Origin of the sequence: Streptomyces sp. NPDC014861 (genome assembly GCF_043081625.1) — a bacterium.
Taxonomy (GTDB): Bacteria; Actinomycetota; Actinomycetes; order Streptomycetales; family Streptomycetaceae; genus Streptomyces.
Genome location: NZ_JBIBWV010000007.1, coordinates 323,516 through 379,918, shown reverse-complemented (window position 1 = coordinate 379,918; position 56,403 = coordinate 323,516). Strand labels below are relative to the sequence as shown.

At 72.1% G+C, this 56,403-nt stretch carries 51 protein-coding genes and 1 tRNA gene (1 of these 52 running past the window's edge); 36 read left to right on the top strand and 16 right to left on the bottom strand.

Going from position 1 to position 56,403, the window contains the following annotated elements; genetic code table 11:
* Positions 1 to 772: the 5' portion of a DNA ligase gene (locus ACF1BN_RS18035; RefSeq protein WP_392332565.1), read on the bottom strand. Its footprint begins 149 nt before the window's first position; only the first 772 of its 921 coding nucleotides appear in the window; the start codon lies at positions 770 to 772; the stop codon falls past the left edge of the window.
* A complete protein-coding gene (ligD, locus tag ACF1BN_RS18030; protein ID WP_392332564.1) occupies positions 769 to 1,653 on the bottom strand; it encodes a non-homologous end-joining DNA ligase in 885 nt (294 codons plus the stop codon). The genes ACF1BN_RS18035 and ligD overlap by 4 nt, the downstream gene beginning before the upstream one ends.
* 50 nt (positions 1,654 to 1,703) lie before the next feature.
* On the opposite strand from ligD, the gene ACF1BN_RS18025 reads away from it, so the two are divergent.
* From ACF1BN_RS18025 to ACF1BN_RS18015, 3 genes are all read left to right on the top strand, one after another.
* Positions 1,704 to 2,780, top strand: coding sequence for a Ku protein (locus ACF1BN_RS18025; RefSeq protein ID WP_392332563.1), 1,077 nt, complete (start codon positions 1,704 to 1,706; stop codon positions 2,778 to 2,780).
* Between the two features lie 105 nt (positions 2,781 to 2,885).
* Positions 2,886 to 3,731 carry a PP2C family protein-serine/threonine phosphatase gene (locus ACF1BN_RS18020; RefSeq protein ID WP_392332562.1) on the top strand — a complete coding sequence of 282 codons (846 nt, stop codon included), beginning with the start codon at positions 2,886 to 2,888 and terminating at the stop codon, positions 3,729 to 3,731.
* Positions 3,732 to 3,836: 105 nt separating this feature from the next.
* Positions 3,837 to 4,814, top strand: coding sequence for an MASE1 domain-containing protein (locus tag ACF1BN_RS18015; protein ID WP_392332561.1), 978 nt, complete (start codon positions 3,837 to 3,839; stop codon positions 4,812 to 4,814).
* A gap of 91 nt (positions 4,815 to 4,905) precedes the next feature.
* On the opposite strand, the gene ACF1BN_RS18010 is transcribed toward ACF1BN_RS18015, so the two are convergent.
* Positions 4,906 to 4,977 (bottom strand) — tRNA-Arg (locus ACF1BN_RS18010).
* Between the two features lie 167 nt (positions 4,978 to 5,144).
* On the opposite strand from ACF1BN_RS18010, the gene ACF1BN_RS18005 reads away from it, so the two are divergent.
* The 25 genes from ACF1BN_RS18005 (at position 5,145) to ACF1BN_RS17885 (ending at position 30,920) form a co-directional block, all read left to right on the top strand.
* On the top strand, positions 5,145 to 5,606 hold the full coding sequence (locus ACF1BN_RS18005; protein WP_392332605.1) for a response regulator: 462 nt from the start codon (positions 5,145 to 5,147) through the stop codon (positions 5,604 to 5,606).
* A gap of 159 nt (positions 5,607 to 5,765) precedes the next feature.
* Positions 5,766 to 6,728, top strand: a complete 963-nt coding sequence (gene nrtL / locus ACF1BN_RS18000) for an ArgS-related anticodon-binding protein NrtL (protein WP_392332560.1) — start codon at positions 5,766 to 5,768, stop codon at positions 6,726 to 6,728.
* A gap of 16 nt (positions 6,729 to 6,744) precedes the next feature.
* The gene (gene lysA / locus ACF1BN_RS17995; protein WP_392332559.1) at positions 6,745 to 8,136 is read left to right on the top strand and encodes a diaminopimelate decarboxylase; all 1,392 of its coding nucleotides are present in this window, start codon (positions 6,745 to 6,747) and stop codon (positions 8,134 to 8,136) included.
* Between the two features lie 140 nt (positions 8,137 to 8,276).
* Complete coding sequence (locus ACF1BN_RS17990; RefSeq protein ID WP_392332604.1) at positions 8,277 to 9,566, top strand: homoserine dehydrogenase; 1,290 nt, start codon at positions 8,277 to 8,279, stop codon at positions 9,564 to 9,566.
* Positions 9,567 to 9,572: 6 nt separating this feature from the next.
* A complete protein-coding gene (gene thrC, locus ACF1BN_RS17985) occupies positions 9,573 to 10,643 on the top strand; it encodes a threonine synthase (RefSeq protein ID WP_376596040.1) in 1,071 nt (356 codons plus the stop codon).
* A gap of 320 nt (positions 10,644 to 10,963) precedes the next feature.
* Positions 10,964 to 11,881, top strand: a complete 918-nt coding sequence (thrB, locus tag ACF1BN_RS17980) for a homoserine kinase (protein WP_360318431.1) — start codon at positions 10,964 to 10,966, stop codon at positions 11,879 to 11,881.
* Between the two features lie 428 nt (positions 11,882 to 12,309).
* Positions 12,310 to 14,337 carry a transcription termination factor Rho gene (rho, locus tag ACF1BN_RS17975; RefSeq protein ID WP_392332558.1) on the top strand — a complete coding sequence of 676 codons (2,028 nt, stop codon included), beginning with the start codon at positions 12,310 to 12,312 and terminating at the stop codon, positions 14,335 to 14,337.
* A gap of 214 nt (positions 14,338 to 14,551) precedes the next feature.
* Entirely contained in the window at positions 14,552 to 15,649 is a 1,098-nt protein-coding gene (locus ACF1BN_RS17970) for an LCP family protein (protein WP_392332557.1), read from the top strand.
* Positions 15,650 to 15,807: 158 nt separating this feature from the next.
* On the top strand, positions 15,808 to 16,032 hold the full coding sequence (gene rpmE / locus ACF1BN_RS17965; RefSeq protein ID WP_392332556.1) for a 50S ribosomal protein L31: 225 nt from the start codon (positions 15,808 to 15,810) through the stop codon (positions 16,030 to 16,032).
* A 96-nt stretch (positions 16,033 to 16,128) separates the two neighbouring features.
* Entirely contained in the window at positions 16,129 to 17,205 is a 1,077-nt protein-coding gene (gene prfA / locus ACF1BN_RS17960) for a peptide chain release factor 1 (RefSeq protein WP_376597096.1), read from the top strand.
* 96 nt (positions 17,206 to 17,301) lie between these two features.
* The gene (gene prmC / locus ACF1BN_RS17955; RefSeq protein WP_043219682.1) at positions 17,302 to 18,147 is read left to right on the top strand and encodes a peptide chain release factor N(5)-glutamine methyltransferase; all 846 of its coding nucleotides are present in this window, start codon (positions 17,302 to 17,304) and stop codon (positions 18,145 to 18,147) included.
* 37 nt (positions 18,148 to 18,184) lie between these two features.
* Positions 18,185 to 18,832, top strand: a complete 648-nt coding sequence (locus ACF1BN_RS17950; protein ID WP_392332555.1) for an L-threonylcarbamoyladenylate synthase — start codon at positions 18,185 to 18,187, stop codon at positions 18,830 to 18,832.
* Positions 18,829 to 19,473, top strand: a complete 645-nt coding sequence (locus ACF1BN_RS17945) for a protein-tyrosine-phosphatase (RefSeq protein WP_392332554.1) — start codon at positions 18,829 to 18,831, stop codon at positions 19,471 to 19,473. Before ACF1BN_RS17950 ends, ACF1BN_RS17945 begins: the two co-directional genes overlap by 4 nt.
* Before the next feature lie 113 nt (positions 19,474 to 19,586).
* Positions 19,587 to 20,834: a serine hydroxymethyltransferase gene (glyA, locus tag ACF1BN_RS17940; protein WP_392332553.1), complete on the top strand. Its 1,248-nt coding sequence runs from the start codon at positions 19,587 to 19,589 to the stop codon at positions 20,832 to 20,834.
* A gap of 119 nt (positions 20,835 to 20,953) precedes the next feature.
* A complete protein-coding gene (locus tag ACF1BN_RS17935) occupies positions 20,954 to 22,264 on the top strand; it encodes an MraY family glycosyltransferase (RefSeq protein ID WP_392332552.1) in 1,311 nt (436 codons plus the stop codon).
* A 285-nt stretch (positions 22,265 to 22,549) separates the two neighbouring features.
* Complete coding sequence (locus ACF1BN_RS17930; protein ID WP_392332551.1) at positions 22,550 to 22,963, top strand: hypothetical protein; 414 nt, start codon at positions 22,550 to 22,552, stop codon at positions 22,961 to 22,963.
* Between the two features lie 225 nt (positions 22,964 to 23,188).
* Positions 23,189 to 23,998 (top strand): F0F1 ATP synthase subunit A, encoded by an 810-nt coding sequence (gene atpB / locus ACF1BN_RS17925; protein ID WP_376597082.1) that lies wholly within the window; start codon positions 23,189 to 23,191, stop codon positions 23,996 to 23,998.
* Positions 23,999 to 24,088: 90 nt separating this feature from the next.
* Positions 24,089 to 24,319, top strand: coding sequence for an ATP synthase F0 subunit C (gene atpE, locus ACF1BN_RS17920; protein ID WP_006346597.1), 231 nt, complete (start codon positions 24,089 to 24,091; stop codon positions 24,317 to 24,319).
* 45 nt (positions 24,320 to 24,364) lie between these two features.
* On the top strand, positions 24,365 to 24,910 hold the full coding sequence (locus ACF1BN_RS17915; protein ID WP_376597081.1) for a F0F1 ATP synthase subunit B: 546 nt from the start codon (positions 24,365 to 24,367) through the stop codon (positions 24,908 to 24,910).
* On the top strand, positions 24,907 to 25,722 hold the full coding sequence (locus ACF1BN_RS17910; RefSeq protein WP_392332550.1) for a F0F1 ATP synthase subunit delta: 816 nt from the start codon (positions 24,907 to 24,909) through the stop codon (positions 25,720 to 25,722). Before ACF1BN_RS17915 ends, ACF1BN_RS17910 begins: the two co-directional genes overlap by 4 nt.
* 137 nt (positions 25,723 to 25,859) lie before the next feature.
* Positions 25,860 to 27,458, top strand: coding sequence for a F0F1 ATP synthase subunit alpha (gene atpA, locus ACF1BN_RS17905; protein WP_388871533.1), 1,599 nt, complete (start codon positions 25,860 to 25,862; stop codon positions 27,456 to 27,458).
* A 20-nt stretch (positions 27,459 to 27,478) separates the two neighbouring features.
* Positions 27,479 to 28,396 (top strand): F0F1 ATP synthase subunit gamma, encoded by a 918-nt coding sequence (locus tag ACF1BN_RS17900; RefSeq protein WP_392332549.1) that lies wholly within the window; start codon positions 27,479 to 27,481, stop codon positions 28,394 to 28,396.
* Positions 28,396 to 29,838 carry a F0F1 ATP synthase subunit beta gene (gene atpD / locus ACF1BN_RS17895; RefSeq protein WP_392332548.1) on the top strand — a complete coding sequence of 481 codons (1,443 nt, stop codon included), beginning with the start codon at positions 28,396 to 28,398 and terminating at the stop codon, positions 29,836 to 29,838. Before ACF1BN_RS17900 ends, atpD begins: the two co-directional genes overlap by 1 nt.
* Before the next feature lie 113 nt (positions 29,839 to 29,951).
* The gene (locus ACF1BN_RS17890) at positions 29,952 to 30,326 is read left to right on the top strand and encodes a F0F1 ATP synthase subunit epsilon (RefSeq protein WP_031006240.1); all 375 of its coding nucleotides are present in this window, start codon (positions 29,952 to 29,954) and stop codon (positions 30,324 to 30,326) included.
* A 147-nt stretch (positions 30,327 to 30,473) separates the two neighbouring features.
* On the top strand, positions 30,474 to 30,920 hold the full coding sequence (locus ACF1BN_RS17885) for a DUF2550 domain-containing protein (protein WP_150233122.1): 447 nt from the start codon (positions 30,474 to 30,476) through the stop codon (positions 30,918 to 30,920).
* Between the two features lie 69 nt (positions 30,921 to 30,989).
* Here the strand turns inward: ACF1BN_RS17885 and ACF1BN_RS17880 are convergent, their stop codons facing one another.
* The 3 genes from ACF1BN_RS17880 to ACF1BN_RS17870 form a co-directional block, all read right to left on the bottom strand.
* Positions 30,990 to 32,744: a glycosyl hydrolase family 18 protein gene (locus ACF1BN_RS17880; protein ID WP_392332603.1), complete on the bottom strand. Its 1,755-nt coding sequence runs from the start codon at positions 32,742 to 32,744 to the stop codon at positions 30,990 to 30,992.
* A gap of 206 nt (positions 32,745 to 32,950) precedes the next feature.
* Positions 32,951 to 33,610: a response regulator gene (locus ACF1BN_RS17875; RefSeq protein ID WP_392332547.1), complete on the bottom strand. Its 660-nt coding sequence runs from the start codon at positions 33,608 to 33,610 to the stop codon at positions 32,951 to 32,953.
* Positions 33,607 to 34,803: a sensor histidine kinase gene (locus ACF1BN_RS17870; protein ID WP_392332546.1), complete on the bottom strand. Its 1,197-nt coding sequence runs from the start codon at positions 34,801 to 34,803 to the stop codon at positions 33,607 to 33,609. Before ACF1BN_RS17870 ends, ACF1BN_RS17875 begins: the two co-directional genes overlap by 4 nt.
* 172 nt (positions 34,804 to 34,975) lie before the next feature.
* Between ACF1BN_RS17870 and ACF1BN_RS17865 the strand changes: the two genes are divergently transcribed.
* Positions 34,976 to 35,668 (top strand): hypothetical protein, encoded by a 693-nt coding sequence (locus tag ACF1BN_RS17865; RefSeq protein WP_392332545.1) that lies wholly within the window; start codon positions 34,976 to 34,978, stop codon positions 35,666 to 35,668.
* Here ACF1BN_RS17865 and ACF1BN_RS17860 read toward each other — a convergent pair.
* Positions 35,665 to 36,237, bottom strand: coding sequence for a cob(I)yrinic acid a,c-diamide adenosyltransferase (locus tag ACF1BN_RS17860; RefSeq protein ID WP_392332544.1), 573 nt, complete (start codon positions 36,235 to 36,237; stop codon positions 35,665 to 35,667). The genes ACF1BN_RS17865 and ACF1BN_RS17860 overlap by 4 nt on opposite strands.
* 254 nt (positions 36,238 to 36,491) lie before the next feature.
* Between ACF1BN_RS17860 and ACF1BN_RS17855 the strand changes: the two genes are divergently transcribed.
* From ACF1BN_RS17855 to ACF1BN_RS17845, 3 genes are all read left to right on the top strand, one after another.
* Positions 36,492 to 37,340 (top strand): 3-hydroxyacyl-CoA dehydrogenase family protein, encoded by an 849-nt coding sequence (locus tag ACF1BN_RS17855; RefSeq protein WP_392332543.1) that lies wholly within the window; start codon positions 36,492 to 36,494, stop codon positions 37,338 to 37,340.
* Positions 37,341 to 37,467: 127 nt separating this feature from the next.
* Complete coding sequence (locus ACF1BN_RS17850) at positions 37,468 to 37,791, top strand: STAS domain-containing protein (protein ID WP_360318477.1); 324 nt, start codon at positions 37,468 to 37,470, stop codon at positions 37,789 to 37,791.
* Positions 37,792 to 38,015: 224 nt separating this feature from the next.
* Entirely contained in the window at positions 38,016 to 40,790 is a 2,775-nt protein-coding gene (locus tag ACF1BN_RS17845) for an ATP-binding protein (protein WP_392332542.1), read from the top strand.
* Between the two features lie 164 nt (positions 40,791 to 40,954).
* Here ACF1BN_RS17845 and nucS read toward each other — a convergent pair whose 3' ends face one another.
* Positions 40,955 to 41,626: an endonuclease NucS gene (gene nucS / locus ACF1BN_RS17840; protein ID WP_392332541.1), complete on the bottom strand. Its 672-nt coding sequence runs from the start codon at positions 41,624 to 41,626 to the stop codon at positions 40,955 to 40,957.
* Positions 41,627 to 41,853: 227 nt separating this feature from the next.
* On the opposite strand from nucS, the gene ACF1BN_RS17835 reads away from it, so the two are divergent.
* Complete coding sequence (locus ACF1BN_RS17835) at positions 41,854 to 42,246, top strand: SCO5389 family protein (protein ID WP_031006219.1); 393 nt, start codon at positions 41,854 to 41,856, stop codon at positions 42,244 to 42,246.
* A 132-nt stretch (positions 42,247 to 42,378) separates the two neighbouring features.
* Here the strand turns inward: ACF1BN_RS17835 and ACF1BN_RS17830 are convergent, their stop codons facing one another.
* Positions 42,379 to 43,413: an LLM class flavin-dependent oxidoreductase gene (locus ACF1BN_RS17830; protein WP_392332540.1), complete on the bottom strand. Its 1,035-nt coding sequence runs from the start codon at positions 43,411 to 43,413 to the stop codon at positions 42,379 to 42,381.
* Between the two features lie 201 nt (positions 43,414 to 43,614).
* Between ACF1BN_RS17830 and ACF1BN_RS17825 the strand changes: the two genes are divergently transcribed.
* Positions 43,615 to 43,941 (top strand): ATP/GTP-binding protein, encoded by a 327-nt coding sequence (locus ACF1BN_RS17825; RefSeq protein ID WP_392332539.1) that lies wholly within the window; start codon positions 43,615 to 43,617, stop codon positions 43,939 to 43,941.
* Positions 43,942 to 43,949: 8 nt separating this feature from the next.
* On the opposite strand, the gene ACF1BN_RS17820 is transcribed toward ACF1BN_RS17825, so the two are convergent.
* From ACF1BN_RS17820 to mce, 7 genes are all read right to left on the bottom strand, one after another.
* The gene (locus tag ACF1BN_RS17820; RefSeq protein WP_392332538.1) at positions 43,950 to 44,786 is read right to left on the bottom strand and encodes an ABC transporter permease; all 837 of its coding nucleotides are present in this window, start codon (positions 44,784 to 44,786) and stop codon (positions 43,950 to 43,952) included.
* Positions 44,783 to 45,943 carry an ATP-binding cassette domain-containing protein gene (locus ACF1BN_RS17815; RefSeq protein ID WP_392332537.1) on the bottom strand — a complete coding sequence of 387 codons (1,161 nt, stop codon included), beginning with the start codon at positions 45,941 to 45,943 and terminating at the stop codon, positions 44,783 to 44,785. The genes ACF1BN_RS17820 and ACF1BN_RS17815 overlap by 4 nt, the downstream gene beginning before the upstream one ends.
* 208 nt (positions 45,944 to 46,151) lie before the next feature.
* Positions 46,152 to 46,931, bottom strand: coding sequence for an ABC transporter permease (locus ACF1BN_RS17810; RefSeq protein WP_392332536.1), 780 nt, complete (start codon positions 46,929 to 46,931; stop codon positions 46,152 to 46,154).
* Between the two features lie 3 nt (positions 46,932 to 46,934).
* Positions 46,935 to 47,948, bottom strand: a complete 1,014-nt coding sequence (locus ACF1BN_RS17805; protein WP_392332535.1) for an ABC transporter ATP-binding protein — start codon at positions 47,946 to 47,948, stop codon at positions 46,935 to 46,937.
* Positions 47,949 to 48,035: 87 nt separating this feature from the next.
* The gene (locus ACF1BN_RS17800; RefSeq protein WP_392332534.1) at positions 48,036 to 48,971 is read right to left on the bottom strand and encodes a cellulose-binding protein; all 936 of its coding nucleotides are present in this window, start codon (positions 48,969 to 48,971) and stop codon (positions 48,036 to 48,038) included.
* Positions 48,972 to 49,085: 114 nt separating this feature from the next.
* Entirely contained in the window at positions 49,086 to 53,303 is a 4,218-nt protein-coding gene (scy, locus tag ACF1BN_RS17795) for a polarized growth protein Scy (protein WP_392332533.1), read from the bottom strand.
* A 201-nt stretch (positions 53,304 to 53,504) separates the two neighbouring features.
* On the bottom strand, positions 53,505 to 53,957 hold the full coding sequence (gene mce, locus ACF1BN_RS17790; protein WP_392332532.1) for a methylmalonyl-CoA epimerase: 453 nt from the start codon (positions 53,955 to 53,957) through the stop codon (positions 53,505 to 53,507).
* Positions 53,958 to 54,094: 137 nt separating this feature from the next.
* Here mce and ACF1BN_RS17785 point away from each other — a divergent pair, with 137 nt between their 5' ends.
* On the top strand, positions 54,095 to 55,297 hold the full coding sequence (locus ACF1BN_RS17785) for an acetyl-CoA C-acetyltransferase (protein WP_392332531.1): 1,203 nt from the start codon (positions 54,095 to 54,097) through the stop codon (positions 55,295 to 55,297).
* Positions 55,298 to 55,321: 24 nt separating this feature from the next.
* Positions 55,322 to 56,278 (top strand): methylmalonyl Co-A mutase-associated GTPase MeaB, encoded by a 957-nt coding sequence (meaB, locus tag ACF1BN_RS17780; protein WP_392332530.1) that lies wholly within the window; start codon positions 55,322 to 55,324, stop codon positions 56,276 to 56,278.
* The last annotated feature ends 125 nt before the right edge of the window (positions 56,279 to 56,403 follow it).

Below are 56,403 nucleotides of genomic sequence, written 5' to 3'. Positions count from 1 at the left end.
CGACCCGGGCACCGACCTGCCGGGCCTGTACGGGGGTGAGCCGCGGCGTCGTCGTCAGGGTCCGCCCGTCCGGCAGCCGGACCAGCAGCGCCCGCGGCCGGCCGGCCGGCCCGACGAGCCCCACCAGCTCCGCGTCCACGGTCTCGGCGTGCCGCACCTTCCGCCAGGACCAGGTGGAGCCGGAGCGGTACGCCGAACCCATCGCCTTGGCCACCACCCCCTCCACCCCCGCCTCCCGCAGGTCCCGGAACCAGGCGCGCGCGGTCTCCTCGTCGTCCGTGGCCAGCACCCGCTGGAGCGGCGGACCCACCTCGCGCAGCGCCGTGCCGAGCAGCTCCCACCGGTCCCGCAGCGGCAGCGCCCGCACGTCCCGGCCGGGCACCGCGAGCAGGTCGAAGGCGATGTACGAGACCGGCACCCCGGTCCGCTTCCGGTCGGCGTGCGAGCGGAGCAGGTCGGTGAAGCTGAGCCGTCCCTCCCGGTACGCGCACAGCTCGCCGTCCAGCACGATCCCCGGCGGCAGCCGCTCCGCGAGCGCCGCCGCGATGTCCGGGAACTCGGGGGAGAGGTCGCGCCGGGACCGCGACTGGAGCACCACCCGCCCGCCCTCCAGGACGAACGCGAGGGCCCGGAACCCGTCGAGCTTCAGGGAGTACTGCAGGTCGCGGGGCGGCGGCGCCTGGCCGGGAATCTCCTCCGCCGTCCGCGGCCGCATGACGTCGACCGGCGGCAGGAGCACGACCCGGCCACCGCCGCCCCGGCTCCCGTTCACGGCACGGCCCCCGCCCGCCCCGCGTCGAACAGGGGCCCCAGCAGCTCCCCGTACCGCTCCAGACGTGGCGCGATGTCGCCCATCACGAAGGCGAGGCCGGCGGGGTCGGCACACGCCTCGACCTCCTCCCAGGTGACCGGCGCGGAGACGGTCGGCCGCTCGCGGGCCCGGAGGGTGTACGGGGTCGCGGTGGTCTTCGCGGCGGCGTTCTGGCTGTGGTCGACGAAGACCTTCCCGCCGCGCAGGGCCTTCGCCATCCGGTGGGTGACCAGCCGGGGCAGCTCCGCCTCCGCCTCGACGGCGAGCCGCTTCGCGTAGGCGGACACCTGCTCGGAGGGGGTCGGCACGAGGGGGACCAGCAGATGCAGCCCCTTGGCGCCGGAGGTCTTGGCGAGGGCTTCGAGCCCGTCCCCGGCGAGCCGCTCCCGCAGGTGGAGGGCGACCCGGCAGCAGTCGACGACCGTGGCGGGCGGCCCCGGGTCGAGGTCGAGGACGAGCCGGTCGGCGACGGCGAGGGCGGCGGCCGTCCACTGCGGGGTGTGGAACTCGACGACGAGGTTGGACGCCCACACCAGCGAGGGCAGGTCCTGGACCATCACCTGCCGGGCCCGCGGGTCCTCGGTGCGCGGCACCGGCGTGGTCGCCACCCAGGCGGGCGTACCCGGAGGCGGGTTCTTCGTGAAGAAGAGCTGCCCGCCGGGCCCGTCCGGATAGCGGAGGAAGGAGACCGGCCGGTCGCGCAGATGCGGCAGGATCGCCGCCTCGACAGTGGCGTAGTAGTGCAGCAGCTCGCCCTTGGTGGTGCCCGTGGCGGGGTGGATGACCTTGCCGAGGTTACTGAGCGTGATGCGCCGCCCCGCCACCTCTGTGATGGGCGTCATACGATGAGACTCCCATATTTCCCGCCAGACCGGCACGAAGGGTAGGAACCGTGCGATCTATCTGGAACGGCGCCATATCCTTCGGGTTGGTCAGCATCCCGATCAAGCTGGTGAACGCCACCGAGAGCCGGTCCGTCTCCTTCCGCCAGATCCACGTCGAGGACGGCGGCCGGATCCGCTACCGCAAGGTCTGCGAGCTGGACGGCGAGGAGGTCGGACAGGCCGAGATCGGGAAGGCGTACGAGGACGCCGACGGGACCATGATCCCGATCACCGACGAGGACCTGGCCGCGCTGCCGCTGCCCACCGCCAAGACGATCGAGATCGTCGCCTTCGTCCCGGCGGGCGACATCGATCCGCTCCAGATGGACGCCGCCTACTACCTCTCCGCCAACGGAGTCCCCGCCGCGAAGCCGTACACCCTCCTGCGCGAGGCCCTGAAGCGCAGCGACAAGGTGGCCGTCGCCAAGTACGCCCTGCGGGGGCGCGAACGCCTCGGCATGCTCCGGGTCGTCGATGACGTCATCGCCATGCACGGCCTGCTCTGGCCCGACGAGATCCGCGCCCCTGAGGGGGTGGCCCCCGAGACCCCGGTGACGGTCCGCGAGGCCGAGCTGGACCTGGCGGACGCCCTGATGGCCACCCTCGGCGAGGTCGACATCACCAGCCTGCACGACGACTACCGCGAGGCCGTCGAGGAGATGATCGCGGCGAAGGCGGCCGGCGGTGAGGGCGTGGCACCCCCCGAGCCGGGCGAGGAGGGCGAGGGCGGCCAGGTGATCGACCTGATGGCGGCCCTGGAGAAGAGCGTCCGCGACGCGAAGGAGGCCCGGGGCGAACCGGCGGAGGTCACCGACATCAAGAGCCGCCCGGCGAAGCGGACCGCGGCGAAGAAGGCGGCGGCGAAGAAGACGACGGCCGGGAAGGCCGCCACGGCGGAGAGGGCGGCCGCGAAGAAGGTCCCCGCGAAGAAGACGACGGCGAAGAAGGCCTCGGCGAAGGAGACGACGGCGAAGAGGACGACGGCCGGGAAGCCGCCCGCCAAGAGGCAGGCCGCGAAGAAGCAGCCCGCCGAGAAGCAGGCGGCGACCACCCGGAAGAGCGCCTCCGGCAAGCGCTCCGCCTGACCGTGATGCCGCTCCCCGACCATCGCGGAAACGTTTCATGCATTACGGTGTAGAAGCGATAAATGCCCCTATTCAGGTGACCTGTCCACCTTGAGGTCGCGAGCGATGAGCCACAAGCACCACTCGGGCGACGGCGACGAGCTGCTCGCCCGCCTGGGCTCGCTGACCGCCCAGGCGCGCCGGCACGCGGAGCTCCAGCGTTCCCAGGTCGAGCTGGCGCTCGCCCTCCAGCGCGACATGCTGCCCTCCCAGCTGCCCGAGGTTCCCGGCTTCCGGCTCGCCGTCTCGTACGCACCCGCCTGCACCGGCCTCAACGTCGGCGGCGACTGGTACGACGCCTTCGTCCTGCCCGACGGCCGCCTCGGCCTCTCCATCGGCGACGTCCAGGGCCACAACATCGAGGCGGCGGCGCTCATGGGCCAGATACGGGTGGCCCTGCGCGCGCTCGCGTCGGTCGGAGGCGAGCCGGGCGAACTCCTCGCCCGGACCAACGACCTCCTCCTCTCCCTCGGCGGCACCCTCTTCGCCACCTGCACCTTCATGCGCCTCGACCCCGCCACCGGCCTCCTGGAGAGCGCGCGGGCCGGCCACCTCCCCTTCGTCTGGGCGACGGCCGACGGCAGGTCCGGCACCTCGCAGGACGCCGGAGGGCCGCCGCTCGGCGTCCTGTCGGGCGCCGAGTACCCCGTCACCCGCTACCGCCTCACCCAGGGCGGAGTCTTCGTCCTGCTCACGGACGGCGTCGTGGAGGGCCCCTCGCTCCCCGTCGACGAGGGCCTCGACCAGGCCGTCCGGCTCGCCGGCATCGCCGCCGTCGCCGGCCTGTCGCCGGAGTCCGTCGCCGCCGCCGTGATCAAGGGCGCCGAACGCGTGGGCCAGGAGGACGACGCGGCGGTCCTGGTCGTGGGCCACGACGAACGCGGCACACCCCCGGCGGACCCGCGGCCGTGAGGGAGGGCCCGTAGGGACCGCCGTTCACCCGGATCCCACCCGTTTCACCCGGGAAGCCGGACGGAACACCCTCTCCCCTCGCCGCCGGGCCCGGGCCGTTGTCTGATGGCTGATGTGCCGATTGCCAAGGAGTTCGATCCGCGCCGGACGGCCCTGGTGGCCGTCCAGAGCCTCGCGGTCGCCGCGGCCTACTTCGCCGCCGGGCGGCTCGGGCTCACCCGGCAGCTCGTCGTCGAAGGCGCGATCTACACCCCGATCTGGCCCCCCACGGGCGTCGCGCTCGCGGCCTTCCTGATCCTCGGCCTCCGCGTCTGGGGCGGCGTCGCCCTGGGCGCCCTCCTCGTCATCGCGTCGATCGCGACGCTCCGCCCCGTGGCCCTGGTCAACGTCCTCGGCAACACCGCCGCCCCGGTCTTCGCCTACCTCCTGCTGCGCAAGGCCGGCTTCAGCACCCGCCTGGACCGGCTCCGCGACGGCCTGGCCCTGGTCTTCCTCGGCGCCTTCGCGGCGATGACGATCAGCGCGACCACCGGTGTCGGCGTCCAGGTCCTCACGGACCGCCTCCCGGCCGAGGACTTCTGGGCGGTCTGGCTGGCCTGGTGGGTGGGCGACGCGATGGGTGTCCTGCTCGTCACCCCGGTCCTGCTCCTCCTGAGGGACGCCAGGCCCCCCTTCCGGATGGGGCGGTGGAAGGAGGTCGCGGGCCTCGCCGCGGTCACCCTCGCGGCCGTCGCGATCGCCGCCAACAGCCACATGAGCCTCCTCTACCTCGTCTACCCCCTCCTGATCTGGGCCGCCCTCAGCTTCCAGCTCGCCGGCAGCACGCTCTGCGCCCTGTACGCCTCGGTCATGGCCACCGTCGCCGCCACCGACCAGACGGGCCCCTTCGCCGACCTGACCCAGATCGAAGTCATGATCAAACTCCAGACCTTCAACGGCACCATGGCACTCACGGCCCTCCTGCTCTCCGCCGTGATCACCGAGCAGCTCAACACCCGCCGCTCCGTGGAACAGGCCTGCGAAGAACTCCTGGAGGTCCTGGAGCACCTCACCGCGGGCGAATCCCGCCCCCCGCCCCCCTGACCCCCGCGCCCACCCCGGCGCGCACATACAACAAGACCCCGCTCTCAGCGTTTCCGCTGATCACGGGGTCTGTGTGGCACTTCCTGCGAAGTGCCCCCGGCAGGATTCGAACCTGCGCACACGGCTCCGGAGGCCGTTGCTCTATCCCCTGAGCTACGGGGGCTTCGTCGCGCTCTGTGGCGACGGGTAGAACCCTACCAGCTCTCTCGGGGTGCCTGTGAACAGGTATTTCCGGGGCGTCACCAGGGGGTGTTCGCTCGCGCGGGTCGGAAGTGGGCAAAACCCGGACGCAGCCCCTGGGGGCGGCCTACTCTCGTTCACGTGTCAGGCATGTCCGGGCGGGTGCTCGTTGTCGACGACAACAAGGTCATCCGGCAGTTGATCAGGGTCAATCTCGAACTAGAGGGGTTCGAGGTCGTGACCGCGGCCGACGGTGCCGAGTGTCTGGACGTGGTGCACCGCGTCCGGCCCGACGTCGTCACCCTCGACGTCGTCATGCCGAGGCTCGACGGCATCCAGACCGCCCAGCGGCTGCGGGAGGACCCGCGGACCCGCCACCTGCCCGTGGCCATCATCAGCGCCTGCGGAGAGGGCGAGGCCGCACCGGCGGCGGACGCCTTCCTCGCCAAGCCCTTCGAGCCGGCCGAGCTCGTACGGGTCGTCCGCCAGTTGCTGCACCGGGAACCCCGGCAGCGGCGCCAGGCCGGGACGCCCGACGCGGGAGAGGAGCCGTCCGCAGGGGACGGGACCACGGGCAGACCGGCCGCCGGGAGCATGCGCCCCGGGCGCTGAGCGCGCGGGGCGGCCACCCCGCCGACCTAGGGGTTCGCCCCGTACGCCCATGCGGGGCGACCCCCGTCGACCTCGGGCTTCACCCCCGGAACCCGGGCGGGTGCCCGGATGGCGAAACCGGTTCGCGTTCCGACCCCCCTCCTCCCCTAGGCTGGGACCGTGACCCCCGCGGACCTCTCCCTCACCGTGCAGCACGCCGTGCGCCGCGCGGTCGACGACGGTGCGCTCCGGGTCGACGTCCCGCCGCGCGTCAAGGTCGAGAAGGCCCGGCCCGGCGGAGTGGGGGAGTACGCCAGCAGCATCGCCCTCTCGCTCGCCCGGCCCGCCGGGCGGCCCGCGCTCGACGTCGCCGCCGAGCTGAAGACCCGGCTCGACGGCGCCGCCGGGATCCTCGCCGTGGACATCACCGGGCCCGGCTTCCTGAACTTCACCCTGCGGCGCGGGAGCGGCGCCGCACTCGTCCGGGCCGTCCGCGCCGCCGGACCCTCGTACGGGCGCGGCGACGCGCTCGCCGGACAGACCGTGCGGTTCGAGCCCCCGGCCGAGGCCCGCGCCTCCGTCGTCGTCGGATGCCTCATCGGACTGCTGCGCGGACAGGGCGCCGACGCGGACACCGCGGCCGGCGGCGAGCGGCCGTACGTCCATCCCGGCGCCGACGAGACCGCCCTGCTCGGGACCGACGCCGCCCGCTGGCGGCTGCTGCGGGCCGCACCGCAGGACCGGCCACTCGACGGCCCCCCGCTCCTCGCGCGCCACGAACGCAACGGGCTCTTCCGCGTCCGGTACGCCCACTCCCGCGCCCAGCGGCTCCTCGTCAACGGAGCACAGCTCGGCGTCCTCCCCGCGTACGACACCGACGTCGAGGACCCGCTCGCCGGGCTGCTCCGCGACCACCCCGACGTCCTCCTCGCCGCCGCCCGCCACCGCGCCCCCGACCGGGTCGCGCGGCACCTCGAAGCCGTCGCCGACGCGCTGCTCGGCTTCCAGCACACCGTTCTGCCGCTCGGCGACGAGAAACCCTCGGTCGCCCACCGCTCCCGGCTCGCGCTCGCCGAAGCCGCCGGGACGGTGCTCGCCGGCGGCCTCTCCGTGCTCGGCATCAGCGCACCCGACCGGATCTGAAAAGAGCAGACCAGACATGAGCCGTTCCGCCCACCCCGCCGGCCCCCGCCACGCCGACGTGCTCCCCGAGGGCCACTACACCGCGCCGCCCGCCGACCTGAACACGCTCGACCCCAAGGTGTGGGCGCGGACCGTGGACCGGGACGAGCAGGGCGTCGCGACCGTCGGCGGACTGCGCGTCACCGACCTTGCCGAGGAGTTCGGGACCCCCGCCTACTTCCTCGACGAGACCGACTTCCGCGCCCGCTGCCGCGCCTGGGCCGAGGCCTTCGGCGCCGACGCCGACGTCTTCTACGCCGGCAAGGCGTTCCTCTCCCGCGCGATCGTCCGCTGGCTCCACGAGGAGGGCCTCAACCTCGACGTCTGCTCCGGCGGCGAGCTGGCCACCGCCCTGTCCGCCGGGATGCCCGCCGAGCGGATCGCCTTCCACGGCAACAACAAGAGCGAGGAGGAGATCCGGCGGGCCGTCGAGGTCGGCGTCGGACGGATCGTCCTCGACTCCTTCCAGGAGATCGTCCGGGTGGCCCACGTCGCCCAGTCCCTCGGCAAGCGGCAGCGCGTGCAGATCCGCGTCACGGTCGGCGTCGAGGCGCACACCCACGAGTTCATCGCCACCGCCCATGAGGACCAGAAGTTCGGCATCGCGCTCGCCGGCGGGCAGGCCGCAGAGGCCGTGCGCCGGGCGCTGAGGCTCGACGGCCTGGAGCTCGTCGGCATCCACTCGCACATCGGCTCCCAGATCTTCGACATGGCCGGCTTCGAGGTCTCCGCCCGTCGCGTCGTCCAGCTCCTCGCCGAGGTCCGCGACGAGCACGGCGTCGAACTCCCCGAGATCGACCTCGGCGGCGGCCTCGGCATCGCGTACACCTCCGCGGACGACCCGCGCGAGCCGCACGAGATCGCCAAGGCCCTCGGCGAGATCGTCAGCCGCGAGTGCGAGGCCGCCGGACTGCGCACCCCCCGCATCTCGGTCGAGCCGGGCCGCGCCATCGTCGGCCCGACCGCCTTCACGCTGTACCGGGTGGGCACCATCAAGCCGCTCGACGGGCTGCGCACGTACGTCAGCGTGGACGGCGGCATGTCGGACAACATCCGCACCGCCCTGTACGACGCCGAGTACAGCGTCAGCCTCGTCTCCCGCGTCAGCGACGCCGAGCCGATGCTCTCCCGGGTCGTCGGCAAGCACTGCGAGAGCGGCGACATCGTCGTGCGCGACGCCTTCCTCCCCGCCGACCTGGCGCCCGGCGACCTGCTCGCCGTGCCCGCCACCGGCGCCTACTGCCGCTCCATGGCGAGCAACTACAACCACGCCCTCCGGCCGCCCGTGGTGGCGGTCCGGGACGGCGAAGCAAGGGTCATCGTCCGCCGCGAGACGGAGGAAGATCTCCTGCGTCTCGACGTCGGCTGATGAAATAGTCGGGTGATGGAATCGATGTCTCAGGATCCGGACGGAGGGCTGAATCCGCCGTCCGGTGAGTGAGACTTGTCCCCATCCCCGCCAGAACCGTAGAGATACGAATCAGAAGTACGAGAAACGAGGGTCGGATGATGCGTACGCGTCCGCTGAAGGTGGCGCTGCTGGGCTGTGGAGTTGTCGGCTCCGAGGTGGCGCGCATCATGACGACGCACGCCGACGACCTCGCCGCGCGCATCGGCGCGCCGATCGAGCTCGCCGGCGTGGCCGTCCGCCGGCCCGACAAGGTCCGCGGCGGCATCGACCCCGCGCTGATCACCACCGACGCGACCGCCCTGGTCAAACGCGGGGACATCGACGTCGTCGTCGAGGTCATCGGCGGGATCGAGCCGGCCCGCGCCCTCATCACCACCGCCTTCGAGCACGGCGCCTCCGTGGTCTCCGCCAACAAGGCGCTGCTCGCCCAGGACGGCGCGACCCTCTACGCCGCCGCCGAGCAGCACGGGCGCGACCTCTACTTCGAGGCCGCCGTCGCCGGCGCCATCCCGCTGATCCGCCCGCTCCGCGAGTCCCTCGCCGGCGACAAGATCAACCGCGTGATGGGCATCGTCAACGGCACCACGAACTTCATCCTCGACAAGATGGACTCGACCGGCGCCGGCTACCAGGAGGCCCTGGACGAGGCCACCGCGCTCGGGTACGCCGAGGCCGACCCGACCGCCGACGTGGAGGGCTTCGACGCCGCCGCCAAGGCCGCCATCCTCGCGGGGATCGCCTTCCACACGCGCGTGCGCCTCGACGACGTCTACCGCGAGGGCATGACCGAGGTCACCGCCGCCGACTTCGCCTCCGCCCGCCAGATGGGCTGCACCATCAAGCTGCTCGCCATCTGCGAGCGCGCCGCCGACGGCGAGTCCGTCACCGCGCGCGTGCACCCGGCGATGATCCCGCTGAGCCACCCGCTGGCCTCGGTCCGCGAGGCGTACAACGCGGTCTTCGTCGAGGCGGAGGCCGCCGGGCGGCTCATGTTCTACGGCCCGGGCGCCGGCGGCTCGCCGACCGCCTCGGCCGTTCTCGGCGACGTCGTCGCCGTCTGCCGCAACCGTCTCAACGAGGCGACGGGCCCCGGCGAGTCCGCGTACACCCAGCTGCCCGTGAGCCCCATGGGCGACGTGGTGACGCGGTACCACATCAGCCTCGACGTGGCCGACAAGCCGGGCGTCCTCGCCCAGGTCGCGACGGTCTTCGCCGAGCACGGGGTGTCGATCGACACCGTCCGACAGCAGGGCAAGGACGGCGAGGCCTCCCTCGTCGTCGTCACCCACCGCGCGGCCGACGCAGCCCTCTCCGGGACCGTCGAAGCGCTGCGCAAGCTCGACACCGTGCGCGGTGTCGCCAGCATCATGCGTGTTGAAGGGGAGTAAGGACCCATGACCAACAAGGGCACCCACCAGTGGCGCGGCATCATCGAGGAGTACCGGGACCGCCTTCCGGTCACGGACACGACGCCGGTCGTCACGCTCCGTGAGGGCGGTACGCCGCTCGTCCCCGCTCAGGTCCTGTCCGAGCGCACGGGCTGCGAGGTGCACCTCAAGGTCGAGGGCGCCAACCCCACCGGTTCCTTCAAGGACCGGGGCATGACCATGGCCATCACCCGGGCGAAGGAGGAGGGCGCCAAGGCGGTCATCTGCGCCTCCACCGGCAACACCTCGGCCTCCGCCGCCGCGTACGCGGTGCGGGCCGGGATGGTCTCCGCGGTGCTGGTGCCGCAGGGCAAGATCGCGCTCGGCAAGATGGGCCAGGCCCTCGTGCACGGCGCGAAGATCCTCCAGGTCGACGGCAACTTCGACGACTGCCTGACGCTGGCCCGCTCGCTCTCCGAGAACTACCCGGTGGCGCTGGTCAATTCGGTCAACCCGGTCCGCATCGAGGGCCAGAAGACCGCCGCGTTCGAGATCGTGGACATGCTCGGCGACGCGCCCGACATCCACGTGCTGCCCGTCGGCAACGCCGGCAACATCACGGCCTACTGGAAGGGCTACACCGAGTACGCCGCCGACGGTCTGGCGACCCGCCGTCCGCGCATGTGGGGCTTCCAGGCGTCCGGTTCGGCCCCGCTGGTCCGCGGCGAGGTCGTCAAGGACCCGTCGACCATCGCCACCGCGATCCGCATCGGCAACCCGGCCTCCTGGCAGTACGCGATCGCCGCGCGCGACGAGTCGGGCGGCTTCATCGACGAGGTGACGGACCGTGAGATCCTGCGCGCCTACCGCCTGTTGGCCGCGCAGGAGGGCGTCTTCGTGGAGCCCGCCTCGGCCGCCTCGGTCGCCGGTCTGCTGAAGGCCGCCGAGCAGGGCAAGGTCGACCCGGGCCAGCGGATCGTCTGCACGGTCACCGGCAACGGTCTGAAGGACCCCGACTGGGCCGTCGCCGGCGCCCCGCAGCCCGTCACCGTCCCGGTGGACGCCGCGGCCGCCGCGGAGCGGCTCGGACTGGCCTGATCCCGCTGCCCCGGACGGGGGAGCGGACGCTCGGGAACGAGCGGAAACTCCCCCGACGGGGTGAGCCGACTGGTCGAAACCCGATCAGGAACGTACATAGGCGCACAGGTTGGCGCGCGACACGCACCGTGCGCCTCCCGTGCGCCCTATGTCGCCGCAGAACCTTCCTTCGATAGGCTGTACCGAACCCGCCCCGGCGCATATGCGCGGTGTCGTTGCCGTTGTCGCCCCTTCGCGGCCGAACGGCCGAAACGGCCCCCCGGGTTCCCCGCACTTCTCTTGAACACCCCGTTGCCGCAGTCAAGGAGAGTCATCGAGCGATGGCCGGTCCCGCGTTCCGCGCCGCCGCCGTACGGGTGCGCGTCCCCGCCACCAGCGCCAACCTCGGCCCGGGCTTCGACGCCTTCGGCCTGTCGCTGGGCCTCTACGACGACGTGGTCGTCCGGGTCGCCGACTCCGGGCTGCACGTCGACATCGCCGGAGAAGGCGCCGAGACGCTCCCGCGCGACGAGAGCCACCTGCTCGTACGCTCCCTGCGTACGGCCTTCGACCTGCTCGGCGGGCAGCCGCGCGGCCTGGAGGTCGTGTGCGCCAACCGCATCCCGCACGGCCGCGGCCTCGGCTCCTCCTCCGCCGCCATCTGCGCCGGCATCGTCGCCGCCCGCGCCGTGACCATAGGCGGGGACGCCAAGCTCGACGAGGCCGCCCTGCTGGAGCTGGCCACCGAGATCGAGGGCCACCCCGACAACGTCGCCGCCTGTCTCCTCGGCGGTTTCACCCTCGCGTGGACCGAGGCCGGTGCCGCGCGGGCGATCAGGATGGACCCCTCGGATTCCATCGTTCCGGTGGTTTTCGTGCCCGGCAAGCCGGTGCTGACGGAGACCGCCCGGGGCCTGCTGCCGCGCACCGTCCCGCACGTCGACGCCGCCGCCAACGCCGGTCGCGCCGCCCTCCTCGTCGAGGCCCTGACCCGCCGCCCCGAGCTGCTGCTCGCGGCCACCGAGGACCGGCTGCACCAGGAGTACCGGGCCCCCGCGATGCCGGAGAGCATCGCCCTCGTGAACCGGCTGCGGGCGGACGGCGTGCCCGCGGTCATCTCCGGCGCGGGCCCCACGGTCCTCGCGCTGGCCGACAACGGGACGGCCGACAAGGTCGCCCTGCTCGCGGGCGAGGGCTGGGCCGCCAACCGGCTCGACCTCGACGCGCCCGGAGCGAGCGTGCTGCCGCTGGCGCCCTGACGGCGCTGCGGCGGACGCCGTACGGGACGCCGGGCAGCGTCCTGAACACGCGATTGCCGGTGAGTGAGAGGGGGAATGTTTGTTGGAGCCGGTAGTGTTAACCTCAAGTCTGCACCCGACCTCTTTGTGGAGCGGTGCGGAGTGTCCCCTCAGGGACCACCCATTCTTCCGGGAGCCTCCCCAACTGCCTGAGCAGCCTGCCTGAGCAGTTTCGAGCACGCTCCGGAACCGGCACGACACCCCTCGCTCTTTCCGTGCGAGGGCCGAGCAGGGGGCGCTCGGGCCGGACCCACAGCACGTTTTCTCCTCTCGCCGCATCCCGGCGGGACCACCGCCCCGGACACGGTCCGCCAACCAGGACCGCTGCCGGACAGCACAACCGGTCGCCGAGCCACAGGGCCGACGTCCGCTCCAGGGAAGGACCCTTCGTGAGCGACACCACCGATCTGATGGGCGTGACTGCCGACGAATCCGTCGACGCCGCCGCGCCCGCCGCAGGTGCTGCCAGTGGCGGCACCGCACGGCGCCGCCGCTCCGGCACCGGCCTCGAGGGCATGGTCCTGGCCGAGCTGCAGCAGGTCGCGTCCGGCCTCGGCATCAGGGGCACCGCGCGGATGCGCAAGAGCCAGCTGATCGAGGTCATCAAGGAGGCGCAGGCCGGCGGCGGTGCCGCCGCCCCCGCCAAGGCCGAGGCCCCCGCCGAGGCCAAGCCGAAGCGCCGCGCCACCTCCAAGGCCCGTACGGGCGAGACCGCCGAGGCCGCCGAGCCGAAGGCGGAGAAGGCCGAGCAGGCCCCCGCCCAGCAGCAGATCGACATCCCGGGCCAGCCGTCGAAGTCGCCCGCCGCCGAGCAGGGCGAGGAGCAGCCGGCCGGCGAGCGCCGCCGTCGCCGCGCCACGGCCCCCGCCGGTTCGCCGGACGGCGCCGAGGCCCCGCAGGCCGTCAAGACCGAGGCCCGTGCCGAGACCCGTACCGAGGCCAAGGGCGAGCCGCAGGGCGACAAGGCCGAGGCCGCCGCGGACACCGCCGAGGGCCGCACCCGCCGGGACCGCCGCGACCGCCGCGACCGCCAGCGCGAGCGCGGCAAGGGCGACGACCAGCAGCAGGGCGGCGGTCAGCGCAAGGACCAGCAGCGCCAGGGTCAGGGCCAGGGCCAGCAGCAGGGCCAGAGCCAGCGTCCGCAGGGCGGCGGCCTCCCGCAGGACGACGACGACGACTTCGACGGCGGCCGCCGCGGCCGTCGCGGGCGCTACCGCGACCGCCGGGGCCGTCGCGGGCGTGACGAGTTCGCCGCCGGTGAGCCGCAGGTCTCCGACGACGACGTCCTGATCCCCGTCGCGGGCATCCTCGACATCCTCGACAACTACGCGTTCATCCGGACCTCGGGCTACCTGCCCGGTCCGAACGACGTGTACGTCTCCCTCGCCCAGGTCCGCAAGAGCGGCCTGCGCAAGGGCGACCACCTCACCGGCGCGGTCCGCCAGCCGAAGGAGGGCGAGCGCCGCGAGAAGTTCAACGCGCTGGTCCGCCTCGACTCGACCAACGGCATGGCGCCGGACTCCGGCCGCGGCCGCCCCGAGTTCAACAAGCTGACCCCGCTCTACCCGCAGGACCGGCTCCGCCTGGAGTCCGACCCGGGCGTGCTGACCACGCGGATCATCGACCTCGTGTCGCCGATCGGCAAGGGCCAGCGCGGTCTGATCGTGGCCCCGCCGAAGACCGGCAAGACCATGATCATGCAGGCGATCGCCAACGCGATCACCCACAACAACCCCGAGTGCCACCTGATGGTCGTCCTGGTCGACGAGCGTCCGGAAGAGGTCACCGACATGCAGCGGTCGGTGAAGGGCGAGGTCATCTCCTCGACCTTCGACCGCCCGGCCGAGGACCACACCACCGTCGCCGAGCTGGCCATCGAGCGCGCCAAGCGCCTCGTCGAGCTGGGTCACGACGTGGTCGTCCTGCTGGACTCCATCACCCGCCTGGGCCGCGCGTACAACCTCGCGGCGCCCGCCTCCGGCCGCATCCTGTCCGGTGGTGTCGACTCGACCGCGCTCTACCCGCCGAAGCGCTTCTTCGGTGCCGCGCGCAACATCGAGGACGGCGGCTCGCTGACCATCCTGGCCACCGCGCTGGTCGACACCGGCTCGCGCATGGACGAGGTGATCTTCGAGGAGTTCAAGGGCACCGGCAACATGGAGCTCAAGCTCGACCGGAAGCTCGCCGACAAGCGGATCTTCCCGGCCGTCGACGTCGACGCCTCGGGTACGCGCAAGGAAGAGATCCTGCTCGGCAGCGACGAGCTCGCCGTCACCTGGAAGCTGCGTCGCGTGCTGCACGCGCTCGACCAGCAGCAGGCGATCGAGCTGCTGCTCGACAAGATGAAGCAGACGAAGTCGAACGGCGAGTTCCTCCTGCAGATCCAGAAGACGACGCCGGGCGGCAACAACGACTGACGTCGTCGTCGAGGAGACTCGCGTCACATCACGAGCGCCGACCCCCGAGTCGTAACCCGTTCGTGACCTGCGCAAACACCGTGCCCATCGCTCCCCGAGCGGTGGGCACGGTGCGTTATCGACAGCTCGCGCCCCGAAACCTCACAGGTCCGTATGCAACCCTTTCGGATGCTTCGCCGTCACATCAGGTGAACCATAGGCCCGAGGGAAGACGATGACCGAGCAGAACCAGAGCGGGCGCGCACGCGGAGGCGCCACCGGACGCCGCCGCAAACCGCCCGCCAAACGACGCCGCCGGATCGGCATAGCCGTGTCCGGCGCCACCGCCGTGCTCGTCCTGGCCGGCGCCGGACTCGGCTACGTGTACCTCAAGCTCGACGGCAACATCCAGGGCGTCGACATCAACGCCCAGCTGGGCACCGACCGCCCCAAGAACGTCGACAACGGCTCCATGGACATCCTCGTCCTCGGCTCCGACTCCCGCTCCGGCGACAACGGCGCCTACGGCAAGGACGAGGGCGGCGCCCGCTCCGACACCGCGATGGTCCTGCACGTCTACGAGGGCCACAAGGCGGCGAGCGTCGTCTCCATCCCGCGCGACACCCTCGTCGACCGCCCCGCCTGCACCGACGGGCAGGGCACCCGGGTCGCCGGCGAGAGCCGCGCCATGTTCAACACCGCGTACGAGGTCGGCGGCCCCGCCTGCGCCGTCAAGACCGTCGAGGCCATGTCCGGCATCCGCATGGACCACTACGTCGAGGTCGACTTCACCGGCTTCAAGAAGCTCATCGACACCCTCGGCGGCGTGGAGATCACCACCACCCGGGCCATCAAGGACTCCAAGAGCCACCTCGACCTGGAGCCCGGCACCCACACCCTCGACGGCGAGCAGTCCCTCGGCCTCGTCCGCACCCGCAAGAGCGTCGGCGACGGCAGCGACCTCGGCCGCATCCAGCTCCAGCAGGCCTTCATGAAGGCCTTCATCGAGCAGATCAAGGACGTCGGCGTCGGGACCAACCCCAAGAAGCTCCTCGACCTCGCCGACGCCGCCACCAAGGCCATCACCCCGGACTCCGAGCTCGACTCCGTCCAGGAGCTCATGGGGTTCGCCCAGGGCCTCACCGGCATCTCCGCCGACAAGGTCCACATGGTGACCCTCCCCGTCGAGTACGACCCCCGGGACCCCAACCGGGTCGTCCCCGTCGAGGAGAAGGCCCAGCAGGTCTGGAAGGCCCTGGAGCGCGACCGGCCGATCCCCGCCGCGGCCACCGAGGACACCGCCACCGGCCAGGCCGAGGGCGTCGTCCGCTGAGCCCGGACGGGCCCCGGACACCCCCGGGGAATACCGGCGGCCCCACCCCGGTTTGGGGAGATGCGGCCGGTCCTGGCAGACTGGTACGTCGGCCCCGGTTCACGTCCGCCGCAACCCGCGGCGACGACCCGGCGCCCTCCCGGAACTAGGAGACACCCTTGAAGCGCGAGATCCACCCCGAGTACGTCGAGACCCAGGTCAGCTGCACCTGTGGCGCGTCGTTCACCACCCGTAGCACCCTCACCGACGGCACCATCCGTGCCGAGGTCTGCTCCGAGTGCCACCCGTTCTACACGGGCAAGCAGAAGATCCTCGACACGGGTGGCCGCGTCGCCCGCTTCGAGGCCCGCTTCGGCAAGGCCGCCGGCTCCGCCCAGAAGTAGCGAGCCCCCGCGCCGGTCACCGGCCGTCCCTGCGCGGGCGGCCGGGACCGGCGCTTTGGCGTCCCCGTAGCAACTGACGAAACCAGGAGCCCGAAGATGTTCGAGGCGGTCGAGGAACTGGTCGGCGAGCACGCCGACCTCGAGAAGAAGCTCGCCGACCCGTCGGTCCACGCCGACCAGGCCAACGCGCGCAAGCTGAACAAGCGCTACGCCGAGCTGACCCCGATCGTGGGCACGTACCGCTCCTGGAAGCAGACCGGGGACGACATCGAGACCGCGCGCGAGTTCGCGCACGACGACCCCGACTTCGCCGCCGAGGTCAAGGAGCTGGAGAAGCAGCGCGAGGAGCTCACCGAGAAGCTCCGCCTCCTGCTGATCCCGCGCGACCCCAGCGACGACAAGGACGTCATCCTGGAGGTCAAGGCCGGCGCCGGCGGCGACGAGTCCGCCCTCTTCGCCGGGGACCTGCTCCGCATGTACCTCCGCTACGCCGAGCGCGTCGGCTGGAAGACCGAGATCATCGACGCCACCGAGTCCGAGCTCGGCGGCTACAAGGACGTCCAGGTCGCCGTGAAGACCAAGGGCGGCCAGGGCGCCACCGAGCCCGGCCAGGGCGTCTGGGCCCGCCTCAAGTACGAGGGCGGCGTCCACCGCGTGCAGCGCGTGCCCGCCACCGAGTCGCAGGGCCGCATCCACACCTCCGCCGCCGGCGTGCTCGTCACCCCGGAGGCCGAGGAGGTCGACGTCGAGATCCACGCCAACGACCTGCGCATCGACGTCTACCGCTCGTCCGGCCCCGGCGGCCAGTCGGTCAACACCACCGACTCCGCGGTCCGCATCACCCACCTGCCGACCGGCATCGTCGCCTCCTGCCAGAACGAGAAGAGCCAGCTCCAGAACAAGGAGCAGGCCATGCGCATCCTGCGCTCCAGGCTCCTCGCCGCCGCCCAGGAGAAGGCCGAGGCCGAGGCCGCCGACGCCCGCCGCAGCCAGGTCCGCACGGTCGACCGCTCCGAGAAGATCCGCACGTACAACTTCCCGGAGAACCGCCTCTCCGACCACCGCGTCGGCTTCAAGGCGTACAACCTCGACCAGGTCCTCGACGGAGAGCTCGACGCCGTCATCCAGGCCTGCGTCGACGCCGACTCGGCGGCCAAGCTCGCCGCGACCTGAGCCGCCCGTCCGCCGGCCCCGCCGAACCCGGGGCCGGCGCCGCGGCTCCCGCGTAAGGCCCCTCTCCAGCCCCACCCCGCACCACGGAGGACCAGCGTGAACCTGCTGCTTGCCGAGGTGGCCCAGGCCACCCAGCGGCTGGCCGACGCCGGCGTTCCCTCACCGCGTTTCGACGCGGAGGAGCTCGCCGCGTTCGTGCACGGCGTCAAGCGGGGGGAGCTGCACAACGTCAAGGACGCCGACTTCGACGCCCGCTACTGGGAGGCCATCGCCCGCCGCGAGGCGCGCGAACCGCTCCAGCACATCACCGGCCGGGCGTTCTTCCGCTACCTGGAGCTCCAGGTCGGCCCCGGCGTCTTCGTGCCCCGCCCGGAGACCGAGTCCGTGGTCGGCTGGGCCATAGACGCCGTCCGCGCGATGGACGTCGTCGAGCCGCTGATCGTCGACCTCTGCACCGGCTCCGGCGCCATCGCCCTCGCGATGGCCCAGGAGGTGCCCCGCTCGCGCGTCCACGCCGTCGAGCTCTCCGACGACGCGCTCGTCTGGACCCGGAAGAACGCCGAGGGCTCCCGCGTCACCGTCCACCAGGGCGACGCGCTCACCGCGCTCCCGGAGCTGAACGGCCAGGTCGACCTGGTCATCTCCAACCCGCCGTACATCCCCCTCACCGAGTGGGAGTACGTCGCGCCCGAGGCCCGCGACCACGACCCCGAGATGGCGCTCTTCTCCGGCGAGGACGGCCTCGACACCATCCGCGGCATCGAGCGCACCGCGCACCGCCTGCTGCGCCCCGGCGGCCTCGTCGTCATCGAGCACGCCGACACCCAGGGCGGCCAGGTGCCGTGGATCTTCAACGAGGAGGCCGGCTGGTCGGACGCCGCCGACCACCCCGACCTCAACAACCGGCCGCGCTTCGCGACCGCCCGCAAGGCGATGCCATGAGCCGGCACCGCACCACCACCGAGGAGGAGCGCGACTGATGGCACGCCGCTACGACTGCAACGAGTCGACCGACCGTGCGACCGGCCTGCGCGAAGCCGCGTCGGCCGTCCGCCGCGGCGAGCTCGTCGTGCTCCCCACCGACACCGTGTACGGGCTCGGCGCGGACGCCTTCTCCGGCGAGGCCGTCGCCGACCTGCTCGCCGCCAAGGGCCGCGGCCGCACCATGCCCACGCCCGTCCTCATCGGCTCCCCGAACACCCTGCACGGCCTCGTCACCGACTTCTCCGAGCACGCCTGGGAGCTCGTCGACGCCTTCTGGCCCGGCCCGCTCACGCTCGTCGCCCGCCACCAGCCGTCCCTCATGTGGGACCTCGGCGACACCCGCGGCACCGTCGCCATCCGCATGCCGCTGCACCCGGTCGCCATCGAGCTGCTCACCGAGGTCGGCCCGATGGCCGTCACCTCGGCCAACACCATCGGGCTCCCCGCGCCGGAGGACTGCGACGCCGCGCAGCAGATGCTCGGCGACGCCGTCTCCGTCTACCTCGACGGCGGTACGACGCCCGGCATCGTCCCCTCCTCCATCGTCGACGTCACGGGCAAGGTCCCGGTGCTGCTGCGCGAGGGCGCGCTGTCACCGGAGGAGCTCCGCAAGGTCGTACCCGACCTCGAGGTGGCCAGTTGACCGCCCCTGAGGGGCGTGGCATAGCGGGGTACGAGCACGTCGGCTCCTTCCGCATCCTCCACGTCAGCACCGGCAACGTCTGCCGCTCGCCCATCACCGAGCGGCTGACCCGCCACGCCCTGGGCGAGCGGCTCGGCGACGGGCTCGGCCGGGGCCTCATCGTGGAGAGCGCCGGCACCTGGGGCCACGAGGGCGCCCCCATGGAGACCAACGCGGAGCTGGTCCTCGCCGACTTCGGCGCCGACCACAGCGGCTTCGTCGGGCGCGAGCTCCTCGACGAGCACGTCATCCGCGCCGACCTCGTCCTCACCGCGACCCGCGACCATCGCGCGCAGGTCATCTCGATGGGCCACTCGGCCGGCCTGCGCACCTTCACCCTGAAGGAGTTCACCCGGCTGGTCCGCGCCATCGACCCCGCCACCCTCCCGGACCCGAGCGACGGCGTGGTCGAACGCGCGCGCTCCCTGGTCCGCGCCGCCGCCGCTCTACGCGGGTGGCTCCTGGCCCCCTCCGCCGAGGCCGACGAGGTCAACGACCCCTACGGCGCCCCCATCACGGTCTTCCGCTCCATCGGCGACGAGATCCAGGAGGCCCTGGACCCGGTCGTCACCGCCCTGACGGGCGTCCCGACGCGGCGCTGAGACCGCCCGGGGACGCGCCCGCACGGCGCCGAGGCGGCCGCGGGCGTCCCGGGGGCGCCCCGGGGTGGGCGGGCCTACATTGGGGCTACGTCCCTCCAGGCACGGAGTCAGCCATGTCGGTCAGCGCGCCCCCAGAAGAGGTTCTCGACGTCCTGCGGCGGCAGGATCCGGAGATCGCCGACGTGCTGCTCGGGGAGGCGCGGCGGCAGGGCGAGACGCTCCAGCTGATCGCGGCGGAGAACTTCACCTCGCCCGCGGTGCTCGCCACGCTCGGCTCGCGGCTCGCCAACAAGTACGCCGAGGGGTACCCGGGCGCCCGGCACCACGGCGGCTGCGAGTACGCCGACGCGGCCGAGCGGATCGCCGTGGAACGGGCCACCGCGCTCTTCGGGGCCGATCACGCGAACCTCCAGCCGCACTCGGGCTCCTCGGCCGTCCTGGCGGCGTACGCGGCCCTTCTCAGGCCCGGTGACACGGTCCTCGCCATGGGCCTGAACCACGGCGGGCACCTCACGCACGGCTCGCCCGCGAACTTCTCCGGCCGCTGGTTCGACTTCGTCCCGTACGGCGTCGACGCCGAGACCGGGCTCATCGACCACGAACAGCTCGCCGCCCTCGCCCGCCACCACCGGCCCAAGGCGATCGTCTGCGGCTCGATCTCCTACCCCCGCCATCCCGACTACGCGCTCTTCCGGGCCGTCGCGGACGAGGTCGGCGCCTATCTGATCGCCGACGCCGCCCACCCCATCGGACTCGTCGCCGGGGGAGCGGCGCCCAACCCGGTCCCGTACGCCGACGTCGTCTGCGCCACCACCCACAAGGTGCTGCGCGGGCCGCGGGGCGGGATGGTGCTGTGCACGGCGGAGCTGGCCGAGCGGGTGGACCGGGCGGTCTTCCCGTTCACCCAGGGCGGCGCCCAGATGCACACCATCGCGGCGAAGGCGGTGGCCCTGGGGGAGGCGTCCACCCCGGCCTTCGCCGGGTACGCCCATCGGGTGGTCGAGCACGCGCGCGTGCTGGCCGCCGCGCTCTCCGCCGAGGGCTTCGCGCTGACCACCGGCGGCACCGACACCCACCTCATCACCGCCGACCCCGCCCCGCTCGGCGTCGACGGACGCACCGCGCGGTCCCGGCTCGCCGCCGCCGGGATGGTCCTCGACACCTGCGCCCTCCCGTACGGGGACGGGCGCGGCATCCGGCTCGGCACCGCCGCGGTCACCACCCAGGGGATGGGCGCCGCGGAGATGGCGCGGATCGCCGCCCTGTTCACCGTGGCACTCCGGGACGAACCGGGGGAGACGGCTCGGGTACGGGCCGAGGTACGAGAGCTGACCAGGAGTTTTCCCCCGTATGGACGGTGAGCGGGAGACGGCCGGGAGGCGGCCGCAACCGTTCGGGCCCCCCTGGTGTCTCCAACCACATGGACGGCACGGCTAGGGTGTGGGGCTGAGATGGCCAGCGATTCCTGTGGGGACAGCCCGTGCGTGATTACCTGCTGACGCTCTGTGTCACGGCCGCGGTGACCTATCTGCTGACCGGTCCGGTGCGGAAGTTCGCCATCGCGACCGGCGCGATGCCGGAGATCCGCGCGCGCGACGTACACCGAGAACCGACTCCGCGGCTCGGTGGCATCGCCATGTTCTTCGGGCTGTGCGCGGGCCTGCTCGTCGCCGACCACCTGCAGAACCTGAACAGCGTCTTCGAGCAGTCGAACGAGCCGCGCGCGCTGCTCTCCGGCGCCGCGCTGATCTGGCTGATCGGCGTCCTGGACGACAAGTTCGAGCTGGACGCGCTGATCAAGCTGGGCGCGCAGATGATCTCGGCCGGCGTGATGGTGGCGCAGGGTCTGACGATCCTGTGGCTGCCGATCCCCGGCGTCGGTACGGTCGCGCTGACCCAGTGGCAGGGCACGCTGCTGACGGTGGCCCTGGTCGTCCTCACCATCAACGCGGTGAACTTCGTCGACGGCCTCGACGGTCTCGCCGCCGGCATGGTCTGCATCGCCACCGGGGCCTTCTTCCTGTACGCGTACCGGCTCTGGTACGGCTACACGATCGAGGCCGCGGCCCCCGCGACCCTCTTCGCCGCGATCCTGATGGGCATGTGCCTGGGCTTCCTGCCGCACAACATGCACCCGGCGCGGATCTTCATGGGCGACTCCGGCTCCATGCTCATCGGCCTGATCCTGGCCGCGTCCGCCATCTCCATCACCGGCCAGGTGGACCCCGACACCCTGAAGATCTTCGAGGGTTCGACCCGGGAGGCGACCCACGCGGCCCTGCCGGTCTTCATCCCGCTGATCCTGCCGCTGACCATCATCGCGATCCCGATGACGGACCTGGTCCTGGCGATCGTGCGGCGCACCTGGAAGGGCCAGTCGCCCTTCGCCGCCGACCGCGGCCACCTGCACCACCGGCTCCTGGAGATCGGCCACTCGCACAGCCGGGCCGTGCTGATCATGTACTTCTGGTCGGCGCTGATCGCCTTCGGCGCGCTCGCGTACTCGGTCCACTCGACGTCGATGTGGATCGTGCTGGTCATCACGGTGCTGAGCGCCATCGGTCTGGTGCTGCTCCTGCTGCCGCGCTTCTCGCCGCGGGCGCCCCGCTGGGCGGAGGCCGTCGTCCCGCCGCGGTACCGGCGGCGCAAGCCGCTCCCGGAGCCGGAGCCGGAGCACACGGCGGTCGAGGAGGAGGAGCGGGTGCCGGTGCCGGCCGGGCTGCACGGCTCGACGGCCATCGGTCACCGCTCGCGCTTCTCCGACCGGAGGAAGGCCGGAACGCGCGGTTGACGGTCCGGCCGGCGACGCCGGTCGAATGCCTCAACAGGGGCCAATACCAGACAGACCACCTCGCTGTCGCGCACAACCGCGCACTGTCACCCTCATGTGTGACAGTTGGCACACCCCATGTGTAAAGAACTACTCAAATAGTTTGTGATACCGTTCACGAGACCCGGCGACAGTGCCGAAAGACCGTAGTGCGACGGTCTGTTGGCCCCGAGACCCACCTCGGACCGGGCCTACGCTCGTCCCTGACGACACCATCGCCCCCTCCATCACAGCGGAGACACCGCCATGCCTTCCAGCGACGCACGCCTCCTTCTCTCGGCCGTCGTACCCACTGCCGCTGTCGGCGTCATCGCCACGGTGATCAGCGGAATCGTCGCCGGCGGGAAGGGCGCTATCGGCGCCGTCCTCGGCACTCTGGTCGTGCTCCTCTTCATGGGCATCGGGATGTTGGTGCTGCAGCGGACGGCCAAGAAGCTTCCGCAGCTGTTCCAGGCCATGGGGCTCTTGCTCTACACGACCCAGCTGCTGGTTCTCTTCGTCTTCCTGGCCTTGTTGAAGAGCACCACGGTGTTCGACTTCAAGGCCTTCGCCTTCACGCTGCTCGCGGCGACCGTGGTGTGGGTCGCGGCCCAGGCCCGTGCCTACATGAAGGCCAAGATCGCGTACGTCGAGCCCGAGAAAACGGGTCCGAAGTCGTGAAGGGTAGGGCCGGGATAAAGACGCGTTCGGCTTCCTGCTATCGTCCGGTGCCAACTGCGGCATTGCGGGCGCGGGCATCCGAAGCGGCGCCTGTCCCAGCGCGAGGCTCGATGCCGACCCGCCGCCCCCTTATCCGTAAGACCAGTCCAGTGCCGACCCGCGGCTGCGCGCCGCGCCGACACAACGAGGTTGCCGTACCTATGCGCCACGCTGAAGGAGCCCGCGGTGAGTGCTGACCAGACGCTTGCCTTCGACCCGGATTGCCACATCTTCACCGGATGCGGCTTCCCGGCGCCGGGCCTGCACACGTTCATCTACGAGCCCGTCGCGACGTGGGGCAGCTTCGAGCTGACCAAGCCCATGCTGCTCGCGGTGCTCAGCTCCGTGGTGGTGGTCGGTTTCTTCTGGGCGGCCTTCCGCAAGCCGAAGCTGGTCCCCGGCAAGATGCAGATGATCGGCGAAGCCGGTTACGACTTCGTGCGCCGCGGCATCGTCTACGAGATCATCGGCAAGAAGGACGGCGAGAAGTACGTCCCCTTCATGGTGTCGATGTTCTTCCTCGTCTGGATGATGAACCTCTGGTCGATCATCCCGCTGGCACAGTTCCCGGTCACCTCGCTGATCGCCTTCCCGGCGGCCCTCGCGCTGATCGTCTACGTGCTCTGGGTCTCGCTGACCTTCAAGAAGCACGGCTTCGTCGGCGGCTGGAAGAACATCGTCGGGTGGGACAAGTCCCTCGGCCCGATCCTCCCGCTGGTCGTCGTCCTCGAGTTCTTCTCGAACCTGATCATCCGGCCCTTCACGCACGCGGTCCGACTGTTCGCGAACATGTTCGCCGGTCACCTGCTGATCGTGATGTTCTCGCTGGCTTCCTGGTACCTGCTCAACGGCATCGGGATCGTGTACGCCGGCACGTCCTTCGTGATGGTCCTCGTGATGACCGCCTTCGAGCTCTTCATCCAGGCCGTCCAGGCGTACGTCTTCGTCCTCCTGGCCTGCAGCTACATCCAGGGCGCGCTCTCCGAGCACCACTGAGCCCCCTGCCACGGACCAGCTCCACCACCCATCCCGCAGTCTCCGGTGGCCAACCCCCACCGGGTCCTTGAAAGAGAAGGAAGAACCGGCATGTCCGCTCTCCAGACCCTTGCTGCTGTCGAAGGCAACGTCGCCGCCATCGGTTACGGCCTCGCCGCGATCGGCCCCGGCGTCGGCGTCGGCATCATCTTCGGTAACGGCACCCAGGCCCTCGCCCGCCAGCCCGAGGCGGCCGGCCTGATCCGCACCAACCAGATCATGGGTTTCGCCTTCTGTGAGGCGCTCGCCCTCATCGGCATCGTCATGGGCTTCGTCTACTAAGCCTGCTTTCCCGACGACAGCCACATTTTCACGGAAGGCACTGATGTGAACGCTCTGCTTCTTGCGGCCGAGGGGGAGCCCCAGCCCCCCCTCCTCCCGCATCTTGACGAGCTCGTCATCGGCCTGATCGCCTTCGTCATCGTCTTCGGCTTCCTCGCCAAGAAGCTCCTCCCGAACATCAACAAGGTTCTGGTCGAGCGCCGCGAGGCCATCGAGGGTGGCATCGAGAAGGCCGAGTCGGCCCAGATCGAGGCTCAGAGTGTGCTGGAGCAGTACAAGGCACAGCTTGCCGAGGCCCGCCACGAGGCCGCGCGTCTCCGCCAGGAGGCGACGGAGCAGGGCACCGCGATCATCCAGGAGATGAAGGCGGAGGGCCAGCGCCAGCGCGAGGAGATCATCGCCGCCGGTCACTCGCAGATCGAGGCCGACCGCAAGTCCGCGACCGCCTCGCTGCGCCAGGACGTCGGCAAGCTCGCCACCGACCTGGCCGGCAAGCTGGTCGGCGAGTCCCTCGAGGACACCGCCCGCCAGAGCCGCACGATCGACCGCTTCCTCGACGAGCTCGAGGAGAAGGCGGAGGCCGTCCGATGAACGGAGCGAGCCGTGAGGCACTGGCCGCCGCCCGCGAGTCCCTCGACGCGCTGACCGACAACACCTCGGTCGACGCGACGAAGCTGGCGGACGAGCTGGCCGCAGTAACCGCCCTGCTCGACCGCGAGGTGTCGCTGCGCCGGGTCCTGACCGACCCCGCGCAGGCGGGTGAGGCCAAGGCCGAGCTCGCGCAGCGACTCCTGAACGGTCAGGTGGGCGGGGAGACCGCGGATCTGGTCTCCGGGATGGTCCGGTCCCGCTGGTCGCGCTCGCGCGACCTGGTCGACTCGGCCGAGGAACTGGCGAACACCGCCGACCTCACCGCGGCCCAGAAGGCGGGCGCCCTCGACGGCGTCGAGGACGAGCTGTTCCGCTTCGGCCGGATCGTGTCCTCCAGCACCGAGCTCCGCTCGGCGCTGACGGACAAGACCGCCACGGCCACCGCGAAGGGCGAGCTGCTCCGCAGCCTGCTCGGCGGCAAGGCCCACGCCACCACCGAGCGTCTGGTCGTCCGTCTGGTGACCCAGCCCCGGGGACGTAGCCTGGAAGCGGGACTCGAGTCCCTGTCCAAGCTCGCCGCGGCGCGCCGGGACCGGATGGTCGCCGTCGTCACCTCGGCGGTGCCGCTGTCCGACCAGCAGAAGCAGCGCCTCGGTGGCGTCCTCGCGAAGCTGTACGGCCGCGAGATGCACCTGAACCTGGACGTGGACCCGTCGGTCCTCGGCGGGATCTCGGTGCGGGTCGGTGACGAGGTCATCGACGGCACGGTCTCCGAGCGCCTCGGCGAGGCGAAGCGGCGGCTGGCCGGCTGACGGCACCCGCCGCCGGCAACACAACACGCATCACAGCGGCCCGGTTGGGCCGTGCAGAGATTGCAGAAGATTCCTGGGGGTCGGCCCCCAGACCCCTTAAGAAACTTCGGGCCCAACAAGGAGAGCAGGGAACCCAGATGGCGGAGCTCACGATCCGGCCGGAGGAGATCCGGGACGCGCTGGAGACCTTCGTCCAGTCGTACCAGCCGGACGCGGCCTCGCGCGAGGAGGTCGGCACGGTCAGCCTGGCCGGTGACGGCATCGCGAAGGTCGAGGGTCTTCCCTCGGCCATGGCGAACGAGCTGCTGAAGTTCGAGGACGGCACCCTCGGTCTCGCGCTGAACCTCGAAGAGCGCGAGATCGGTGCGATCGTTCTCGGTGAGTTCAGCGGCATCGAGGAGGGGCAGTCGGTGCAGCGCACCGGCGAGGTCCTCTCCGTCGGCGTCGGTGAGGGATACCTGGGTCGCGTCGTCGACCCGCTCGGCAACCCGATCGACGGTCTCGGCGAGATCGCGCACGAGGGCCGCCGCGCCCTCGAGCTGCAGGCCCCGGGCGTCATGGCCCGTAAGTCGGTCCACGAGCCGATGGAGACCGGCTACAAGGCCGTCGACGCCATGACCCCGGTCGGCCGTGGTCAGCGTCAGCTGATCATCGGCGACCGCCAGACGGGCAAGACCGCCCTGGCCGTCGACACGATCATCAACCAGCGCGACAACTGGCGCTCGGGCGACGTGAACAAGCAGGTCCGCTGCATCTACGTCGCCGTCGGCCAGAAGGGCTCCACCATCGCGTCCGTGCGCGGCGCCCTGGAGGAGGCCGGTGCGCTCGAGTACACGACGATCGTCGCGGCCCCGGCGTCCGACCCGGCCGGCTTCAAGTACCTCGCCCCGTACACCGGCTCGGCCATCGGTCAGCACTGGATGTACCAGGGCAAGCACGTCCTGATCGTCTTCGACGACCTGTCGAAGCAGGCCGACGCCTACCGCGCCGTGTCGCTGCTGCTGCGCCGTCCGCCGGGCCGCGAGGCCTACCCGGGCGACGTCTTCTACCTGCACTCCCGTCTGCTCGAGCGCTGCGCCAAGCTCTCGGACGACCTGGGTGCCGGCTCGATGACCGGTCTGCCGATCGTCGAGACGAAGGCCAACGACGTCTCGGCGTTCATCCCGACCAACGTCATCTCCATCACCGACGGCCAGTGCTTCCTGGAGTCCGACCTGTTCAACGCCGGCCAGCGCCCGGCCCTGAACGTCGGTATCTCGGTCTCCCGTGTCGGTGGCTCCGCCCAGCACCCGGCCATGAAGCAGATCGCCGGTCGCCTCCGCGTGGACCTCGCCCAGTTCCGTGAGCTGGAGGCGTTCGCCGCCTTCGGTTCCGACCTGGACGCGGCCTCGAAGGCGCAGCTGGAGCGCGGTCAGCGGATGGTCGAGCTGCTCAAGCAGGCTCAGTACCAGCCGATGCCGACCGAGAACCAGGTCGTCTCCGTCTGGGCCGGCACCACCGGCAAGATGGACGACGTCCCGGTCGCCGACATCCGTCGCTTCGAGGCCGAGCTCCTGGCGTACCTCCGCCAGAACCACTCCGGTCTCATGACCTCCATCCGCGAGGGCAAGAAGATGTCGGACGACACCCTGACGGCCGTCGCCGACGCCATCGCGGAGTTCAAGAAGCAGTTCGAGACCTCTGACGGCAAGCTGCTCGGCGAGGACGCCCCTGCCGCCGTCAACGTCTCGAAGTGACGACGGAAGGGACCTGACTCATGGGAGCGCAGCTCCGGGTCTACAAGCGTCGCATCAAATCCGTCACCGCGACGAAGAAGATCACCAAGGCGATGGAGATGATCGCCGCCTCGCGCGTGGTCAAGGCTCAGCGCAAGGTGCAGGCGTCGACCCCGTACGCCACCGAGCTCACCCGCGCGGTGACCGCGGTGGCCACGGGTGCCAGTGACAAGCACGCGCTGACCACCGAGGCCGAGAACCCGACCCGTGCCGCGGTTCTGCTCCTGTCGAGCGACCGCGGTCTGGCCGGCGCCTTCAACTCCAACGCCATCAAGGCGGCGGAGCAGCTCATCAAGCGGCTGGAGGGTGCGGGTCGCGAGGTCGACGTCTACGTCGTCGGCCGTCGTGGCATCGCGCACTTCAACTTCCGTGAGCGCAAGCTGGCCGACACGTGGGCCGGTTTCACGGACGAGCCGTCGTACGCGGACGCCAAGAAGATCGGCGCGCCGCTGATCGAGGCGATCGAGAAGGCCACGGCGGAGGGTGGTGTGGACGAGCTCCACATCGTCTACACCGAGTTCGTCTCGATGATGACGCAGACGGCGGTCGAGGCCCGGCTGCTGCCCCTCAGCCTCGACGAGGTGGCGAAGGAGGCCGGCGAGTCGGACACGCTCCGTCCGCTGTACGACTTCGAGCCGTCGGCGGAGGACGTCCTGGACGCCCTTCTGCCGCGCTACGTCGAGAGCCGCATCTACAACGCGCTGCTCCAGTCGTCGGCGTCGAAGCACGCCGCGACGCGGCGCGCGATGAAGTCGGCGACCGACAACGCGGGAGACTTGATCAACAACCTCTCCCGACTTGCCAACGCGGCCCGCCAGGCCGAAATCACCCAGGAAATCAGCGAGATCGTCGGTGGCACCGCAGCCCTGGCCGACGCGACCGCGGGGAGTGACAAGTAATGACGACCACTGTTGAGACGGCCGCCGCCACGGGCCGCGTCGCCCGGGTCATCGGCCCGGTCGTCGACGTGGAGTTCCCCGTCGACGCGATGCCGGAGATCTACAACGCCCTTCACGTCGAGGTCGCCGACCCGGCCGAGGAGGGCGCGCTGAAGACGCTGACCCTCGAGGTCGCGCAGCACCTGGGTGACGGCGTCGTCCGCACCATCTCGATGCAGCCCACCGACGGTCTGGTCCGCCAGGCCCCCGTGGTCGACACCGGCGACGGCATCACGGTGCCCGTCGGCGACGTCACCAAGGGCCGCGTGTTCAACACGCTGGGTCAGATCCTGAACGAGCCCGAGGCGGAGTCGGAGGTCAGCGAGCGCTGGTCCATCCACCGCAAGGCCCCGGCGTTCGCGGACCTCGAGTCGAAGACCGAGATGTTCGAGACCGGCCTGAAGGTCGTCGACCTTCTCACCCCGTACGTCAAGGGTGGAAAGATCGGTCTGTTCGGTGGTGCCGGTGTCGGCAAGACCGTTCTGATCCAGGAAATGATCATGCGTGTGGCCAAGCTGCACGAGGGCGTTTCCGTCTTCGCCGGCGTCGGCGAGCGCACCCGTGAGGGCAACGACCTCATCGCGGAAATGGAAGAGTCCGGCGTTCTGGACAAGACCGCCCTGGTCTTCGGCCAGATGGACGAGCCCCCGGGCACCCGTCTCCGCGTCGCGCTCGCCGGTCTGACCATGGCGGAGTACTTCCGCGATGTGCAGAAGCAGGACGTGCTGTTCTTCATCGACAACATCTTCCGCTTCACCCAGGCCGGTTCCGAGGTGTCGACCCTGCTCGGCCGTATGCCCTCCGCGGTGGGTTACCAGCCGAACCTGGCCGACGAGATGGGTCTCCTCCAGGAGCGCATCACCTCGACCCGTGGTCACTCGATCACCTCGATGCAGGCGATCTACGTCCCCGCCGACGACCTCACCGACCCGGCGCCGGCGACCACCTTCGCCCACCTCGACGCGACGACGGTTCTCTCCCGTCCGATCTCCGAGAAGGGCATCTACCCGGCCGTGGACCCGCTGGACTCCACGTCCCGGATCCTGGACCCGCGCTACATCGCGCAGGACCACTACGACGCCGCCATGCGCGTCAAGGGCATCCTGCAGAAGTACAAGGACCTCCAGGACATCATCGCGATCCTCGGTATCGACGAGCTCAGCGAGGAGGACAAGCTCGTCGTGCACCGTGCGCGTCGTGTCGAGCGCTTCCTGTCGCAGAACACCCACGCCGCCAAGCAGTTCACCGGTGTGGACGGTTCGGACGTCCCGCTCGACGAGTCGATCGCCGCGTTCAACGCGATCTGCGACGGTGAGTTCGACCACTTCCCGGAGCAGGCCTTCTTCATGTGTGGTGGTCTTGAGGACCTCAAGAAGAACGCCAAGGAGCTCGGCGTCTCCTGAGCCCCGTGCTCGCCCGGAGGGGGCGGGAGCCGTTCCCGCCCCCTCCACCACGCCCCTTAGAATTGATCCCAACACCCGGCAGCACCGCCGGGTGGTGACCCGAGGAGCCACCCTTGGCTGCTGAGCTGCACGTCGAGCTGGTCGCCGCGGACCGGAGTGTCTGGTCCGGCGAGGCCACCCTGGTCATCGCGCGTACCACCTCCGGCGACATCGGCGTCATGCCCGGTCACCAGCCGCTGCTCGGTGTGCTGGAGTCGGGCCCGGTGACCATCCGTACGAGCGAGGGCGCCACCGTCGTGGCCGCCGTCCACGGCGGTTTCATCTCCTTCGCGGACGACAAGCTGTCGCTCCTCGCGGAGATCGCCGAGCTGGCGGACGAGATCGACGCCCAGCGCGCCGAGCGCGCGCTGGAGCGTGCCAAGTCGGACGAGGACGCCGCCGCCGAGCGGCGCGCCGAGGTCCGGCTGCGCGCGGTAGCGGTCCGCTAGCGGACCCGCGACCGAAGAGTAGTGCCCTCAGCCGCGGCACGGCTGGAATGTTCCAGACCGTGCCGCGGCTGAGGCGATGCAGATGCAGGTTGTATTCGGTTCGGCCGGCGGCGCCGGTCACGGGACGCAGCGAGGAGGTCGGTGAAGATGTTCCTCGCTCTGCTCGTGTGCGGCCTGGTCGTCGCACTGGTGGTGATCGGGCTCTTCGTCTTCGGCTTGCGCCGCAGGCTGATCCAGCGCGCCGGTGGCACCTTCGACTGCTCGCTGCGCTGGGACGTCCCGGAGGAGCCGGACCTGTCCGGCAAGGGCTGGGTGTACGGCGTGGCCCGGTACAGCGGTGACGAGATCGCCTGGTTCCGGGTCTTCTCGTACGCGCCCCGGCCGCGCCGCTTCCTGGAGCGCTCGGCGATCGTGGCCCTGGAGCGCCGGATGCCGGAGGGCGAGGAGGAGCTGGCGCTCCTGTCCGACTCGGTGATCCAGCCCTGCATGTACAACGGCGTCCGTCTCGAACTCGCGATGAGCGAGGACGCCCGGACCGGTTTCATGGCCTGGCTGGAGGCGGCACCGCCCGGGCAACGGGTGAATGTGGCGTAGGGCTTCCCGCACGTACGAGAGCGGGGGACGGTGTGCTGCACCGTCCCCCGCTCCGTCGTTCCCGGGGTGCTAGCTCAGGCCGCCGTTGATGGCGTTGACGAGCTCGCCGTTCGTGGTGTCACCGCTGAACTCCCAGAAGAACGCTCCGCCGAGGCCCTGGTTCTTGGCCCAGCCCATCTTGGAGTTGACGGTGGCGGGGGTGTCGTAGCTCCACCAGTTGGTGCCGCAGTGGGCGTAGGCCGTGCCGGCGATGGTGCCGTTGGCCGGGCAGGAGTTCTTGAGGACCTTGTAGTCCTCGATGCCCTGCTCGTACGTGCCGGTGGCGGGTCCGGTCGCCGTGCCGCCGGGGGCGGACTGGGTGACGCCGGTCCAGCCGCGTCCGTAGAAGCCGATGCCGAGCAGCAGCTTCTTGGCCGGGACGCCCTGTGCCTTGAACTTGGCGATCGCCTCGGCGGAGTTGAAGCCCGCCTGCGGGATGCCGGGGTACGCGTTCAGCGGGGAGTGCGGGGCCGTCGGGCCCTTCGCCGCCCAGGCGCCGAAGAAGTCGTACGTCATCACGTTGAGCCAGTCGTAGTACGGCGCGGCGCCCGCGTAGTCGGCGGCGTCGATCTTGCCGCCGGTGGAGGCGTCGGCCGTGACGGCCGCGGTGACCAGGTTGTTGGCGCCGAACTTGGCGCGCATGGCCTGCATCATGTTCTTGAAGGACGCGGGGCCGCTGGTGTCACAGGTGAGACCGCAGGCGTTGGGGTACTCCCAGTCCAGGTCGATGCCGTCGAAGACGTCGGCCCAGCGCGGGTCCTCGACCAGGTCGTAGCAGGACTGCGCGAACGCGGCGGGGTTCTGGACGGCCTGGCCGAAGCCGCCGGACCAGGTCCAGCCGCCGAAGGACCACAGGATCTTGATGTTCGGGTAGGCCTTCTTCAGCTTGCGCAGCTGGTTGAAGTTGCCGCGCAGCGGCTGGTCCCAGGTGTCGGCGACGCCGTCGACGGACTGGTCGGCGGTGTACGCCTTGTCGTAGTCGGCGTAGGAGTCGCCTATGGTGCACTTGCCGCCCTGGACGTTGCCGAAGGCGTAGTTGATGTGGGTGATCTTGGACGCGGAGCCCGAGGTCACGATGTTCTTCACGTGGTAGTTGCGCCCGTAGACGCCCCAGTTGGTGAAGTAGCCCAGCTTGATGGCGTTCGGCGGCGGCGGGGTGTCGCCGCCGGTGGTGCGCGCCTGGACGGTCGCGGCGGGGCCGGTCTGGTCGATGGTGTCGCGGGCGACGACCGAGTAGGTGTAGTCGGTGCCGGCGGTCAGGCCCTGGTCCGTGTAGGTGAGGCCCGTGGTGGTGGTGACCTTGGTGCCGTTGCGCAGCACGTCGTAGTTCTTGACGCCCTTGTCGTCGGTGGCCGCGCCCCAGCCGAGCTTCACCGAGGTGTTGGTGATGTCAGAGGCGGTCGGGGTGCCGGGGGCCGAGGGCGGGTTGTCGCCCGGCTGGGTGGATCCGTCGCAGGAGGCGCCGTTGATCTTACAGCCGGTGGGGGCGCCGGATCCGGCGCCGTTGTAGCCGAAGGAGACGGAGGCGCCGGGGGCCAGGGTGCCGTTCCAGCCGACGTTCTTGGCGGTCCAGTGGTCGCCGCTGTTGGTGACGGTGGCGTCCCACGCGGAGGTGACCCGGGTGCCGGAGGGGTAGTCCCACTCCAGGTTCCACGAACTGATCGTGGTGGTGCCGGTGTTCTTGATGGTCCAGCTGGCGCCGAACCCGCTGCCCCAGTCCTGGGTCTTGGTGTAGGTCGCCGTGGCGGAGGTCGCCGCCTGAGCGGGGGTGGCGAGACCGACCATGGCGGCGAGCGGGAGGGTCAGGGCGGTCAGGGCTGCTGCGGCCCGTGCCCTGAAACCTCTTCGGCGCGTCGGTGCTTGAGTGCTCAACGGTGCTCCTCAAGTTGCGGACGTTCTGGGTGGGGGTGGTCCGAGAGAGTTGCGCGCGCCCCGCGAGCGTAGAAAGGTCTGGACCAACCGTCAAGAGGTCCAGACCAACGAAGGTGCTTCTAGCGGAGCCCCAACTCCTGTGCCAGCACGGCCGCTTGGACCCGACTGCGCAGCCCGAGCTTTCCCAGCACCTTGCTGACGTGCGTCTTCACCGTCGTCTCCGCCATGTCCAAGCGCACCGCGACCTCCGCGTTCGACAGACCCGCCCCCAACGCCGCCAGCACCTCCCGCTCCCTCGGCGTCAGCGCCTCCAGACACGACGCGTCCCGCCCCGGCGCCGGCCGGGGAGCGGCGGCGCCCGCCGTCGCGAACTCCGCGATCAGCCGCCGGGTCACCGCCGGCGCGATGAGCCCCTCGCCGCGCGCCACCGTCCGCACCGCCTCGATCAGCTCCCGCGCGTCCGCGTTCTTCAGCAGGAAGCCCGACGCCCCCGCGCGCAGCGCCCCGAAGACGTACTCGTCCAGATCGAAGGTGGTCAGCACCAGCACGTCCGCGAGCCCCTCCGCCACCACCAGACGGGTCGCCGTCACCCCGTCCATCCGGGGCATCTGCACGTCCATCAGCACCAGGTCCGGCCGCAGTTCACGGGCCAGCTCCACCGCCCGCTCCCCGTCCTCTGCCTCCCCGACCACCTCGATGTCCGGCGCACTGCCCAGGATCAGCACCAGCCCGGCCCGTACCGCGCCCTGGTCCTCGGCCACCACCACCCGCACCGTCATGCCCGCTCCTCCTCGCTCGCTCGTACGGGCAGCACCGCCCGTACCCGCCACACCTTCGTGCCCCCGTCCACGGCCTCGGGACCGGCCTCCAGGGAGCCGTCCAGCAGCGCCACCCGCTCGCGCATGCCCACCAGACCCGCGCCGGAGCCCGGCGCGCGCGGACCGGGCCGCTGCCCGTAGGGGCTCGTCACCGACACCCGCAGTGCCCCGTCCTCGTGCGCCAGCGCCACCCGCACCTCGCCGGGCGCCGCGTGCTTGAGCGCGTTCGTGAGCGACTCCTGGACGATCCGGTACGCGGCCAGCTCCACCGGAGCCGGCAGACCGGGCCCCTCCCGCCGGGCGTCGTCCAGCGCGAAGCGCAGCCCGCTCGCCGTGCCGTTCGTCCGCGCCTGCTCCACCAGGGCGTCGAGCCCCGCGAGCGTCGCCGTCGCGGCCGGCTCGGTCTCCGCGCCGCTCTCCCGCAGCAGCCCGATCAGCCGCCGCATCTCCGCGAGCCCCGCCACGCTGTTCTCCCGGATCACGGTGAGCGCCTGCCGGGTGGTGCCGGGATCGTCGAGGGAGAGCGCCGCCGTCGAGTGGATCGCGATGGCGGAGAGGTGGTTGGCCACCATGTCGTGCAGCTCCCGCGCCATCCGCGCCCGCTCCGCCACCACCGCCTGGGCCCGGTCGATCTCGGCGAGCAGCGCGATCTGCTCGGCGCGCAGCCGGGCGGACTCGGCCGCCTCGCGGTGGTTGCGCACGATCGAGCCGGTGACGGCGGGCAGGAAGGCGACGATGCCGGTGATCACACCGACGAGCAGCGCGAACGCGTTCTGCCACCAGACCAGGAAGGCGACCGTGGTGCCCACGGTGACCAGCGCGGTCGTGTAGGGGATCCGGCGGGCCTGGCCCGGGGTGCCGTAGACGACCGCCGCGTAGACGATGTCGGTGAACATCAGCACGGTCGCCAGGTTCCCGTTGGTGAACTGGTCGGCCACGATCGCCAGCGTCCCGACGGCCAGCGCGGTCTGCGGAGCCACCCGGCGCAGCGCCTCCGCGCCGGCCATCACGGCCAGCGGGACGAGCGCCGCCCAGCGCTCGTCGAACAGCCGCCCGCCCGTGGTGTAGAGCCCGAACGACCACAGGAGCACCCCGGTGGCCAGCCCGGCGAGGGCGATGAGGAGATCGACGCGGTGCGGGCGGGGGAGGGTCACGTCCCCATCCAACACGTCCGGCCGCCCCGGGTCCTCTACGCCTGGGCCGATCCGCGCCGGTCCGTGCCTCCGTCGAAGGATGTAGTCCCGTTTCGTCACCGCCGACGACGATTCCGGTCCGCCCGCACGCGAGGCTGGAAGCACCCGAAGGGGGAAGGAAAGGGGAAGCGCCGTGATCGTCACGCTGATCGTCGTCTGCGAGGTGGGGTTCTGGGTCCTGCTGGCCGCCGGACTCGCCGCCCGCTACCTGCTGCGGATGCCCAAGCTGGGCCTGGGACTGCTGCTCTGCGAGCCGCTCCTGGAGGTCCTGCTCCTGGTCGTCACCGCGATGGACCTCAAGAACGGCGCGGAGCCCAGCTGGCGGCACGGCCTCGCCGCCGTGTACATCGGCTACACGGTCGGCCACGGCCACCGGACCGTGAAGTGGCTCGACGGCCACGCCGCCCACCGCTTCGGCGGCGCCCCGCCGCCGCGGAAGCCGCCCCGTCACGGCAAGGGCCGCGCGCTGCACGAGGGCGCGGTCTGGCTCGGCTCCGTCGTCGCGGGCGCCGTCGCCTCCGTGCTGCTCCTCGCCGCCATCTGGTACGTCGGCGACGCCGGCGACACGTCGGGGCTCAGGGGCTGGATGAACGGCGTCTGGAAGGCCGTCGGCATCCACGGCCTGATCGCCCTCAGCTACGCGGTCTTCCCCAGCAAGGGCCCCGAGCCGGCCTCCGGCGAATCCTCGGCGCTCCCCTCCGGCGACTCCTCGGCGGTCCCCGCCCGGGACCCGGAGCACGCCCCCGACCGCCTGGCCGGCCGTCCGCGCGAGGATGCCGCGTCCTCCGGGGGCGACCCCCGGACCCCCGGCGGTGGGCGGCCCTAGCGGTCCCCGCCCGGGACCCAGAGGACGTCCCCGACCGCCTTGTTGGCCGTCCGCGCGAGGATGAAGAGCAGGTCCGACAGGCGGTTGAGGTACGTGGCGGTGAGCGGGTTCATCGTCTCGCCGTGGACCTCCAGGGCCGCCCAGGTCGACCGCTCGGCCCGCCGGACCACCGTGCACGCCTGGTGCAGCAGCGCGGCACCGGGCGTGCCGCCGGGCAGGATGAAGGAGCGGAGCTTCTCCAGCTCCTCCAGGAAGCGGTCGCAGTCCGCCTCCAGCTTGTCGACGTAGCTCTGCTCCACCCGCAGCGGCGGGTACTCCGGGTTCTCCACCACCGGGGTGGCGAGGTCGGCGCCCACGTCGAAGAGGTCGTTCTGGACGCGGGTGAGGACCGTGGCGACCTCCTCCGCCAGCTGCCCGAGCGCGAGCGCGGTGCCGATGACGGCATTGGCCTCGTTGGCGTCCGCGTAGGCCGCGATCCGGAGGTCGGTCTTGGCGGTGCGGCTCATGTCGCCCAGGGCCGTCGTGCCCTGGTCGCCGGTGCGGGTGTAGATGCGCGTCAGATTGACCATGGGGCCAGCCTAGTGAGACTCCACCCCTCCGGGCCCCCGTGTGCCGACCGTCACGGCACGGACGTGGCCCCGGACACCACCCAGGGGTATGCGTCCGGCCGGACCGGGGCTCAGTCGGGGCCCTGGGGAGTGTCGCGAGTGTGACGTCCGTCAAAGAGAGCGTGACGCGCGTTACTTCACGGTCACACGACGCCCCGCGCCCGCTAATCTCCGCCGGAGAGCCAGAAGTGAACAGGTGTTAAGGGGTGGAATTCGTGGCCGGAAAGCTCGCCGTCATCGGGGCCGGACTCATGGGAGCCGGCATCGCGCAGGTCTCGGCCCAGGCCGGCTGGGAGGTCGTCCTGCGGGACGTCACCGACGCGGCCCTGACCCGCGGCACCGACGGCATCGAGGCGTCGTACGAGAAGTTCGTCGCCAAGGGCAAGCTCTCGGCCGCCGACGCGGAGGCCGCCCTCGGCCGCATCACCGCCACCACCGACCTCGAAGCCGTCGCCGACGCCGACCTCGTCGTCGAGGCCGTCTTCGAGAAGATCGAGGTCAAGCACGAGATCTTCCGCTCCCTCGACAAGATCGCCAAGGACGGCGCCGTCCTCGCCTCCAACACCTCCGCCCTCCCGATCACCAAGATCGCCGCGGTGACGGAGCGCCCCGAGGCCGTCGTCGGCGTCCACTTCTTCTCGCCGGTCCCGATGATGCAGCTGGTCGAACTCGTCCGCGGCCACAAGACGAGCGACGCCACCCTCGCCGCCGCCCGCTCCTTCGCCGAGTCCGTCGGCAAGACCTGCATCGTCGTCAACCGTGACGTCGCCGGCTTCGTCACCACCCGCCTCATCTCCGCCCTCGTCGTCGAGGCCGCCAAGCTGTACGAGTCGGGCGTCGCCACCGCCGAGGACATCGACCTCGCCTGCAAGCTCGGCTTCGGCCACGCCATGGGCCCCCTCGCCACCGCCGACCTCACCGGCGTCGACATCCTCGTCAACGCCACCGGCAACATCTACGCCGAGACCCAGGACGAGAAGTTCGCCCCGCCGGAGCTGATGCGCCGGATGGTGGACGCGGGTGACATCGGCCGCAAGAGCGGGCAGGGCTTCTATACGTACTGAACTCCGCCCGCCACGCAGGATCACTCCATGGAGTGAATTCAGGTATCGGTTCGACGACAAGGCGCAACGTATCTGCCGAGGCAGCAGTCAGTTGTTGCGAAGACGGAGCATTTCCCGGGGAGCGACTATGCACATCAGGGGCGACCACGCCGAGCTGGTCGTCGGGGGCCGCCTCGACGTCCGCAGCGCGGCGGACGCCCGTACGGTCCTGCACACGGCCGTCGACGACGGAGTCGGCGACCTGGTGCTCGACCTGACCGGACTCGACTCCTGGGACGCCACCGGACTCGGCGTGATCATGGGCGCGCACCGACGGGCCGGCCGCTGCGGCCGCCGGCTCGTCCTGCGCGGGGTGCCGCCACAGATGCAGCGGCTCCTCGTCGCCACCCGCCTGCACCGCATCCTCGCCATCGAGGGCGGCCTCGCGCTGGAGTCCCTGCCCCGCGTCTGACCGGCCGGTGCGCGCGGCCCCCGGGGAGAGCGGGCCGCCGCGGAGTGTGAAGCCCCTGTGCGAACCAGGCGTCACGCTCAATCCTCACAAGACCGTGACGTCTTGGTCTCCACGGCACCCCGCCTGTTCCCGGAGGTCCCGCGACCGTCTAGGGTTCGGTCGCCCGCACCCGACGACGGACCCACCCGGCGGGCTCCGCACCACCGCTCTTGGGGGCTTTGACCATGGACCCGATACACCGGGGGCCGGACGAGTCCGGTCACGACACCGCGGCCGAGGGCGCCCGCCCCGCACAGCCCACCGCCCTGCCCGAGCGCGTCGCCCCGGCACCCGCCCGCGCCCGCGTCACCCGCATCGTCTCCGGCGAGCTGCTGCTCACCGTCAACCCCGTCGACGGCAGCGAGATCGAGGCCTGCCCGCCCGGCGAGGAACCCCCGGCCGTCCGCCGCCGCACTCCGGAGGAGCGCGCCGAGGCCGCCCGCGCCGCCGCCGTGCCCGTCCCGCCCGGACCCGCCGCCCCCGAGCTTCCCCTCCTGGAGCGCGAGGAGCAGCGCGCCCGGCTCACCGAGACCCTGACCCGGGGCCGCTGCGTCCGCCTCACCGGCCCGGACGGCTCCGGCCGCACCGCCCTCCTCGACGCCGTCGCCGCCGACTGCGTCACCCTCGCCCCCGACGGCGTCGTCCGCCTCTCCGGCCACCACCGCACCACCGGCGAACTCCTCCACGAGCTCCGCGCCACCGTCCTGCACGTCCCCCACCACCGGCCCGACCGCGACGGACTGCGCGCCGACCTCGCCGGCATCGGCGCCGTCGTCGTCGTGGACGACCTGGAGTTCGGCGGCGCCGCCCTCGACGAACTCCTCGCCGCCGCCCCCGAGTGCGCCTTCCTCCTCGCCGCCGCCCCCGGAGTCCCCGCCCCCTCCGCCGAGGCCCCGATCGAGGAGATCACCCTCCCCGGCCTCGGCCGGGCCGCCTCCCTCCACCTCCTGGAGGCCGCCGTCGGCCGCCGCCTCACCGAGGAGGAGGCCAACTGGGCCGGCGACCTCTGGTTCGAGTCCGAGGGCCTGCCGCTCCGCTTCGTCCAGGCCGGCGCCCTGCTCAGGCAGCGCGACCGGCTCCGCGTCACCCCCGCCGAGTTCGACGCCTTCGGCGCCCTGGAGGAGGCCTTCGGCCCGTCCGGCACGGCACAGGGGACGGGCCCCTCGGACGCCGTACCCGACCTCGACCCGTACGAGAACCCCGACGTCGAGCTCCACGAGGTGCCGCTCCCCAGCCTCGGTGAGGGCGCCGCCCCCGCCGCGCTGCTCGCCTCCCGGCTCAGCCGCTCCGCCCAGACCACCCTCCGCTTCGCCGTCGCCCTCGGCGGCGAACTCCCGCACCACGCCCACCTCCCCGCGCTCGTCGGTGACACCCACGCCGACGCGGCCCTCGGCGAACTGCGCGCCTGCGGACTGCTCAGCCCCGTCGGTGCCCGGCACCGGCTCGCCGGCGGCGTCCTCACCCAGCTCCTCGCGCACGGCTACGGCCACGACGCCACCGACCGCGTCCACACCGCGGCCCAGCACTACGCCTGGTGGGCCGGACACCCCTCGGTCGGGCCCGAGCGGGCCGCCGCCGAGTCCGATGCCCTGCTCGCCGCCCTCGGCGCCCTCGTCGGCGGCGACCACGGCTCCACGACCGGCACCCCGGCGGACGGTTCCCCCGCTGGAGCCGCTGGAGTCGCTGGAGCCGCTGGGGCGGCCGGAGCCGTCGGAGCGGCCGGCGGCGAGCCCGCGGCCGACCCCCGCGCCACCGCTGTCGCCCTCGCCCGGGCCGCCGCCCCCGCCTTCGCCGCGGGGCTGCACTGGGGCGCCTGGGAACGCGCCCTGCGCTCCGGCCAGGAGGCCGCCCGGCTCGCCGGCGACGTCGCGGAGGAGGCGTACTTCCACCACGAACTCGGCGTCCTCGCCGTCTGCGGGGGCAAGCTCGGCCGCGCCCGCGCCGAACTTGAGGCCTCCATCGGCCTGCGCGGCGTCCTCGCCGACAAGCGCGGCACCGTCGCCGGGCGCCGGGCCCTCGCCCTCGTCGCCGACCTCGGCCGCGAGCAGGAGCCCCCGCAGGCCGCGCCGCCGTCCCGCACCGATTCCCCGCCGCGCGGCCTGCCGGTGGCCCGCCCCGCCGCCCCGGTCGCCACCGAGGCGGCGACCGAGCTGCTGCCGCCGGTCCCCGCCGCCGCGCCGCCCGCCTTCCCGGCCTTCCCGGACTTCCCGGACCACCCCGACTTCGCCGAGCAGGGCCCCACGGTCGTCTCCCGCCAGGCCGCCGCCCCGGCGGACCGGCCGCGCCGGAGCCTCAAGGCGGGCATCCTCGACGGCACCCGCCGGAACCTCGCGGCCGTCGGAGCCGGCGCCCTGCTCGTCGCCGTCCTCGGCACCGTCGTCACCCTCGGCGCCACCTCCGGGACCGACGACACGCCCACCTCCGGCACCGTCACCACCGACAGCACCGCCGACCAGGGCGGCACCGACGAGGTACCGGGCACCGACGACGGCGCCCCGGACGACGCCGAGCCCGCCGGCCCGACCGCGACCGGCACGCCCACCGCCTCCGGCTCGCCCGGCCCCACCACGTCGCCCGGCACGACGACGCCGCCGACCGGCACGGACCCGACGGCGACCGGCGCCCCGTCCACCACGGACTCCGGCGCGCCGGACCCGACGCCCACCACGAGCGCCCCGGGCGCGACGGACGACCCGACGACGCCGACGGACCGGCCCACGAGTCCCCGGCCGACCACGACCCGGCCCTCGACGGGGACGACGCCCACCCCGCCGGTCTCGACCACCCCGCCGTCGATGTCGCAGTCGCCCCCGACGCCGCCGACGACCACCCCGGCGACGAGCGCCCCGCCGACGACGGAGACGCCGAGCGCGGAGCCCAGCAGCGAGTCCCCCGGCGCCGAGGCCTCCACCACCCTCGACGGCGCCCCCACCGCCTCCGACACCGCCACGGTGAGCTGAGACCGCGGGAACACGGTGAACTGAGACCGCGGGAACACGGCCGGCCAGAGCGGGGACACGCTCGGCCGAGACCGCGGGAACACCGTCGGCCGAGATCATGAAAAAGGGGACGGCCCCGGGCGCTCGTCGCGCCCGGGACCGTCCCCTTCGCCGTACCGCCCGGCTCAGAACAGCCGCAGCTTGTCGTCCTCGATGCCACGCAGGGCGTTGTAGTCGAGCACCACGCAGTCGATCCCGCGGTCCGTCGCGAGGACCCGGGCCTGCGGCTTGATCTCCTGCGCGGCGAAGATGCCCCGCACCGGCGCGAGGTGCGGGTCGCGGTTCAGCAGCTCCAGGTAGCGGGTCAGCTGCTCCACGCCGTCGATCTCGCCGCGCCGCTTGATCTCGACCGCGACCGTGGCGCCGTCCGCGTCCCGGCAGAGGATGTCGACCGGGCCGATGGCCGTCGGGTACTCGCGGCGGACCAGCGACCAGCCCTCGCCGAGCGTCTCGATGCGGTCCGCCAGCAGCTCCTGGAGGTGGGCCTCGACGCCGTCCTTGATGAGACCCGGGTCCACGCCCAGCTCGTGGGACGAGTCGTGGAGGATCTCCTCCATCGTGATGATCAGTTTCTCGCCCGCTTTGTTGATCACGGTCCAGACGCCGGCCTCACCGTCGGCACCCTCCTTCAGGGTGCACGGCGGGGACATCCAGTTGAGCGGTTTGTACGCCCGGTCGTCGGCGTGGATCGAGACGCTGCCGTCGGCCTTGATCAGGATCAGACGGGGCGCGGAGGGCAGATGGGCCGTGAGCCGACCCGCGTAGTCCACGGAGCAACGGGCAATGACGAGACGCATGGTCGGCAACGCTACAAGAGGAGCGCCCTTCTACGCGATTCGGGCATCGGCATGAGCCGAACACCCGTCGGTTATCGGCCTGTTGTGTGCCCATTCTCCTGGTGCGGGCAGCACCGCGCGCTTACCGTGGAAGCTGGAGGTCGTCGTCCGTGCACGCTGCGTGGCGTACGTCGGCCCTCGTCCCTGCCCGCACAGACCCCGTCCGCGGGGTCGCGAGAGGAGAACCCATGTCGCTCGACGTCTCACCGGCGCTGTTGGAACAGGCCGAGCGAGGCGAGGTCGACGAAGCCGCCTTCGTCGACTGCGTCCGGACCTCCCTGCCCTTCGCGTGGGAGATGATCAGTTCTCTGGTGGCCCAGCTGGAGGTGGAAGGCGGCGAGTTCGCCGACAACCAGACGCCGCCGCCGAACGAGCAGGCCCGCGGTCAGCTGCTCCGCGCCTTGGCGAGTGACGCCATCCGCGGTGCGCTCCAGCGCCACTTCGGTGTGCGCCTCGCCTTCCAGAACTGCCACCGCGTGGCGGTCTTCCCGCTGGACCCGGCGGTGGACGAGCGGCTCGCCCGCTTCACCTCGATACGGGGCCAGCTGCTCAACCAGTCGCCGGAGCTCCGCGACTGCTGAGGCCCGACCGTCGCCTCCGGGAACAGGCCAGGACTCGAACGCCGCCGCTCCGCGTCGCGGGAGCCTCGACCGGTGCGTGCCGACACGCACCGCGCCTTGGGGACGCCGGGGCGGCGGGTCCGGTCCTGCCGCTCAGCCCAGTCGGGGCAGGACCTCGGCGCCGAGGCGCCGCAGGTTCTCCTCGGTGGAGGCGAGATCGCCGGAGCCCTCGGCGAGCAGGGCGAAGCGGGTGATCCCGGTGCGCTCGGCGGTCACCGCCAGCCGGTCGGCCGCCAGCGACGGGGTACCGACCGGGTGCAGCGAGCAGAGCAGTTCGGTGTACGCCACCGGGTCCCGCATCGCCCGGTGCCGGCCGTCCACCGTCACATGCGCGTCGAGCCCCTGCTTCAGCCACCCCGGCATCGCCTTCACCAGGGTCTCCGCCGCCTCCTGCGCGCGGTCCGCGAGCTGGACCACGCCCGCGGAGACATGGCCTGCGGCGATCCGCGCGATCTCGTCCGGGTCCCGCCCGGCCTCCCGCGCGCAGCGGGCCCAGGCGGCGACCATCTCCGCCTTGTCCTCGTCGCCGCAGTGCATGCCCAGGAGCATCGGCAGCCCGCGCTCGGCGGCGAGCCGCACGCTCTTCGGCGAGGTGCAGGCCACCACCACCTCCGGCGAGGGGTCGCCGCCGATCAGCTCGCCCGGCCGGGGCACCACCGGCACCTCACGGAAGGAGAATCGTTCGCCCTCCGCACCCACCCGGGGCTCGCCGAGCCAGCGCAGCAGCAGATCGAGGGCCTCCGGGAAGCCGCGTTCGTACGCCTCCAGACCCGCGCCGAACACCTCCAGGTCCACCCACGGTCCGCCACGGCCCACCCCGAGGGTGAATCTGCCGCCCGAGACCACGTGCAGCAGCGCCGCCTGCTCGCCGAGGGCGACCGGGTGGACGCTCGGCAGCACGCTCACCGCCGTCCCCACCCGCAGCCGGCGGGTGCGGCCGAGCAGCAGCGCCGCCAGGGTCACCGCCGACGGGCAGACGCCGTACGGCACGAAATGGTGCTCGGCCAGCCAGACCGAGTCCAGGCCGGCCTCCTCGGCCACCTCGGCGGTCCGCACCGCCCGGTGCAGCGCCTCTCCCTGCCCCTGGCCCGGAAACTGGGCCGCCAGAACGAACGTTCCTACGCGCATCGCCTTCTGCCTCCTCGCACGCGGCCGACGCGTTGATCCCCTCGTACTGGCAACAACGTCTGACACGTGCCATAGGCAACGGCCCCGTATGAAGTTCTTGCGATTTTCGGCCCGCGAGCTCCGGCCGGGGCCCCGGCCCCCCTGTCGCGGCCCGTACGCTGGAGGGAACGGTCCGTGTTCCCCGACCCCGTGAGGTGTGCTGTGTCCCCGCGTCACAACCGTTCCCGCCGAGGCTCCGGCCCCGAGGCGCAGGACGACCGCGACGACCGGTACGGCGGCTCGCAGGCCACCGAGACCTGGCAGGGCGAGGAGTGGTACGTCCGCCTCGTCGCGGGAGCCAGCTCCCCGGGCAAGCGCTACCGCTGCCCCGGCTGCGACCAGGAGATCCCGCCCGGCGCCCCGCACGTCGTCGCCTGGCCCGAGTACGGCGGCGTCGACGACCGCCGCCACTGGCACAAGGCGTGCTGGAACGCGAAGGACCGCCGCACCTCCCGGGTGCAGCGGTCCCGCAACGCGCCGAAGTACTAGGCCCCGGCTCAGACGTCCCGGCTGTTCAGCACCGCGTACGCCCCGCCCAGCGCCACCGCGGCGATGCCCGTCAGGATGAACAGGGCCTCCCAGCCCGCCGGACCGCCCTCTCCGAACGGCGGCTGCGCGCTGTACAGGGCGATCATCTGCGAGGGCACCGAGTAGGTGAAGAGCGCCTCCTGGATGCCCTTCAGCGCCGGCGCGAACATGAACAGGGCCGCCACCAGCGGCAGCAGCAGCACGCCGATCATCACCGTGATCGCGCCGGCCGAGTGCCGCACCAGCGCCCCGACCCCCATCGACAGCAGCCCGAGCACCGCCATGAACCCGGCCGCGCCGACCGTGGCCCGCGCCCACTCCGCGCCCGTCGGCTCCGCCGCCTCGACCATGGCCACCTGCGCCGTCGCCACCGCGAAGGCGACCACCAGGGTCACCGTGAAGACCAGCAGGAAGAAGACGATCGCCTTCGCCGTCATCACCCGGGACCGGCTCGGGCACGCCGTCAGCGTGGTGCGGATCATCCCGGTGCCGTACTCGGACGAGATGGTCAGCACGCCCAGCGTGATCACGCAGATCGACGCCGGCAGCATCCCGAAGAAGCCCAGCGGCAGCGCCGACTCCTCGCCCATGTTCCCGCCCTCGCCGGCCGCGACCGCGGCCACGCCGAGCCCGATCACCAGCATCAGCAGGACCATGGTGCCCAGCGTCCACATCGTCGACCGCACCGAGCGGATCTTCGTCCACTCCGAGGCGAGCGCGTCCCCGAGGTGCGCCCGGCGGACCGGGATGGGGGAGACGTAGCCGTACGGCGGGGGAGGCGTCTGGATCGGCGTCGGGGCGGTCATCGGGCGTCCTCGGTGGTGTCGCTCGGCTTCTGGAGGCTCGGCTGCGGGGAGCCCTGCGGCGGCGCGGCCGGAGCCGCGGGGGCCGCGGGGGCCTGCGGGGCGGCGTACGGGTTCTCGCCGGGCGGCGGCGGGGCGTACCAGCCCTGCTGCGGCACGTCCGCCGGGACCTGCGGCTGCGGCGGCAGCCCGTACCCCTGCTGCCCGGGCTGGGGCGGCGCCTGGAGGTGCGCCAGCCTGTCGTCGGTGGAGCGGTAGTCCACGGCGCCCTGCGTCAGCCGCATGTACGCCTCCTCCAGCGACGCCTGGTGCGGGGAGAGCTCCCAGAGCCGTACGTCCGCCCCGTGCGCCAGGTCGCTGATCCTCGGCAGCGGCAGGCCGGTGACGCGCAGCGCCCCGTCCGGCTCCGAGAGGACCTGTCCGCCGGCCTCGCCGAGCACGCCCGACAGCTTGTCCCGCAGCGCGGTGTCGCCGTCCGGCGTGCGGACCCGGGCGAAGTCCGCCGAGTTCGCCGAGATGAACTGCTTCACCGGCATGTCGGAGAGCAGCTGGCCCCGGCCGATCACGATCAGATGGTCGGCCGTCAGCGCCATCTCGCTCATGAGGTGGCTGGAGACGAAGACCGTGCGGCCCTCGGCGGCCAGCTTCTTCATCAGGTTCCGGACCCAGAGGATGCCCTCCGGGTCCAGGCCGTTGACCGGCTCGTCGAAGAGCAGCACCTGCGGGTCGCCGAGCAGGGCCGCCGCGATGCCGAGCCGCTGCCCCATGCCGAGCGAGAAGCCCTTGGAGCGGCGCTTCGCCACGTCCTGGAGGCCCACCACGCCCAGCACCTCGTCCACCCGGCGGGCCGGGATCCCGGCCAGCTGGGCCAGCGACAGGAGGTGGCTGCGGGCGCTGCGGCCGCCGTGCACGGCCTTGGCGTCGAGGAGCGCGCCGACCTGCCGGGGTGCGTTCGGCAGCTGCCGGAAGGGGTGGCCGCCGATCGTCACATGGCCGGCCGTCGGCCGGTCGAGGCCCAGGATCATGCGCATCGTGGTCGACTTGCCGGAGCCGTTCGGGCCCAGGAAGCCGGTGACGACCCCCGGCCTCACCTGGAAGGAAAGGTTGTACACGGCCGTCTTGGCGCCGTAGCGCTTGGTCAGGCCGACTGCCTCGATCATTCTCCAGCCCCATCGACAGCTCGGTGGTGTGCGATCGGGGCATGACGGCGCGTGGCCGGAAGGCCCCCGTACGAGTCAGGAGCTTATCCAGCCGTTGACGGTTCCCGCGCCCGGGAAGCGAGACCGAAGCGAAACCTCCGGGGAAAATCCGGGACGCCCCGGAGCCTCCACGGGGCTCCGGGGCGCCCAGGGGCCGCCCGGTCGTGCCTCAGGCGTCCCGCCGCTTCAGCACCAGATAGCCGCCGAGCAGCGAGGCCGCCACCCAGACCAGCATGATCCCCAGCCCGCCCCAGGGCCCGTACGGCGCCTTCTCCGTGCCCAGCGCGTCCGGCACCACCTGCATGATCTTGGAGCCGGCCTGGTCCGGGAAGTACTTCGCGACCTCCTTCGCCTTCGGCACCGCCGACAGGATCTGCGAGATCAGGAAGAAGAACGGCACCAGGATGCCGAGCGACAGCATCGAGGAGCGGAGCATCGCCGCCACGCCCATCGAGAAGACCGCGATCAGCCCCATGTAGATCCCGCCGCCGACCACCGCCCGCAGCACGTTGTCCGCGCCGATCGTCGTCCGGTGCTCGCCGAGCAGCGCCTGCCCGAGGAAGAACGACAGGAAGCTCGTCACCAGACCGACCACCAGGGCGAGCACCCCGGCCACCGCGATCTTGGAGAAGAGGAAGGTGGCCCGCTGGGGGACCGCGGCGAGCGAGGTGCGGATCATGCCCGAGGAGTACTCGGTCCCCACCACCAGCACGCCGAAGACCACCATCGCCAGCTGCCCCAGCACCATCCCGGAGAAGCTGACGAAGGTCGGGTCGAAGGTCGCGCGCTCCAGGTCGGAGAGGTCGCTGAAACTCGCCTTCAGGACCGCGGAGAGCGCGGCGCCCATCGCCACCGTGACGATCAGCGCGCTCGCCAGGGTCCAGACCGTCGAGGAGACCGTCCGGATCTTGGTCCATTCGGACCGGAGGACCGCGGGTACGGCTGCCATGGGTCAGACCCCCTCGCTCGTCGAGCCGGACCCGGAGTCCCGCGCGGGGCCCCAGCCGGAGTTCGCGCCCCACGCGGGGCCCGGCGCGGCGGGTCCGCCGCCGTGCACGTCGGTGCCGTGCGCGTGGTACTCCACGGCGCCCGCCGTCATCTGCATGAACGCCTCCTCCAGGGAGGCGCGCTGGGCGCTCAGCTCATGCAGCGTCAGCTGGTGCAGGGCCGCCAGCTCGCCCAGCCGCTCGGTCGTGGCCCCGTCGACCTCCAGGGTGCCGTTCCCGGCCTCGACCACCACGAATCCATCGGCCTGGAGCACATCCCGCAGGCGTTCCTGCTGCGGAGAGCGCAGCCGGACGAAACTCCGGGAATTCTCCTGGATGAAATCCGCCATCGAGGTGTCGGCCAGCAGCTTTCCCTGCCCGATCACGATCAGATGATCCGCCGTCAGCGCCATTTCACTCATGAGATGGCTGGAGACGAAGATCGTCCGGCCTTCCGCGGCCAGCGACTTCATCAGATTGCGGATCCAGTGAATTCCCTCGGGGTCCAGACCATTGACGGGTTCGTCGAACATCAGGATCTCGGGATCGCCCAGCAGCGCCGAAGCGATGCCGAGCCGCTGCCCCATACCGAGCGAGAAACCCTTCGACTTCTTCCGCGCCACCGCCGTCAGACCCACCAGATCCAGCACCTCGTCCACCCGGCGCTCCGGGATGCGGTTCGACTGCGCCAGGCAGAGCAGGTTGTTGTAGGCCGACCGGCCCCCGTGCATCGCCTTGGCGTCGAGGAGCGCCCCGATGTACTTCAGCGGCTCGTCCAGCTCGCGGTAGTGCCGGCCGTCGATCCGCACCGTGCCGCTCGTCGGGTTGTCCAGATCGAGCATCATCCGCATCGTGGTCGACTTCCCCGCCCCGTTGGGCCCCAGGAAACCGGTGATCATGCCCGGCCGGACCTGGAAGGAGAGATGATCGACCGCTGTCTTCGACCCGTACCGTTTCGTCAGTCCGTCAAGCTCGATCATGCGTACCAAGCTAAGGGCGTGCGAAACCCCCCGCCACCGGAGTGACGGGGGGTTCAGAGCGCACGCGCTACCGGCTCGTGCCGGGGCTTACCGGGTCTGCTGCGCAGGAACGCCCGCCGAGCGGTCCTCGTCCAGCGGGGAACCGGCCGCGGCCACCGCGGCACCGGTCAGCGTCGCCAGCATCTCGCGGACGTTGGTCAGCTGCGCGTTGATGGAGTCGCGGCGGTTCGTCAGCGCGGCGAGCTCGCGCTCCGATTCCGAGCGGATCCGGTCGGCCTTGGCGTTCGCGTCGGCCACGATGTCCTCGGCCTGGCGCTGCGCGGTCTCCACCGTCTGGCGGGCCCGGCGCTCGGCGTCCGTGCGGAGCTTCTCGGCCTCCAGGCGGAGCTGCTCGGCGCGGTGCTCGATCTCGGCGAGGCGCTTCTCGGCCTTGGCCTGACGGGAGGCCAGGTCGCGCTCGGACTGCTCGCGGCGCTTGGCCAGGTTGGTCTCGAAGTCCGCGGCGGCCTGGGCGGCCTTGGCGCGGGTCTCCTCGAAGAGGGCGTCCGCCTCCTCGCGCTTCGACTGCGCGTCCTTCTGCGCCTCGCCACGCAGCGAGTTGGCCTCGCCCTGCGCCTTCTCGACGATCCGGACGCCCTCGTCCTCGGCCTTCGCCTTGCGCTCCGCCGCGAACGACTCCGCGTCGTTCCGCACCTGCTGGGCGGCCGACTCGGCCAGCTCGCGGTGCTGCTCGGCGGCGCGGCGGGCCTCCTCGCGCAGGTCCTTCGCCTCCTCCTCGGCGAGACGGAGGATCTTCTCGACGCGTGCGCCGAGACCGGCGTACGACGGCTCGGCGTCGCTCACCTGCGCCTGTGCGTTCTGCGTTTCGAGGTGGAGTTCCTCGATGCGCTTCTCCAGCGAGGTGATCCGGGCCAGCGCGCTGTCACGGTCGGCGACGAGCTTGGTAATGCGGTCGTCCACCTGACCGCGGTCGTAACCACGCCGCACGAGCTCGAAGCCGAAGGGGGAGGATGTGTCGCTCATGGGGTTCCTGTCGAATGAGACCGGTGAGGTGTTAGAGGGAATCCTAGGGGCCGAAGCGGCGTGTCATCGAGCGTATGCCCGTTTGATCTGGAGAATGTCCAGCCTTTTGAGTGGCTAGCCGTCCTGCGACTTGCCACTCGAACGAGTGGAACCCGAGGAAGCGCCCGCCTTGAGCCCGTCCTTCGTCCCCGCCGACGGCGTCTCGAAAGACTCCAACGCCTCCAGCACGTCCTGGACACGGGAGATCTCGGCATTGATGTCGGTACGACGACGGGTCAGGACCTCCAGCTCGTGCCGGCCCTCCTCGACCAGCCGCTCCGCCTCGGCCTCCGCCTCCGCCTTGATCCGCTCCGCCTCGGCCACCAGCGAACTCTTCTTCTGCTCGGCCTCCTTCAGGAGCCCGTCCGCCTTCCGCACGGCCGCGATACGGACCTTGCTGGCCTCGGAACTCGCCTCGGACACCATCTCCTTGGCCTTCTCCTCGGCCTCGGCACGCTGCTCCTCCGCGGCCTTCACGAGCTTGTCGACCCGCTCGCCGGCCGTCCTCATCTGCTCGGCCGACTCGCGCCGCGCCCGCTCGTGCAGCTCCTCGATCTCGCCCTCGATCCGGCCCCGCAGCTCCTCGGCCCGCTCCCTTATGTCGGTCGCGTCCTTCCGCGCTCCGACCAGGAGCTCGTCCGCGTCGGTCCGCGCCTTCTCGACCAGCGCGTTGCCCTCGACGGTCGCCTCGGCGACGATCCGGTCGGCCTCCTTGCGGGCCGCGCCGACCATCGTGTCCGCCTGCGTCTCCGCCTCGGCGGTGGCGCGCAGCGCCTCCTCCCGGGCCTTGGCGATCAGCTGGTCGGCCTGCTCGGCCGCGTCGGCGCGCTTCCTCGCGCCGGCCTCGCGGGCCTCGTCCAGGGTTCGGTCGGCCTCCGCCCGGGCCTCCGAGCGCATCTGCTCGGCCGCCGACCCGGCGTCCTCCTCGACCTTCGCCGACTCCGTACGGATCCGCTCGGCGTCCTGACGGGCCGACTCCAGCGCCTCGGCGCCCTCGGTCCGCAGCCGCTCGGCCTCGCCCGCCGCGTCCGCGACCGTCCGCTCGGCCTCGGTCCGGGCGTCGGCGGTCACCGAGTCGGCCAGCTCGATCGCCTCGTCGGTGATCCGGCCCGCCTCCGTCGTCGCCTCCCCGACGAGGGCGTCGGCCTGCTCGGCGGCGTCCTGGCGGCGCTTGTCTGCCGCCTGCCGGGCCTCGTCCAGGATCTGCTCGGCGTCGGCCAGGGCCGCCGTCCGCAGCGCCTGGGCGTGCGCCTCGCCGTCCGTCTTGACCTGCTCGGCCTCGCTCCGCAGCCGGGTCGCGTCCCGCTCCGTGGTCTCGCGCAGCTCGGCCGCCTCGGCCGCGATGCGCTCGGCCTCGGTGGTCGCCTCGCCGATGAGGGTGTCGGCCTGTTCGGCGGCGTCCTGGCGGCGCTTGTCGGCGGCTTGCCGGGCGTCGTCCAGTACCTGGGCGGCCTCGGCGGCGATGCGCTCGGCCTCGGTGGTCGCCTCGCCGATGAGGGTGTCGGCCTGTTGGGCGGCGTCCTGGCGGCGCTTGTCGGCGGCCTGCCGGGCGTCGTCCAGCACCTGGGCGGACTCGGCGGCGATGCGCTCCGCCTCGGTCGTCGCCTCGCCGACCACGCCCTCGGCCTTCTCGGCCGCCTCCGAACGGATCCGGTTGGCGTCGTCCCGGGCGTCCGCCCGGGTGCGGGCCGCGTCCTGCTCGGCCGAGGCCAGCGCGTCCGTCGCCTCGGTCCGTACCCGCTGCGCGTACTCGGCGGTGTCCGTACGGAGCTTCTCCGCCTCCGCGATCGCGTCCCCGACCGTCCGCTCGGCCAGCGCCTTCGCCGCCTCGGACTCCTCCTGGGCACGCGCCCGCGTGCGGGCCGCGTCCTCCGACGCCCGCTCCCGCTCCCCGTGCGCGTCGGCGCGGACCCGGTCCGCCTCCTCCTGCGCCTCGGTACGGGTCCGCTCCGCCGCGTGCTCCGCGGCCGACCGCAGCCCGGTGATCTCCTCCTCGGCCTGCTCGCGCAGCCCCGCGACCGAGTCGCGGAGCTCCTGCGCGGCCCGCGCGGCGGCGCCGACCGTCTCGGTCGCCCGCGCGTCCGCCTCCTCGACCAGGCGCTGCGCCTCGGCCTGCGCCTCCTCCACCCGCTTGCGGGCGGCGGCCAGGAGCTCCTCGGACTGCTCGCGGGCGTGCTCCCGCTCCCGGCCGGCCTCGGAACGGGCCGACTCCAGCGTCTCCTCGGCCTCGGACCGCACCCGGTCGGCGGTCTCCTGGGCCTCCGACCGCAGGCGCTCGGCCTCGGTCTCCGCCTCGGAGGTGAGCCGCTGCGCGGTCGCCTCGGCCTCGGAGCGGGTCGCGGAGGCGTCCCCCGCGGCCTCGGTCCGCAGCCGCTCGGCCTCCTGCTCCGCCTGCTCCCGCAGCGTACGGATCCGCTCGGCGCCCTCGGTCCGCAGCCGCTCGGACTCCTCGGCGGCCTCACGCCGGATCCGCTCGCCCTCGGCGCGGGCGTCGGTCAGCTCCCGCCCGGCCGCCGCCACCTTCGCCTCGGCGTCGGTGTGCAGCCGGGTCAGCTCCTCCGCGGCCTCGGCCCGGCGGGCCTCGGCGGCCCGCTCGGCGTCCGCGCGCAGCCCCTCGGCGGCCTTCTCGGCGGCCTCCCGGACCGTCTCCGCCTGCTCCTCGGACTCGGCGCGCAGCCGCTCCGCCTCGGCGCGGGTCCGCTCCAGCGTCTCCTCGGCCTGGGTCCGGAGCGTCTGGGCGCGCTCCATCGCCTCCGACTTGACCTTCTCGCTCTCCGCGCCGGCGTGCGCACGCCGCTCGTCGGCGTCGGCCTTCGCCCTGGTCAGCAGCTCCTCGGCGGTCTTCGCCGCCTCCTCGATCTGCTGGACGGCCTCGCGGCGGGCCTCGCCGCGGATCCGCTCGCCCTCGGCGATCGCCTCGGCGCGCAGCTGCTCGGCCTCGCCGCGCAGCCGCCGCGCCTCCTCCTGGAGCTCGACCGTCTTGGCCCGGTACTCCTTGGTGTCGTCCTTCGCCGAACCGAGCAGCTCGTCGGCCTGCTCCTCGGCGCGGGAGCGCAGCCGGTCGGCCTCGGTCTCGGCCTCGCGGCGGATCCGCTCGGCCTCCTCGGACGCCTTGCGGGTGGTCTCGGCGGCGTCCTCGGACGCCTTGCTGAGGACCTCCTCGGCGCTGCGGGCGGCCTTGGCCAGCGCGGCGGCGGAGTCCTCGGCCGCGGAGGCGCGGGCCTGTTCGGTGGCCTCGGCGACCAGCTTCTCGGAGTGCGCGGTCGCCTCGCGGAGCTTCTCCTCGGCCTCCGCCTTGAGCTGCTCGGCCTCCTTGGTGGCCTCGCCGACCAGCCGGGCGATCTCCGCCTTGGCGGTACGCGTGCGCTGCTCGTTGACGGAGTCGGCGGAGGCGAGCGTCTTCGCGGCGGCGTCCTTGGCCTCCGTGAGCGCCTTGTCGGCCTCGGCGCGGGCCTGCCGCAGCTTCTCGTCGGCCTCCTGGATCCGCTGCTCGGCGGCGCGGGAGAGCTCGGTGGCTTGGCGGCGGGCCTGGTCGGTCTCGGCGACGGCGGCGGTCCGCAGCTGCTCGGCGTGACCGGTGGCCTCCTGGGCCTGGGTGGAGGCGGCCGTCATCAGCCGCTCGGCGTCCTTGCGGGCGCGCAGCAGAATCGCTTCGGCCTCGGCGCGGGCGGCTTCCGCCTCGGCGCCGACGCGGCGGCCGGTCTCCTCGGAGAGCCGGGTGGCCTCGGTGCGGGCCGCGGAGAGCGACTGCTCGGCCTCGGCGCGGGCCTCGTCCATCAGCCGGCGGGCCTGGGACTCGGTGCGGGCACGCAGCTGTTCGGCCCAGGCCACGTTCTCGTTGACGTGGGCCTCGACGGTCTGCCGGCGCTCGTTCAGCTCCTGGTCGAGCTGCTGGCGGCGCTGCACGGCCTCGTTGTGCAGCTCGGCCTGGAGCCGGGCCTGGTGCTCGGCGTGCTCCTGGAGGATCCGCTGGGTCTGCGCCCGGGCCTCGCGCAGCTCCCGCTCGGCGTCCTGCCGGAGCTGTTCGGCCTGGGCCTGAGCGTTCCGCAGCGTCTGCTCGGCCTGGTAGCCGATGTCCGCGCTGTCGTAGGCGGGACGGGACGCGATGGTGCGCCGCGCCTCGTGGAGCTTGGCACGCAAGACCTCGACCTGGTAGCCGAGGTCCTCGGCGTGCTGGACGGCCTTCTCGCGTTCCTTCTTCAGCCGGTCCATCTCGGCTTCGAACCGCGAGAGATGGTCGTCCTCAGCTCGGTGGCTCTCCTGGCGTTCGTAGCCCCGCACTGCGCGGTCCATCCTTCCCCGAGCTCTCCGAGCAGGGGAGACCCCAACCCTGGTCGCTACGTTCCGACGAGCACCGTTCACCGGACTGAACGGCCCCCCGGGGAATCGTGGCAGATCGGACGACCCCGACATCCCGACTACGGCGCCGCGCGAAGCGGCCCCGACCGGCCCCGGCCCGGAGTCGCCCACTCTACCGGGCCGGGAATAGGGAGGTCAGTGCTCCACTGAGGAGTGGTCAGCGGAAGGCCGTGCCGAGGTGACGAGTTCGGTCAGGACGCCGTGGCAGTCCTTGGGGTGGAGGAAGGTGATCCGGGAGCCCATGGAGCCGGTCCGGGGCTCGTCGTAGAGGACCCGGACGCCCTTGCCGCGGATCGCCTCGGCGTCCCCGTCGACGTCCGCGGTGCCGAAGGCGATGTGGTGGACGCCCTCCCCGTTCTTGGCCAGCCACTTGCCCACCGCGGAGTCCTCGCGGGTGGGCTCCAGGAGCTGGAGGTAGGAGGCGCCGCCGTCGTCGGTGGCGTTGATCCTCAGCATGGCCTCGCGGACGCCCTGCTCCTCGTTGACCTCGGAGTGGTAGACCTCGAAGCCGTACGTGGCACGGTAGAACTCGACGGTCCTGTCCAGGTCGAAGCAGGCGATCCCGATGTGGTCGATACGCGTCAGCATGGCTCCAGTGCACCCCCGCGGGGGTGGTTACGCAACGTGCGCGCCGTCACACCGGCAGGCCGGTGACCCGGCGCCGCACCGCTCAGTACATTGGCGGTAAACCCTCGTTCACTCCTCATCCCAAGGGGCTGTGCCTCATGTCTGGAACGACCGGTACCACCTCAGTGATCGTCGCGGGCGCCCGCACGCCCATGGGGCGCCTGCTCGGCTCGCTCAAGTCCTTCTCCGGCGCCGATCTGGGCGGCTTCGCCATCAAGGCGGCCCTGGACCGGGCCGGCGTCGCCGGCGACCAGGTGCAGTACGTGATCATGGGCCAGGTGCTCCAGGCGGGCGCCGGGCAGATCCCCGCCCGCCAGGCCGCCGTCAAGGCCGGCATCCCGATGAACGTCCCCGCCCTCACCATCAACAAGGTGTGCCTGTCGGGCCTGGACGCCATCGCGCTGGCCGACCAGCTGATCCGCGCCGGCGAGTTCGACGTGGTCGTCGCCGGCGGCCAGGAGTCGATGACCAACGCCCCGCACCTGCTGCCGAAGTCCCGCGAGGGCTACAAGTACGGCGCGATCGAGATGCTCGACGCGATGGCGTACGACGGCCTCACCGACGCCTTCGAGAACATCGCGATGGGCGAGTCCACCGAGAAGCACAACACCCGCCTGGGCATCGACCGCGCCTCGCAGGACGAGATCGCCGCGCTGTCGCACCAGCGCGCCGCCGCCGCGCAGAAGAACGGCGTCTTCGAGGCCGAGATCACCCCGGTCGAGATCCCGCAGCGCAAGGGCGACCCGGTCGTCTTCGCCACGGACGAGGGCGTGCGCGCCGAGACCACCGCCGAGTCCCTCGGCAAGCTCCGCCCCGCCTTCGCCAAGGACGGCACCATCACCGCCGGCACCTCCTCGCAGATCTCCGACGGCGCCGCCGCCGTGGTCGTGATGAGCAAGGCCAAGGCGGAGGAGCTGGGCCTGGAGTGGATCGCCGAGATCGGCGCCCACGGCAACGTGGCCGGCCCGGACAACTCGCTCCAGTCGCAGCCCTCCAACGCCATCCGGCACGCCCTGGAGAAGGACGGCCTGACCGTCGACGACCTCGACCTGATCGAGATCAACGAGGCCTTCGCCGCCGTCGCCGTACAGTCCATGAAGGACCTCGGGGTGTCCCCGGAAAAGGTGAACGTCAACGGCGGCGCCATCGCGCTCGGCCACCCGATCGGCATGTCCGGCGCCCGTGTGGTGCTCCACCTCGCCCTCGAACTGAAGCGGCGCGGCGGCGGCACCGGCGCGGCGGCGCTGTGCGGCGGCGGCGGCCAGGGCGACGCGCTGATCATCCGCGTGGCCGGCAAGTAAGCACTTCCGACAGGAGAACGCAGCATGGTGGACGTCCCCGCACTGGTCGCCCAGGCCCGGGAGGGCCGGCCGCGGGCCGTGGCCCGGCTCATCTCGCTCGTGGAGGGGGCGTCCCCGCAGCTGCGCGAGGTGATGGCGGCGCTGGCCCCGCTCACCGGCGGCGCCTACGTGGTGGGCCTGACCGGCTCGCCGGGCGTCGGCAAGTCCACCTCCACCTCGGCCCTGGTGAGCGCGTACCGCCGGGCCGGCAAGCGGGTCGGCGTCCTCGCCGTCGACCCCTCCTCGCCGTTCAGCGGCGGCGCGCTCCTCGGCGACCGGGTGCGGATGTCCGACCACGCCTCCGACCCCGGCGTCTACATCCGCTCGATGGCCACCCGCGGGCACCTGGGCGGTCTCGCCTGGGCCGCCCCGCAGGCCATCCGCGTCCTCGACGCGGCCGGCTGCGACGTGGTCCTGGTGGAGACCGTCGGCGTCGGGCAGTCCGAGGTGGAGATCGCCGGACAGGCCGACACCTCGGTGGTGCTGCTCGCGCCGGGCATGGGCGACGGGATCCAGGCCGCGAAGGCGGGCATCCTGGAGATCGGCGACGTGTACGTGGTCAACAAGGCGGACCGGGACGGTGCCGACGCCACCGCCCGCGAGCTCAACCACATGCTGGGCCTCGGCGAGGCCCGCGGCCCCGGTGACTGGCGCCCGCCGATCGTGAAGACGGTCGCGGCGCGCGGCGAGGGCGTGGACGAGGTCGTGGAGGCGCTGGAGAAGCACCGGGCCTGGATGGAGGAGCACGGGGTCCTGGCGGAGCGCCGGAAGGCCCGGGCGGCCCGCGAGGTGGAGACCATCACCATCACGGCGCTGCGCGAGCGGATCGGGGACCTGCACGGGGACCGGCGGCTCGACGCGCTGGCCGAGCGGATCGCGACCGGCGCGCTCGACCCGTACGCGGCCTCGGACGAGCTGCTGGCGAGCCTCACGGGCAGCTGAGCGGGGCCGGAAGCGGGGGGGGGGGGGGCCCCCCCCCCCCCGGGGCCGCGCCCAGGCGCCGAGGGACTTGGACGGACCGCAGCCCGGCCGCGCCGCCCCCCCGCCGAGACCCACCGGACCACACA

What these genes read in the sequence shown, in the direction of transcription:
- ACF1BN_RS17860 (WP_392332544.1), bottom strand. Translation starts at nt 36,237, where the DNA reads ATGGTCAATCTGACGCGCATCTACACCCGCACCGGCGACCAGGGCACG.
- lysA (WP_392332559.1), top strand. Translation starts at nt 6,745, where the DNA reads ATGAGCCGTTCCGCCCACCCCGCCGGCCCCCGCCACGCCGACGTGCTC.
- prfA (WP_376597096.1), top strand. Translation starts at nt 16,129, where the DNA reads ATGTTCGAGGCGGTCGAGGAACTGGTCGGCGAGCACGCCGACCTCGAG.
- ACF1BN_RS17910 (WP_392332550.1), top strand. Translation starts at nt 24,907, where the DNA reads ATGAACGGAGCGAGCCGTGAGGCACTGGCCGCCGCCCGCGAGTCCCTC.
- ACF1BN_RS17900 (WP_392332549.1), top strand. Translation starts at nt 27,479, where the DNA reads ATGGGAGCGCAGCTCCGGGTCTACAAGCGTCGCATCAAATCCGTCACC.
- ACF1BN_RS17845 (WP_392332542.1), top strand. Translation starts at nt 38,016, where the DNA reads ATGGACCCGATACACCGGGGGCCGGACGAGTCCGGTCACGACACCGCG.
- meaB (WP_392332530.1), top strand. Translation starts at nt 55,322, where the DNA reads ATGGTGGACGTCCCCGCACTGGTCGCCCAGGCCCGGGAGGGCCGGCCG.
- glyA (WP_392332553.1), top strand. Translation starts at nt 19,587, where the DNA reads ATGTCGGTCAGCGCGCCCCCAGAAGAGGTTCTCGACGTCCTGCGGCGG.
- ACF1BN_RS17850 (WP_360318477.1), top strand. Translation starts at nt 37,468, where the DNA reads ATGCACATCAGGGGCGACCACGCCGAGCTGGTCGTCGGGGGCCGCCTC.
- ACF1BN_RS17830 (WP_392332540.1), bottom strand. Translation starts at nt 43,413, where the DNA reads ATGCGCGTAGGAACGTTCGTTCTGGCGGCCCAGTTTCCGGGCCAGGGG.
- nucS (WP_392332541.1), bottom strand. Translation starts at nt 41,626, where the DNA reads ATGCGTCTCGTCATTGCCCGTTGCTCCGTGGACTACGCGGGTCGGCTC.
- atpE (WP_006346597.1), top strand. Translation starts at nt 24,089, where the DNA reads ATGTCCGCTCTCCAGACCCTTGCTGCTGTCGAAGGCAACGTCGCCGCC.
- atpD (WP_392332548.1), top strand. Translation starts at nt 28,396, where the DNA reads ATGACGACCACTGTTGAGACGGCCGCCGCCACGGGCCGCGTCGCCCGG.
- scy (WP_392332533.1), bottom strand. Translation starts at nt 53,303, where the DNA reads ATGGACCGCGCAGTGCGGGGCTACGAACGCCAGGAGAGCCACCGAGCT.
- ACF1BN_RS18005 (WP_392332605.1), top strand. Translation starts at nt 5,145, where the DNA reads ATGTCCGGGCGGGTGCTCGTTGTCGACGACAACAAGGTCATCCGGCAG.
- ACF1BN_RS17785 (WP_392332531.1), top strand. Translation starts at nt 54,095, where the DNA reads ATGTCTGGAACGACCGGTACCACCTCAGTGATCGTCGCGGGCGCCCGC.
- ACF1BN_RS17800 (WP_392332534.1), bottom strand. Translation starts at nt 48,971, where the DNA reads ATGAGCGACACATCCTCCCCCTTCGGCTTCGAGCTCGTGCGGCGTGGT.
- ACF1BN_RS17930 (WP_392332551.1), top strand. Translation starts at nt 22,550, where the DNA reads ATGCCTTCCAGCGACGCACGCCTCCTTCTCTCGGCCGTCGTACCCACT.
- ligD (WP_392332564.1), bottom strand. Translation starts at nt 1,653, where the DNA reads ATGACGCCCATCACAGAGGTGGCGGGGCGGCGCATCACGCTCAGTAAC.
- ACF1BN_RS17875 (WP_392332547.1), bottom strand. Translation starts at nt 33,610, where the DNA reads ATGACGGTGCGGGTGGTGGTGGCCGAGGACCAGGGCGCGGTACGGGCC.
- ACF1BN_RS17970 (WP_392332557.1), top strand. Translation starts at nt 14,552, where the DNA reads ATGACCGAGCAGAACCAGAGCGGGCGCGCACGCGGAGGCGCCACCGGA.
- thrC (WP_376596040.1), top strand. Translation starts at nt 9,573, where the DNA reads ATGACCAACAAGGGCACCCACCAGTGGCGCGGCATCATCGAGGAGTAC.
- ACF1BN_RS17810 (WP_392332536.1), bottom strand. Translation starts at nt 46,931, where the DNA reads ATGGCAGCCGTACCCGCGGTCCTCCGGTCCGAATGGACCAAGATCCGG.
- ACF1BN_RS17950 (WP_392332555.1), top strand. Translation starts at nt 18,185, where the DNA reads ATGGCACGCCGCTACGACTGCAACGAGTCGACCGACCGTGCGACCGGC.
- ACF1BN_RS17990 (WP_392332604.1), top strand. Translation starts at nt 8,277, where the DNA reads ATGCGTACGCGTCCGCTGAAGGTGGCGCTGCTGGGCTGTGGAGTTGTC.
- ACF1BN_RS17805 (WP_392332535.1), bottom strand. Translation starts at nt 47,948, where the DNA reads ATGATCGAGCTTGACGGACTGACGAAACGGTACGGGTCGAAGACAGCG.
- ACF1BN_RS17885 (WP_150233122.1), top strand. Translation starts at nt 30,474, where the DNA reads ATGTTCCTCGCTCTGCTCGTGTGCGGCCTGGTCGTCGCACTGGTGGTG.
- ACF1BN_RS18015 (WP_392332561.1), top strand. Translation starts at nt 3,837, where the DNA reads ATGGCTGATGTGCCGATTGCCAAGGAGTTCGATCCGCGCCGGACGGCC.
- ACF1BN_RS18020 (WP_392332562.1), top strand. Translation starts at nt 2,886, where the DNA reads ATGAGCCACAAGCACCACTCGGGCGACGGCGACGAGCTGCTCGCCCGC.
- ACF1BN_RS17880 (WP_392332603.1), bottom strand. Translation starts at nt 32,744, where the DNA reads ATGGTCGGTCTCGCCACCCCCGCTCAGGCGGCGACCTCCGCCACGGCG.
- atpA (WP_388871533.1), top strand. Translation starts at nt 25,860, where the DNA reads ATGGCGGAGCTCACGATCCGGCCGGAGGAGATCCGGGACGCGCTGGAG.
- ACF1BN_RS17835 (WP_031006219.1), top strand. Translation starts at nt 41,854, where the DNA reads ATGTCGCTCGACGTCTCACCGGCGCTGTTGGAACAGGCCGAGCGAGGC.
- mce (WP_392332532.1), bottom strand. Translation starts at nt 53,957, where the DNA reads ATGCTGACGCGTATCGACCACATCGGGATCGCCTGCTTCGACCTGGAC.
- ACF1BN_RS17815 (WP_392332537.1), bottom strand. Translation starts at nt 45,943, where the DNA reads ATGATCGAGGCAGTCGGCCTGACCAAGCGCTACGGCGCCAAGACGGCC.
- thrB (WP_360318431.1), top strand. Translation starts at nt 10,964, where the DNA reads ATGGCCGGTCCCGCGTTCCGCGCCGCCGCCGTACGGGTGCGCGTCCCC.
- ACF1BN_RS17820 (WP_392332538.1), bottom strand. Translation starts at nt 44,786, where the DNA reads ATGACCGCCCCGACGCCGATCCAGACGCCTCCCCCGCCGTACGGCTAC.